Source organism: Tissierella sp. P1, from assembly GCF_002266425.1.
GTDB lineage: Bacteria > Bacillota > Clostridia > Tissierellales > Tissierellaceae > Tissierella > Tissierella carlieri.
Map to the genome: position 1 here is coordinate 230,686 of NZ_NPMN01000001.1, position 57,671 is coordinate 288,356.

53 protein-coding genes, 1 tRNA gene and 1 other RNA gene (1 of these 55 running past the window's edge) are annotated in these 57,671 nt (G+C 31.2%); 43 read left to right on the top strand and 12 right to left on the bottom strand.

Translation table 11 applies throughout. The annotated features are described in order from the left end of the window. The 6 genes from CIW83_RS01080 to CIW83_RS01105 form a co-directional block, all read left to right on the top strand. Positions 1–1,231, top strand: the 3' portion of a protein-coding gene (locus CIW83_RS01080; protein ID WP_094898827.1) for a sigma-54-dependent Fis family transcriptional regulator. It extends 797 nt beyond the left edge of the window; only the last 1,231 of its 2,028 coding nucleotides appear in the window; its start codon lies beyond the left edge, outside the window; the stop codon is at positions 1,229–1,231. Between the two features lie 206 nt (positions 1,232–1,437). Continuing rightward, positions 1,438–1,965: a M15 family metallopeptidase gene (locus tag CIW83_RS01085; RefSeq protein ID WP_094898828.1), complete on the top strand. Its 528-nt coding sequence runs from the start codon at positions 1,438–1,440 to the stop codon at positions 1,963–1,965. A 325-nt stretch (positions 1,966–2,290) separates the two neighbouring features. After that, a complete protein-coding gene (locus tag CIW83_RS01090; protein ID WP_094898829.1) occupies positions 2,291–2,989 on the top strand; it encodes an aspartate/glutamate racemase family protein in 699 nt (232 codons plus the stop codon). A 109-nt stretch (positions 2,990–3,098) separates the two neighbouring features. Next, positions 3,099–4,502, top strand: a complete 1,404-nt coding sequence (locus CIW83_RS01095; RefSeq protein ID WP_094898830.1) for an APC family permease — start codon at positions 3,099–3,101, stop codon at positions 4,500–4,502. After that, positions 4,489–6,138 (top strand): amidohydrolase, encoded by a 1,650-nt coding sequence (locus CIW83_RS01100; RefSeq protein WP_094898831.1) that lies wholly within the window; start codon positions 4,489–4,491, stop codon positions 6,136–6,138. The genes CIW83_RS01095 and CIW83_RS01100 overlap by 14 nt, the downstream gene beginning before the upstream one ends. A 23-nt stretch (positions 6,139–6,161) precedes the next feature. Continuing rightward, complete coding sequence (locus CIW83_RS01105) at positions 6,162–7,325, top strand: hypothetical protein (RefSeq protein WP_094898832.1); 1,164 nt, start codon at positions 6,162–6,164, stop codon at positions 7,323–7,325. Positions 7,326–7,583: 258 nt separating this feature from the next. Here CIW83_RS01105 and CIW83_RS01110 read toward each other — a convergent pair whose 3' ends face one another. From CIW83_RS01110 to CIW83_RS01135, 6 genes are all read right to left on the bottom strand, one after another. Continuing rightward, the gene (locus CIW83_RS01110) at positions 7,584–10,214 is read right to left on the bottom strand and encodes an ABC transporter permease (protein WP_094898833.1); all 2,631 of its coding nucleotides are present in this window, start codon (positions 10,212–10,214) and stop codon (positions 7,584–7,586) included. Beyond that, positions 10,214–10,894 carry an ABC transporter ATP-binding protein gene (locus CIW83_RS01115; protein WP_094898834.1) on the bottom strand — a complete coding sequence of 227 codons (681 nt, stop codon included), beginning with the start codon at positions 10,892–10,894 and terminating at the stop codon, positions 10,214–10,216. The genes CIW83_RS01110 and CIW83_RS01115 overlap by 1 nt, the downstream gene beginning before the upstream one ends. Positions 10,895–11,176: 282 nt before the next feature. Further along, positions 11,177–12,757, bottom strand: a complete 1,581-nt coding sequence (locus CIW83_RS01120) for an AarF/ABC1/UbiB kinase family protein (protein WP_094898835.1) — start codon at positions 12,755–12,757, stop codon at positions 11,177–11,179. A 45-nt stretch (positions 12,758–12,802) separates the two neighbouring features. Next, a complete protein-coding gene (locus CIW83_RS01125; protein WP_094898836.1) occupies positions 12,803–13,087 on the bottom strand; it encodes a phasin family protein in 285 nt (94 codons plus the stop codon). 111 nt (positions 13,088–13,198) lie between these two features. Further along, entirely contained in the window at positions 13,199–15,208 is a 2,010-nt protein-coding gene (locus CIW83_RS01130; protein ID WP_201259618.1) for a methyl-accepting chemotaxis protein, read from the bottom strand. A gap of 53 nt (positions 15,209–15,261) precedes the next feature. Beyond that, positions 15,262–15,708: a YaaR family protein gene (locus CIW83_RS01135; RefSeq protein ID WP_094898837.1), complete on the bottom strand. Its 447-nt coding sequence runs from the start codon at positions 15,706–15,708 to the stop codon at positions 15,262–15,264. Between the two features lie 268 nt (positions 15,709–15,976). Here CIW83_RS01135 and CIW83_RS01140 point away from each other — a divergent pair, with 268 nt between their 5' ends. The 3 genes from CIW83_RS01140 to CIW83_RS01150 all read left to right on the top strand — a co-directional run bounded on the left by CIW83_RS01140 (position 15,977) and on the right by CIW83_RS01150 (position 19,862). Then, the gene (locus CIW83_RS01140) at positions 15,977–18,334 is read left to right on the top strand and encodes a DUF6240 domain-containing protein (RefSeq protein WP_094898838.1); all 2,358 of its coding nucleotides are present in this window, start codon (positions 15,977–15,979) and stop codon (positions 18,332–18,334) included. Between the two features lie 190 nt (positions 18,335–18,524). Continuing rightward, the gene (locus CIW83_RS01145) at positions 18,525–19,412 is read left to right on the top strand and encodes a flagellin (RefSeq protein WP_094898839.1); all 888 of its coding nucleotides are present in this window, start codon (positions 18,525–18,527) and stop codon (positions 19,410–19,412) included. Positions 19,413–19,424: 12 nt separating this feature from the next. Next, complete coding sequence (locus tag CIW83_RS01150; protein ID WP_094898840.1) at positions 19,425–19,862, top strand: flagellar protein FliS; 438 nt, start codon at positions 19,425–19,427, stop codon at positions 19,860–19,862. A gap of 47 nt (positions 19,863–19,909) precedes the next feature. On the opposite strand, the gene ffs is transcribed toward CIW83_RS01150, so the two are convergent. Together ffs and CIW83_RS01160 are read right to left on the bottom strand one after the other, a co-directional pair. Next, positions 19,910–20,176, bottom strand: an RNA gene (ffs, locus tag CIW83_RS01155) — signal recognition particle sRNA large type. A 13-nt stretch (positions 20,177–20,189) separates the two neighbouring features. Further along, positions 20,190–20,280: transfer RNA gene (locus CIW83_RS01160), tRNA-Ser, on the bottom strand. Between the two features lie 199 nt (positions 20,281–20,479). Here CIW83_RS01160 and dnaX point away from each other — a divergent pair. From dnaX to CIW83_RS01275, 23 genes are all read left to right on the top strand, one after another. Further along, on the top strand, positions 20,480–22,117 hold the full coding sequence (gene dnaX, locus CIW83_RS01165) for a DNA polymerase III subunit gamma/tau (RefSeq protein WP_094898841.1): 1,638 nt from the start codon (positions 20,480–20,482) through the stop codon (positions 22,115–22,117). A gap of 16 nt (positions 22,118–22,133) precedes the next feature. Continuing rightward, positions 22,134–22,472: a YbaB/EbfC family nucleoid-associated protein gene (locus CIW83_RS01170; protein WP_094898842.1), complete on the top strand. Its 339-nt coding sequence runs from the start codon at positions 22,134–22,136 to the stop codon at positions 22,470–22,472. A gap of 18 nt (positions 22,473–22,490) precedes the next feature. Beyond that, positions 22,491–23,090, top strand: coding sequence for a recombination mediator RecR (gene recR, locus CIW83_RS01175; RefSeq protein WP_094898843.1), 600 nt, complete (start codon positions 22,491–22,493; stop codon positions 23,088–23,090). Positions 23,091–23,373: 283 nt separating this feature from the next. Then, the gene (locus CIW83_RS01180; protein ID WP_094898844.1) at positions 23,374–23,937 is read left to right on the top strand and encodes a pyridoxamine 5'-phosphate oxidase family protein; all 564 of its coding nucleotides are present in this window, start codon (positions 23,374–23,376) and stop codon (positions 23,935–23,937) included. Between the two features lie 69 nt (positions 23,938–24,006). After that, the gene (locus CIW83_RS01185; protein ID WP_201259619.1) at positions 24,007–24,249 is read left to right on the top strand and encodes a hypothetical protein; all 243 of its coding nucleotides are present in this window, start codon (positions 24,007–24,009) and stop codon (positions 24,247–24,249) included. A 166-nt stretch (positions 24,250–24,415) separates the two neighbouring features. Next, positions 24,416–24,895 carry a hypothetical protein gene (locus CIW83_RS01190; protein WP_201259620.1) on the top strand — a complete coding sequence of 160 codons (480 nt, stop codon included), beginning with the start codon at positions 24,416–24,418 and terminating at the stop codon, positions 24,893–24,895. 690 nt (positions 24,896–25,585) lie between these two features. Beyond that, positions 25,586–25,948, top strand: coding sequence for a hypothetical protein (locus CIW83_RS01200; RefSeq protein ID WP_094898846.1), 363 nt, complete (start codon positions 25,586–25,588; stop codon positions 25,946–25,948). A gap of 779 nt (positions 25,949–26,727) precedes the next feature. Next, positions 26,728–27,018, top strand: coding sequence for a hypothetical protein (locus CIW83_RS01205; RefSeq protein WP_094898847.1), 291 nt, complete (start codon positions 26,728–26,730; stop codon positions 27,016–27,018). A gap of 302 nt (positions 27,019–27,320) precedes the next feature. Next, positions 27,321–28,322 (top strand): C45 family autoproteolytic acyltransferase/hydolase, encoded by a 1,002-nt coding sequence (locus tag CIW83_RS01210; RefSeq protein ID WP_094898848.1) that lies wholly within the window; start codon positions 27,321–27,323, stop codon positions 28,320–28,322. Between the two features lie 369 nt (positions 28,323–28,691). Next, positions 28,692–29,012, top strand: coding sequence for an RNA polymerase sigma factor (locus tag CIW83_RS23480; protein ID WP_235601185.1), 321 nt, complete (start codon positions 28,692–28,694; stop codon positions 29,010–29,012). Continuing rightward, the gene (locus CIW83_RS01220) at positions 29,009–29,446 is read left to right on the top strand and encodes a DUF3955 domain-containing protein (RefSeq protein ID WP_094898849.1); all 438 of its coding nucleotides are present in this window, start codon (positions 29,009–29,011) and stop codon (positions 29,444–29,446) included. Before CIW83_RS23480 ends, CIW83_RS01220 begins: the two co-directional genes overlap by 4 nt. A gap of 286 nt (positions 29,447–29,732) precedes the next feature. Continuing rightward, entirely contained in the window at positions 29,733–31,124 is a 1,392-nt protein-coding gene (locus tag CIW83_RS01225) for an MATE family efflux transporter (protein WP_235601186.1), read from the top strand. A gap of 262 nt (positions 31,125–31,386) precedes the next feature. Further along, complete coding sequence (locus CIW83_RS01230; RefSeq protein ID WP_094898850.1) at positions 31,387–32,469, top strand: NlpC/P60 family protein; 1,083 nt, start codon at positions 31,387–31,389, stop codon at positions 32,467–32,469. 187 nt (positions 32,470–32,656) lie between these two features. After that, positions 32,657–33,376 carry an iron-sulfur cluster repair di-iron protein gene (gene ric / locus CIW83_RS01235; protein WP_094898851.1) on the top strand — a complete coding sequence of 240 codons (720 nt, stop codon included), beginning with the start codon at positions 32,657–32,659 and terminating at the stop codon, positions 33,374–33,376. A 228-nt stretch (positions 33,377–33,604) separates the two neighbouring features. Further along, positions 33,605–34,963: an HdeD family acid-resistance protein gene (locus CIW83_RS01240; protein ID WP_094898852.1), complete on the top strand. Its 1,359-nt coding sequence runs from the start codon at positions 33,605–33,607 to the stop codon at positions 34,961–34,963. Between the two features lie 285 nt (positions 34,964–35,248). Next, complete coding sequence (locus tag CIW83_RS01245) at positions 35,249–36,190, top strand: ABC transporter permease (protein ID WP_094898853.1); 942 nt, start codon at positions 35,249–35,251, stop codon at positions 36,188–36,190. Then, entirely contained in the window at positions 36,190–37,038 is an 849-nt protein-coding gene (locus tag CIW83_RS01250; RefSeq protein WP_094898854.1) for an ABC transporter permease, read from the top strand. The genes CIW83_RS01245 and CIW83_RS01250 overlap by 1 nt, the downstream gene beginning before the upstream one ends. A gap of 13 nt (positions 37,039–37,051) precedes the next feature. Further along, entirely contained in the window at positions 37,052–37,864 is an 813-nt protein-coding gene (locus CIW83_RS01255) for an ABC transporter ATP-binding protein (protein WP_201259621.1), read from the top strand. Beyond that, complete coding sequence (locus CIW83_RS24730) at positions 37,861–38,022, top strand: oligopeptide/dipeptide ABC transporter ATP-binding protein (protein WP_201259628.1); 162 nt, start codon at positions 37,861–37,863, stop codon at positions 38,020–38,022. Before CIW83_RS01255 ends, CIW83_RS24730 begins: the two co-directional genes overlap by 4 nt. After that, a complete protein-coding gene (locus tag CIW83_RS01260; RefSeq protein WP_094898855.1) occupies positions 38,022–39,038 on the top strand; it encodes an ABC transporter ATP-binding protein in 1,017 nt (338 codons plus the stop codon). Before CIW83_RS24730 ends, CIW83_RS01260 begins: the two co-directional genes overlap by 1 nt. 137 nt (positions 39,039–39,175) lie before the next feature. Beyond that, on the top strand, positions 39,176–40,795 hold the full coding sequence (locus tag CIW83_RS01265; RefSeq protein WP_094898856.1) for an ABC transporter substrate-binding protein: 1,620 nt from the start codon (positions 39,176–39,178) through the stop codon (positions 40,793–40,795). A 111-nt stretch (positions 40,796–40,906) separates the two neighbouring features. Next, positions 40,907–41,749 (top strand): serine hydrolase, encoded by an 843-nt coding sequence (locus tag CIW83_RS01270; RefSeq protein ID WP_094898857.1) that lies wholly within the window; start codon positions 40,907–40,909, stop codon positions 41,747–41,749. A gap of 502 nt (positions 41,750–42,251) precedes the next feature. Beyond that, the gene (locus CIW83_RS01275; RefSeq protein WP_094898858.1) at positions 42,252–42,986 is read left to right on the top strand and encodes a TrmH family RNA methyltransferase; all 735 of its coding nucleotides are present in this window, start codon (positions 42,252–42,254) and stop codon (positions 42,984–42,986) included. A 679-nt stretch (positions 42,987–43,665) separates the two neighbouring features. Here the strand turns inward: CIW83_RS01275 and CIW83_RS01280 are convergent. After that, complete coding sequence (locus tag CIW83_RS01280; RefSeq protein WP_094898859.1) at positions 43,666–43,911, bottom strand: helix-turn-helix domain-containing protein; 246 nt, start codon at positions 43,909–43,911, stop codon at positions 43,666–43,668. Positions 43,912–44,014: 103 nt separating this feature from the next. Between CIW83_RS01280 and CIW83_RS01285 the strand changes: the two genes are divergently transcribed. Both CIW83_RS01285 and CIW83_RS01290 read left to right on the top strand, forming a co-directional pair. After that, on the top strand, positions 44,015–44,908 hold the full coding sequence (locus tag CIW83_RS01285) for a diguanylate cyclase (RefSeq protein WP_094898860.1): 894 nt from the start codon (positions 44,015–44,017) through the stop codon (positions 44,906–44,908). A 202-nt stretch (positions 44,909–45,110) separates the two neighbouring features. Beyond that, positions 45,111–45,938, top strand: a complete 828-nt coding sequence (locus CIW83_RS01290) for a MerR family transcriptional regulator (RefSeq protein WP_094898861.1) — start codon at positions 45,111–45,113, stop codon at positions 45,936–45,938. 314 nt (positions 45,939–46,252) lie between these two features. Here the strand turns inward: CIW83_RS01290 and CIW83_RS24735 are convergent, their stop codons facing one another. Genes CIW83_RS24735 through CIW83_RS01300 form a run of 3 tightly spaced genes read right to left on the bottom strand, consistent with a single transcriptional unit; the run spans position 46,253 to position 48,520 of the window. Then, positions 46,253–46,351: a HAMP domain-containing histidine kinase gene (locus tag CIW83_RS24735; RefSeq protein ID WP_201259629.1), complete on the bottom strand. Its 99-nt coding sequence runs from the start codon at positions 46,349–46,351 to the stop codon at positions 46,253–46,255. Positions 46,352–46,359: 8 nt separating this feature from the next. After that, entirely contained in the window at positions 46,360–47,814 is a 1,455-nt protein-coding gene (locus CIW83_RS01295) for a cell wall metabolism sensor histidine kinase WalK (protein ID WP_201259622.1), read from the bottom strand. After that, positions 47,807–48,520, bottom strand: coding sequence for a response regulator transcription factor (locus tag CIW83_RS01300; RefSeq protein ID WP_094898862.1), 714 nt, complete (start codon positions 48,518–48,520; stop codon positions 47,807–47,809). The genes CIW83_RS01295 and CIW83_RS01300 overlap by 8 nt, the downstream gene beginning before the upstream one ends. A 431-nt stretch (positions 48,521–48,951) precedes the next feature. On the opposite strand from CIW83_RS01300, the gene CIW83_RS01305 reads away from it, so the two are divergent. The 9 genes from CIW83_RS01305 to CIW83_RS01345 all read left to right on the top strand — a co-directional run bounded on the left by CIW83_RS01305 (position 48,952) and on the right by CIW83_RS01345 (position 57,661). Then, positions 48,952–49,194 carry a hypothetical protein gene (locus CIW83_RS01305; RefSeq protein WP_094898863.1) on the top strand — a complete coding sequence of 81 codons (243 nt, stop codon included), beginning with the start codon at positions 48,952–48,954 and terminating at the stop codon, positions 49,192–49,194. 262 nt (positions 49,195–49,456) lie between these two features. Then, positions 49,457–50,137: a CPBP family intramembrane glutamic endopeptidase gene (locus CIW83_RS01310; RefSeq protein WP_201259623.1), complete on the top strand. Its 681-nt coding sequence runs from the start codon at positions 49,457–49,459 to the stop codon at positions 50,135–50,137. 50 nt (positions 50,138–50,187) lie between these two features. Then, the gene (locus CIW83_RS01315) at positions 50,188–51,042 is read left to right on the top strand and encodes a VOC family protein (protein ID WP_094898864.1); all 855 of its coding nucleotides are present in this window, start codon (positions 50,188–50,190) and stop codon (positions 51,040–51,042) included. Between the two features lie 357 nt (positions 51,043–51,399). Further along, positions 51,400–52,236: a molybdate ABC transporter substrate-binding protein gene (gene modA, locus CIW83_RS01320; RefSeq protein WP_094898865.1), complete on the top strand. Its 837-nt coding sequence runs from the start codon at positions 51,400–51,402 to the stop codon at positions 52,234–52,236. A gap of 102 nt (positions 52,237–52,338) precedes the next feature. Beyond that, on the top strand, positions 52,339–53,037 hold the full coding sequence (locus CIW83_RS01325) for an ABC transporter permease (protein WP_201259624.1): 699 nt from the start codon (positions 52,339–52,341) through the stop codon (positions 53,035–53,037). Between the two features lie 16 nt (positions 53,038–53,053). Continuing rightward, on the top strand, positions 53,054–53,755 hold the full coding sequence (locus CIW83_RS01330) for an ABC transporter ATP-binding protein (protein ID WP_094898866.1): 702 nt from the start codon (positions 53,054–53,056) through the stop codon (positions 53,753–53,755). An 18-nt stretch (positions 53,756–53,773) separates the two neighbouring features. After that, on the top strand, positions 53,774–54,502 hold the full coding sequence (locus CIW83_RS01335) for a Rossmann-like domain-containing protein (protein ID WP_094898867.1): 729 nt from the start codon (positions 53,774–53,776) through the stop codon (positions 54,500–54,502). Between the two features lie 615 nt (positions 54,503–55,117). After that, complete coding sequence (locus CIW83_RS01340) at positions 55,118–56,446, top strand: aspartate kinase (RefSeq protein WP_201259630.1); 1,329 nt, start codon at positions 55,118–55,120, stop codon at positions 56,444–56,446. Next, positions 56,447–57,661 (top strand): homoserine dehydrogenase, encoded by a 1,215-nt coding sequence (locus CIW83_RS01345; protein ID WP_094898869.1) that lies wholly within the window; start codon positions 56,447–56,449, stop codon positions 57,659–57,661. It abuts the gene before it with no gap. Positions 57,662–57,671 lie beyond the last annotated feature (10 nt).

Consider the following 57,671-nt stretch of genomic DNA (forward strand, 5'->3'; position numbering starts at 1 on the left):
AAATGGTCATGATGAAGTAGATATTATCAGAATTCATAATAAGGAACTCTTCGTTACATCAAATGTTATAGAAGGTAAGGGCAGTGAAGATGGAATTATATATACTTTTGAAAAAAGTGAAGAGATTGAAAAAAATGAGCATGAAATACGTAGAAGAACTTCAGAAAATGCTATTAGAACAAATTATTATACATTTGATGATATTTTTTATAAAAGCAGCAATATGAAGGATTTAATAGATAAGGTCAAGTCTTTTGCTCTTACAGATTCTACTATTTTGATACAAGGGGAAAGTGGCACAGGAAAAGAATTGTTTGCCCAGTCTATTCACTCAGCATCTCATAGAGCTTCGGGACCATTTGTACCAGTCAATTTTGCTTCGATGTCAACCAGTTTAATAGAGAGCGAGCTTTTTGGTTATGAAGAGGGGTCTTTTACAGGAGCAATGAAGGGTGGTAAAAGGGGACTTTTTGAAGAAGCCCATGGTGGAACTATTTTTCTTGATGAAATAGGAGATGCTTCTTTAGATTTCCAATGCAGACTATTAAGAGTTATACAAGAAAGGCAAGTTAGGAGAGTTGGAGGGCTTAAGGAGATACCTATAAATGTTAGATTAATTGCTGCAACTAATAAGGATTTAGCATCTGAAGTTAGAAAAGGTAATTTTAGAGCAGATTTATATTATAGACTAAATGTTTTGCCAGTTAGAATGTTAAGTTTAAGAGAGAGAAAGCAAGATATATTAGTATTAGCAAATTTATTTTTGCAGAGATATAGTAGTGGAAAAATCAGTAATATAGAGCATGCATTAGAAACAGATGCTATAAACTTATTACATGAATATGATTGGCCTGGTAATATCAGACAGCTAGAAAATGCTATGGAGTATATAGCCAATGTTTGGAGAAAAGATAGAAAATTAAGTATAAGAGAACTTCCAGAATACATTGCACATAGCTCTGATAAGTTAGAGGGTTCTATATTGATAGATATCTTAGGAAACAATACAATATGGATTCTTAGAAAAATAATGAATTTTAATGGATTGGGGAGAAGATATTTAGCAGAGCTTGCTAAGGAAGAAGATATAGACTTAACAGAAGGAAAAATTAGAAGCTTGTTAAATAGTGCTGAAGTTCTTGGTTTAGTTGAAACTAATACTGGAAGGAAAGGTACGGTACTAACAGAAAAGGGCTACAAGCTAATGTCTTCAATAAATAATATTAAATAAGTGACCCATATATTCAGAGATAATAATAAATTTAAAGGGAAACAGGCTAGACAACGGGAAGGAATTTTACCCTAAAATAACTTAGGTGCTTGTCGATCCTTGAAAATTGACTGTTTATCTCATGGCATATAGTTTGCATATACAGTTAATAGGTTTATTATATTAAGGTTATAAAATAATTCTCGGAATAATGGGGAGGAATAAGGATGAATGATAGAGATAGTTTGGTTAGATTATTAGACCTAGATGATGAGTTTGTTATTGATTTAAAATATGCAACTAGTGATAATTTCACACAAAAAAAGATTTATAATAGCAGTGAGTGCTATATAAATAAAGATACAGCTAAATTGCTAATTAAAGCAAAAGAAATATTTAAACGTGATGGATACAAAGTGAAGGTTTGGGATGTATATAGGCCTATAAGTGCACAAAGGTTAATGTATGAGATTATTCCAGATAATAATTTAGTTGCTACACCACCAGATATGAGCAAGCCAATAGATTTTGAATATAGTCATATGAATGGAATGAGTGTGGACATAACCTTATTGGACTTAGATGATAATGAAATTGAGATGCCTACTGAGTTTGATGATTTCACTGAAATGGCAGGCTTAAAATGTGATAAAATACCACCAATGGCTAAAAAGAATGCAGAGTATTTAAGGGATGTAATGGAAAGCGTTGGATTTGAAGCTATGATTATGAATGGTGGCATTTTAATGATATAACAAATGATCCTACGCCATATTCTGATATTCAATTTGAATAAAATAGATTCTGAGAGTCTAGATTATAGTGTTTCTGAAGAAATTCTAAAGAACTATACTCTAGACTTTATTTATTAATATAAAGTTTTGGCAAATAACTAAAAAGTAGAATCTTTATGTCAAGAAAGGTAAATCAAATTTTAAGGGGAAATGGGTTAGATAATAGGATAAAATGTTACCCTAAAATTAAATTAATATTCACAAGTACTTGAAATTTAAAGTAATTATTTAGTGGCATATAATTTGCATATATAAGTTATTAGCTTATTAAATTGAGGTGATTAAAATGATTCTTGGAATAATGGGAGGGATGGGCCCTGCTGCTACTTGTGATTTATTTAAAAAAATTATTGATCTTACACCCGCAGATAGAGATCAAGAACATTTGCATATTATAATTGATAGCAATGTGGAAATACCTGATAGAACAGCTTATATTTTTGGTTCAGGAGAAAATCCTATTACAGAAATGATAAGGTCTATATTGAAGTTAGAAATGATGGGAGCAGACTATATAGCAATACCATGTAACACAGCTCATTATTTTTATAATGACATTGTTGAACATAGCAAGGTAAAGATATTGAATATGGTATATGAAACGGCGACTTATCTAAAAGAAGAATTTGGGCATAAGGATTATTTTCTTCTAGCGACAAAGGGTACGTATAAATCTGGTATCTATAAAAATATATTTGAAAAATTTAATTTAAATATAATAGAGCCTAATGATGTAGATCAACAGGCAATTATGGATTGGATATATGATGTTAAATCTTCAAAATTTGATGTAGATCCTATGGAAATTGAAAATCTCATAAATCGATATATTGAAAATAAGGATATACCTATAATTTTAGGGTGTACTGAACTGCCTATCTTAGCAGAAAAGGTAGGAGCTCCACAGAAATATGTTGATCCAATTCTCATATTAGCTAAACGCTGTGTAGAAATTGGTAAAATTAATTCCTGTATATCATCTTAACTTTTTATTGATATGATTTTAAGTATGTATTAGAAGTCAGAGAGTAGTATTTTAGCAAATTATATTATTATATAAATTGCTATGAAATATTATAATAGGAGGGAAATACATGGAAAAAGAGCAGAAATTAAATGAAAGTGAAGCAAATGATGCTAAATTTAGGCAGGAGATAGGTGTTTTTGGTGGTGTAAGTATTATAGGTGGTATTATGATAGGATCTGGCATTTTCTATCTAGGCTCCTATGTTATGCAGCGAACAGGTATGAGTATGGGACTTTCATTACTATGTTGGATAATAGGAGGATTAATTTCATTACTTGGAGGTCTCTGTTTCGCCGAATTAGGAGCATCCCGTCCTGTAGCAGGTGGAATGGTAGTTTACTTGAACGAAGCTTATCATCCTGTGGTTGGATTTATGTATGGTTTTGGAAGCTGGCTTATCAGTGGAGCAGGGTCTATTTCAGCTGTTGCTATAGCACTACCAACAGCATTAAGAGCTTTCTTTGATCTTAGTGATATTGCTATTAAAGTAATAGCTATTGGATTAATAGTTATGCTTACGGCTTATAATTATTTTGGCGTTAAAAAAGGTTCTATTTTACAAAACCTTTCAATGATTGCCAAATTGATACCTATTATATTGATTATGGGTGGAGCTTTAATATTTGGTAGGCAAACCCCTAATCTTAGTCTTATTCCAGCTGGTGGAAATATAGTTACACTTAGTAGTATAATAGGAATGATAGCCTTTGCTACAGTTGCTACGTTATGGGCCTATGAAGGTTGGACAAACTTAAATACTGTAGCAGAAGAAATGAAAAACCCTAAGAAAAATTTACCTCTTTCTTTAATTATTGCTATCGGTGGAATTACGATTTTATATACATTATTTAACTACTCTATTTATAAAGTGTTACCACATGAGAAGGTGGTTTCTATGATTAATAGTGGAGACTTTTACCTTGGTACTGAAGTTGCCAAGACTATTTTCGGTAATGTTGGAGGAATAATCGTTATTTTAGGTATGGTTGTTTCTATGTTTGGTTCACTTAATGGAATGATTTTAACCTTTTCAAGAACATATTATGCAATGGCTGAAGAGGGTCACTTCTTCAAGAGTTATAAAAAATTACATCCTAAATATAAGGTTCCAACCGCATCTTTAATTGGACAATGTATTATTTCAGTTCTTTTAGTACTATCGAGAAGTCTTGATCAACTTACATCAATGGTAGTCTTTATAGGGATGTTTTTTAATGTTTTATGTATTTTAGCCGTGTTTATTTATAGAAAGAGATTTCCTTCTTTAGATAGACCTTATAAGGTATGGGGATATCCAATCACAGTAATAATAACAGTTTTAATATTTGCTGGACTAATGATTAATACATTTGTTGAAGATCCAGTTACTGCATTAATTGGCTTTATAGTTCCAGCTTTAGGAGCTTTAGTTTATATATATTTTGATAAAAAGAATAAAAGGGAGGCGGGATTAGGTAATGATACTATTTAAGAATGGTAACATACAATCTATGGATTCTACATTGCCTCAAGCCGAGGCAATGGTCATAAATGAAAATAAATTTGCATATGTAGGAACGCAAGATGGTGCTTATGAATATCTAAAGGAACACGGAGATGCAAAGAAAGAGGTTGATTTGGAAGGATGTCTAGTTATTCCGGGTCTAAATGATTCTCATATGCATTTTATACATCTTGCTAAGAGCTTACGAAGTATTGATTTAGTTGGAACTACTAGTATAAATGAAATTAGAGCTCGTATAAAATCTGCAATGGAGAATAGAAAGAAAGAAGACAGAAATTGGCTTGAAGGTGAAGGATGGAATCAAGATTACTTTGAGGACGAAAAAAGATTTCCTAATAAATTCGATTTAGATGAGATAACAGGTGATGTACCTACTATTATTATGCGGGCATGTTTTCATATAGGAGTACTTAATACTGCTGCTATGAAGGAAATTGGTCTAAATAAAGAAACTGCAAAAGAATATGGGGATTTAGTAGAATTATTACCTAATGGAGAACCAAATGGAGTTATTAAAGAGAGCCTTTTAGAAAGAATTAAAGTTAAGATTTCTAGTTTGAATTTAGAAAATACTAAAGAAATCATTGTAGCTGCACAGGAGAGATTATTATCAGCAGGTTTAACCTCAGTACAAACAGATGATGTCGGGTATATGCCGAGCAGGGATTATGATTTGCTTTTTCAAGCTTTTGAGGAACTAGAGAAAGTTGGACAATTAAAGGTTCGTATAGGAGAACAATGCTTATTTGAGAATCCTCCATCCCTTGAAGAATTCTTTAAAAAAGGTTATGCTGCAGGGTGGGGGACCAATAGATATCGTATAACTTCTATAAAATTATTGAGTGATGGATCCCTAGGAGCTCGTACAGCAGCATTGAGAAATCCATATGCAGATGACACATCAACTAGAGGATTAGAGATATTTACACAAGAAGATTTAGATAATATGGTAATGATTTCTCATGAAAATAATTGTCCAGTAGCTATACATGCCATAGGTGATAGGGCCATAGAGATGTCATTAGATGCCATTGAAAAGGCACAGAAGAAAAATCCCAAGAATCATATACGACATGGAATTGTTCATTGTCAAATTACCGATGGAGAAATATTAGAGCGATTTAAAGAATTAAATGTATTGGCTTTTATTCAACCTATTTTCATTGACTATGATATGAATATAGTTATTGATCGAGTAGGTCATGATTTAGCCCAGACTTCTTATGCATGGAAAACTATGATGGATAAAGGCATTCATATACCTTTTGGGACGGACTGTCCAGTGGAGTCTTTTAATCCTATGGCTAATATATATACTGCTGTAACAAGAAAGAATATTAATGGAAATCAGAAGAAAGTATATTTGCCTAATGAAAAATTGAGTATGTATGAAGCGATATATGCTTATACTGTTGAAGGTGCATATGCCTCTAATGAAGAAAATATCAAGGGGACAATTACTAAGGATAAGTTGGCAGACTTCATTATATTGGATAAAGATTTATTTAATTTATCCTGTGAAGAGGATATTCTTGATACAAAAGTAGTTAAAACTTATGTAGATGGAAAGTTAGTTTATGATGCAAAATTTGCTGTAAAATAAAAATAATGATGAAGGACAAAGTTATGAAAGATTATACTATTACTATTTCAGAAAAAACTAAAAGTGAAATTGCCATTGTAGGACATGTAGGCGTAGGACATGTACATAGTCATAGTTCTTTCGTTCAGGATGATTCTGCAGGGTTTGCAGTAGTTGCTTCATTAATGAGAGAAATTTTAAAGGTAGACACACGTATAAAATATATAAAAGGAGATCTCTTAAAGGGAGATATAGTAGTAGAGACTTATGAGGGAGGAATTGGAAGAACATTTTGTCGCCGTGGCATAACACCTATGGAATTAGAGTTAATGGATAGAGCTATTGATGAAGATGGGATATATACACAAAGAACGGCAATAAAAGCCTTTGGACGTATGTATGGTCAAGGTGTTATGGAGACTCCAGTTGCTTTACAAGGAGCCATAGCATTAGCAGTATTGGATTCTTTTTATAAAAAGAATCCTAATAAGGTTCATATAACTTCTCAAAAATATTCTGGAAGAATTGATAAAATGGCTGGAATGATTGCTGACATTAATGGGATTCCTGTTTCGCTGCTATTAAATATTAACGGTTCTGAAGGTGGAATAGGGCCTAATGAAGATAATGAAGGTAATACTGCCATTGGAGTGAAAGGGGAATTGATGAAAAGCATTGGAATCGATAATATTCCTACTATTATTGTAGAAAGTAAAGCATATATACCAAAGGCATCTGATAATATTGAAGAACTTACTTTTTTATTCCGTGCTCAAGAAGGAATTGATAATTTATTCCTAGCTAAAGTATTATCTAAGGCCGCAGAAGAGGCTGAGCTTCCTTATATATATTTTACGAATTCACTTCCTCAAGAAGAAGGACAGCTGGCAAAAGCTACGGTGGATTTTGCTAATAAAATTATTAAATTGGCAGAAGAGTTAAAGATAGTAGATGATTCTACGGATAAGGTTGAAATACTTGCGGATATGGCAAGGCTTATTAGTGAGGATGCTGGGGGAGTTACTTTTATGTCCAATAGCTTACATGAAGTGGTTAGATCCCCTGGAATTGTACCGGGCAATGCTTCAGTCATATCCTTATTAGTGCCTACTAAATATATAAAATATTGGAAAATACCTATGCTGAGTGTAAATGATATTAATGGATATAAGGAAATAATCATTGGTGCCATAGGTAAAGTTCGCTGAGATTTTCCTGTAAATTACAACTACCCTTAAATATTACTTAGTATTGCTAAAAAACTTAATTATAGTGTCAAAACTTGCTTCGTGTTGTAAATACTCATTCTGGTGATACTACTTTATAATCAATGGAGTATCTAAATCTTAAAATAATACATTTCATCGAAGAATTAAAGAGCGTGAAAGCATTAAATCATAACAAAAACCGGTAGATGATGGATTTGATTACCATCAATTTACCGGTTTTTATAACAAGTTCTAGTATTATACTATTTCGTCTTTAATGGATTCTACTATATTACTTTTTTTAGCAGATGTTGAAGAAACGGCATAGGACAAGAATATAGATGCAATTATAAGTATGGCATAGATTAAAATTGGTCCAGCTGGAAAGATAGATATAAACTCAGACCATGTGATTGGAGTTAATCTTAACATATACCAACAAATAAATAATACTATTGGGATACTAACAATAATTGGTGTTAATGCGAAGAACAAGCCTTCTAGCATCAATATTTTATTTAATCCCTTTGGTGTTAATCCTACTGACCGAAGCATAGCAAATTCTCTTCTGCGTAGTCTAAGATTATTGGAAATGGTAGAAAAAGCGTTAAAAATACCAATTAATCCAATCAATAAGGCTACAGCAAAAACACTGATACCTACGGCTTTTTGGACCAGTTCTTCATGATTCTTATATTCTAATAGGCTCCATATCCTAAAATCATCAGATCCAAGATAGGAACTACAAATTTGTGTTAATTTTTCCTTCATACGTGGACTAGCCTCATCACCCACCAATAAATCAATTGACATTACACTGTATTCAAGCATACGATCTGGCATAAAATTACTAGCTATTTGCTGATAGGTTGTCATAGGAACTATAAAGGCTAAGTTGTATCTATGCATTTCTAGGTCACTAGGAGAAATCTCCGTAACATTTCCCACTTGAACATTAAATTTATAATTTGTATTCATATGATTTTCTGCTTTTTCACATAAAACTAGCTCATTTCCTTTTTTTATATTTAATAATGGGATTTTTTGTGCAGCTTTTGAATTATTTGGTTCATGATATGTGGTATTTAACAGTATCCCTGTTGTCACATTATCTTGATAATATGCCTCATCATCAACACCAATTTCTTCACAATACTTTTTAAATGATTTATCGCTTAATCCAACTAGATTTACTATAACTCTATGCATTCCTTCTTCACTCAATATATTATATTTGTGGCTTACCTCAGCAAACCCTCCAGATTCAGCAAAAACATCTGACTCCTGTTCTGATGTTACATAAGTTGAAGTGCGCACCTGTCTTCTAATTACACTGTGCCTAACTTCAGGAAGAGAAATAATTTCATTTATCATCTCATCACTTGGCTCGTCAATAATATCTAGATTAACCTTCATATCATGACTAGGTATTTCATTCGTAGAATTGGCTAAATTGTAGATAGATATAATGTTAATATACCCCGATACTAAGATGAAACACATTGAAAGAGATAGGATAGCCGTACGTAAAGTCCTTTTGTTAGCTGAAAATTGTGCGTTTGCTAGTTCGCCTTCTATACCAAATATTTTTTTGATTATTAAGTGGAATTTTTGTTTTTTCAATTTTACTTTAGTACTATTCTGACGTATCCCAGCAATAGCTGATACTTTCGACACTTTTCTCGCTGGAATATATGCTGAAACTAAAACAGTAATCAATGATATGGTGATAGAAAAAACTACTACTATCCATGAGAAGGAAACATATATATTGCTATAATTTTCTGTAACACTAAGAATTTCATTAATTCTAGAAGACACTATATGACTAAATAGATATCCTATCATGATACCAATTGGTAATTGAATAATCCAGAGCAAAAGTCCTTCATAGAGAACAGAATACCTAATCTGCCTTGGAGTTGCTCCTAAACTTTTTAAAATACTTAGTTCCTTAATCCTGCTGTTAGCAGATAAAGAAAAGGCATTATAGATAATAAGAATAAATGCCCCCATAACTAGTAAGGTCATTATTATTGCCATTAATAGAACCATAATGAGCTGAATGTTTGTATTACCTTTATCGCTAATCCCATATAAATCTAATAGATGTGTATTATACCTAACTCCATACTGTCCATATTCATCCTTAGTTAATCCTGTAGATCTAGCAATCTCTGGTAATGTTTCATAGATTTTACGAGGTTTCACCAAACGCATATAGACCGTAAGTTCATCTTCAGGTTGAATATGCGAAGCATCCAAGTAACCCATGGTAATATATCCGGGGTAGGCAGAAGTGCTAGAAATATCTAATTCTCCAACTATGGTATAGGTCTTAGTTCCTGTTGTCTTAAAAGCCTCACCTGATTGCTCGTGAGATTGAGTTTCAATTAGTTCACTACCCAATATACGATTACCTATGGGAAGAGTCAACTTATCACCAATTTTATACGAAGGATTATCCAAGAAGAATAATTTTGATACAACAATTTCTCCAGATTCTTTAGGAATTCTACCTTCCGTAAGAGTATTTTTTAAACTCATATCCAACCAAAAATTTGTATCTGCATCTCTCATTAATAGATACGGGCGTTTTGTATTGGAAAGTTTAGCAGTAACCCAAGTTCCTTTAATCATTGTGGTTTCAACTTCAGGATTTTCTGTTATATATTTTAATTTATCACCAGATATAGAATGCCATAATTCCCCATGCCAATAACCTGTCTTTTCAATTGTTGAGGATATTTTTGTCTCCCATATAGAATGTAGAAATATACTTAGTGAACATAGCAATGCGGAAGCAATTGTAATAGCAATTAGTATAGAAATTGTATGCCGCTTATTCTTTTTTACATGGTGATATGTATATTCGCTCATAATCTTCATTACTTAATCACCTCATCTGACACAATTCTGCCATCATCGATTGTAATCACTCTATCTGCTGACAATGCAATTTTTTCGTCATGGGTGATCAACAAAATAGTCTGATTATACTCCTTATTTGAAAGCTTTAACATCTCAAGAGTAGCTTCCGAATTTTTTTTATCAAGATTTCCAGTAGGTTCATCTGCTAGAATAATGGAGGGTTTATAAATTAATGATCGTCCTATGGCGACTCTTTGTTGCTGACCTCCTGAAAGTTGATTTGGTAGATGATTAAGCCTTTCGTTTAAACCAAGCATTTGTACAATCTTATCAAATTCTTCTCTTTTAGGTTTTATATCATCTAACAGCATGGGTAATAATATATTTTTTTCTACATTTAATGTGGGAATAAGATTGTAAAACTGATAGATTAATCCTACTTTTCGTCGTCGAAATAAAGCTAATTTAGTTTCATCCATTGATGAAATATCAGTGTCCTCGATATATATTTTTCCTTTTGTAGGGCGATCTACTCCCCCTAACATATGCAGGAGTGTTGATTTTCCTGATCCACTTGATCCAATTATTGAAACAAATTGTCCTTGGCTTATTGTCAAATTTAAATTATCCAATGCAGTGACCTTTGTATCACCCATTCCATAGGTTTTTGTAAGATTTTCAGTTCTTAATATTTCCAAAGTATTATCCCCTTTCTTTATTAGTTCATGTTATACTATATAAAATAAGGGAAATCATCCTATTGATTTCCCTTTCAAACTAGATTTGTATCTTACAATATTGTCAGATTAATTCTTTTCTAAATTATAAATACTTTTGCCATCGTAAAATGTAATAATCACTGTAGCTTCTTTCTCTTCAATAGAACTATATCTACATCTGATGTTCCTTTAGAAGCTTTTTTATAAAAAATTCCCTTAATTTGGATCGATACCAAAAAAGGGAATTTATTTTGTTTAGCTTTATAATTTTCCTGATTTTAATATTGAGATTAGAAGTAAAAAACCAGCTAATCCAGCACCTAAATAGCCTACAATACCTATTGCAGATATACCATAAATTTTTAATCCAACATTAGCATTTATGACTAAGGAAGAGCTAACTAGCAGTCCTGCCACAATAACAGAGAAGATAATTCTATTTACCATTTTATTAATTTCATTTAAGTTTTCATCAGAATTTTTAAACTGTAAGTTTAATTTTAATCTGCCTTGCAACCCTCTATCAATAATTTGTGAAAGCTTTAAAGGTAAATCTAAAGAGGCCTTTCCGGCGGAGAAAATTTTGTTGCCTAATAAGGTTAAGTCATAGTCTTTTAATTTATCTTCTATTATTTTATTTTTGAAATAAGGAAGAGCAATATCCATAATATTTAAGTCTTTATCTATCTTAGCTAAAACTCCCTGCAAAGTTAAAATCCCTTTTGCTAGTAAAATAACATCTTTAGGCATAAGGATATTATTCTTTTTACAAACAACTATGACTTCTTCTAAAATTTGGGCTAAGTCATATCTGTATATTGATTCTTCTATATATGTATTGTAAATCAAATTTATATCTTGATAAAGTTTATTTATATCAACTTCATGTTTTTTAATACCAATACTTAGGATGGAACTAGTCATTAGATCGATATTGTTAGTGGCGACCCCTTCTAAAAATGAGTTAAACTTCTTTTTAATTCCTAAATCTAAGCAACCCATCAACCCGAAGTCAACAAACCCAATCTTATTATTATGAATTAAAATATTTCCTGGATGGGGGTCTGCATGGAAGAATCCATCTTCAAAAACTTGCTTAAAATAATTATAAGTAAGCTTCTTAGCAATTTCACTAGTATCATAACCCTCTGCTAATAAAGTAGAAATATTATCTATTTTTATTCCACCAATAAATTCCATTACTATCATATTAGAAGTACAATATTTTTCATAAACAACAATACCCTTGATATATTTTATATCTTTATTATTTGAACTAAATTTCTTGATATTTTCCTTTTCATTTAAAAAATCCAGTTCCCTTTCTGTAGCAATTTTAATTTCTTCAATAACTTCTTTAACATCAAGGACTTCATTTTTTGTTGTAAATTTAATAAAAGGTGATAATCTCTTTAAAATATTGATATCGGCTAGAATTTTTTCCCTTACAAAAGGGCGTTGAACCTTTAACACTATTTTTTCCCCTGTTTTTAACCTTGCCAAATAAACTTCAGCTAAAGAAGCAGAGGCCAAAGGGGTAGTTTCGAAATCTAAAAATACGTCGGATATACTTCTCTTTAAGTTTGCTTCAATAATTTTTTTCATTACGCTGAAATCCTCAGGCTTTACACTATCTTGAAGTTTTTCTAATTCTATTATATATTCTTTAGGTAATATATCAGGCCGTGTAGACAATATTTGGCCAATTTTAATAAAGGTAGGTCCCAATTCCTCTAAGACTACCCTTAATTCTTTAGGATTTCCAATTCCGTTTTTAAATCCATGTTTAATTGCTACAGAAATAATCTCTTTAAATCGTAGTTTAGTATAATTATTTTCCATATTGAAAAATACCTTGAAAAAATCAAGGTATTTACTCCCCCCAAACTAATGGTTTTTCTCTAAATTGTTAATTCTTAACTCTAAATTAGCTATATCCTCTTTAGTAGCTAGATTTAACTCTTTTAATATTTCCTTTAAATCAGATTTATCGTTTTTAGTAGTTTCTTTATTGTTTATAACTCTTTTCAATTCTTCATTTAATTCTTTACCTTGATCTACAGTGATTTTACCTTTTTCCACTAGTGTTCCTACCATTTCATTAGCTTTTTCATAAGTTAAAGCTAAGGTACCAATACCAGCCAAAAAAACTTTCTTTAACATATCTTCCATAGTAATTCCTCCTTCTATTTAGGGAAGAGTATAAAAACCGTCATTATATTCTCTCTATAAGAGAATATACCCATGTTTATATAAAATATTCAAATCAATTATCTGAAAAAATTAGTTAATTTTAAATTTAGAAACTAAACTTTTCAATTCTTGAGCTAAATCTGCCATACTATTACTAGCACTATAGATTTCTTCCATGGAAGCTGTTTGTTCTTCTGTAGAAGCAGAGGCTTCTTCAGTAGCTGCCGCATTTTCTTCAGCAATAGCAGATAAATTTTGAAGAATGTTAATTATTTCATCCTTACTACTTCCCATGGACTCACCAATAGCTCCCAATTCATTTATTATTTCCTTTGTTACTTCAAGCTCTTTAGCTATTACACTAAAAATTTCCCTAGTCATCTCTACACTAGACCCTTGTTCTTTTGTAATTGCTGAAACCTCTGTAATTATATCTACATCAACACGAGAATTAGTCTGTAAACTATTAACTATAGATTCAATCTCACCAGCAGACTTATTAGATTGTTCTGCTAATTTCCTTATTTCCTCAGCTACTACAGCAAATCCTTTACCAGCCTCACCAGCCCTAGCTGCTTCTATAGCGGCGTTTAAGGCTAATAGATTTGTCTGCTCTGAAATGCTTTGTATTACATGACTAGCAGACTGTATTTTCAAAGTACTATTATTTGTTTCAATAATTCCATTATACACTTTTTGTATACCTTCGCTACTTGATCTAGTTTTATCTATTAATTCTGAAACAATGGACTCACCATCATCTTTTAATTTCATAACCTTGTCAGCTTGGGAGACAAGCTTTTCCATGTAGACAAGTTCTTCTTCTATAATATTATTTAATTCATCAGTTTTCTTTGCGCCTTCTTCTGTATTTATAGCTTGTTCTGTTGCACCTTCAGCTATTTGCTCTATGGTTTTTGATACTTCCTCAGAAGCTATGGATGATTGTTCGGAAGTACTTGCTAATACTTGTGATGCGGTAGCCACTTGATCTGCAGAGCTGCCTACTGTATTGATAAACTCTCTTAAGCTATTTGTAATAGATTGCAATGAATTTGCCAATATTCCTATTTCATCATTTCTCTTAATTAACTTGTCTGGTAAATTATCCGAAGCATCTAAACCTGCAATTTGTTTTGCAAAATTAGATCCTTGAATAATAGGCTTAGATATTGCATTTGATAATAAATATACCATAAGGATTACTAGTAATATAATAGATGATATCAATATAATAATAGTTTTTAAAATGTGATTAGATTTTGCATGTAGTTCACTAACGGGAATTTTAACAGCGATATTCCAATTAGGAGTACTCTCAATAGATGAAAAAATTAAATTGCTTTTAACTCCATTTGTATCTGTATAGATATGGTTATCGGCTTGTCCAGCCTGCATCTTCTCAAATAAGCCATCAGTGTTCTTATATCCAGAACTACTAAGTTCTGAGATGTTAAGTTTTAACCTTACTTCGTCATCGGGATGAGCGATAATTAATCCAGAGCCATCTACAATCATACCGAAGCTATCATTACCAACATTAATCGCCTCAACTATTTCAGTAAGTTTGTCAATTTTTATTACCCCAGCAAAAGCACCGATTAAATTATTTCTATCATCTAATACAGAATGGGCTATTACTACAATAGGCTCTTTAGTTACTTCAGAAATCATAGGATTAGAGATATATACATCCTTCTTGTCATCGAATATTGCCTTTATATCCTCTCTCTGTCGAATATTTCCACTATGACCTGTGGTGGTATAAAAATCCCCATTTAAATCGGCAAACCACATTAATAAAAAGTCTTCTCTTAAATACGAATTTCGATACTTCAAATATTGCTTTATAGCTTCTAAATCTCCAGACTTAATAATTTCATCCGAAGCAATAGCCTTAATTTCATGGCTATTTCCTTGAATCCATTGTGTTATTTCACCTGATCTAGCTACTACTATTTCAGTAGTCATATCCTCTGTTAGTGGAATGATGGTATTACTGACCTGGGAGTAAATTAAGAGGCTCATAATAACAAGTAAAATAGCGAATGGTAGTCCAAATAGTACATTGATTTTGTTGCGTAGTGTTGAAATAAACATTTTTTAATTACCTCCTGTTTTTTATGCTAAATAATCTTATAAGATTATTATAACTAGGTCATTATATCCATTAATATTCCTTGAATATCGTTTAATCTTTTCAATATATTAATTCTTTTATTTTCCAGATCCAAAAACTCCTGTGTCAATTCATCTAGTTCTTGATCTACCTTTTTAACTAATGAATAAATTCTATGACGTCCACGTCTATCTAGGGAATTTTCCTTGAAAAATATATGAGAATTCTTTACAGTTATATTCAAAAATTCTCTAACTAGCTTTTTATATTGAATTAAATCATCTATAAATAATTTATTAGATAATTTATTAGATTGAGTCTCGATTTTATCATATAAGGATTTTAGCTCAGTTCTAATCTGATCTTGTTCTAACTCATTTAATTTCAATTTAAAAGTGTCCTTTACAGCTTTTTTATCTACAGCCCTTGAAATTTCAATAGGTGAAATATTTTCCATACCAAGTTTGTTAATTTTATTCATGATGACACCTCCTGCCTTCTCTATTATATATTATCGGCAGAAATATTAAAATGAATAATAAGTCCCTTAAGAAAATTGGATGAAATGACGATAAATAAGGTAGCGAATAGTTAAAAGTGAATATAAGCAGGGTACCAAAATTGTGATTTTCAATTTTGTGTACATCACTTAGTATGTTTACCTAGTAAATAGTTTTAGGTAGAGATTAAGGTCTTTTAATCTTTTTGATTATTAGTTATTCAACGTATTTATGAAAGGAAAGAATTCAATGGAAATATTGAAGACAAGTAATAAAGACAATATAATAAATAGCTATGGAATTACCCCTACTCTTCCCTATGATATAGAAGGAGTACTTGTAGAGAAAAATGGTAAGGATGTAAAGATTGAAAAAACCATAGATAACAAAACAGTAGAGTATTCTATAAGACTAAAAGAAGAAATAGTAGCAAGTTTAGGAGATAATGTAATAGTTGAAAAGGAAAATATAGTTGCTGCCAAAGTAGAAGAAAAGGAAGAAACAGTAAAAGAAGAGAAACAAACAAGAAAAGTATCAGATATCATTAGAGAACTAGGCTTAGAATATACAGAAGAAAATATTAGGATGGTAGAGTTTCTGCTTAATAGTGGAATACCAATTACTAAAGGAAATGTGGATTCCTATATAAAGTCAAAGGAATATTTAAATAAAATAATAGAAGGCATAGATACTAATTCATTTGTAAAGCTTGTAGATAGAGGGGTGGATTTGGAAGGAGAAAGCCTCCAAAAAATAGCTCAAGCATTAGAAGCAATAAAAGGAGAAAAATCAGCTTTTTCCCTGAGGCGATTTTTAAGACTAGAAAAAGATCTTACTTATAAAGAAGCTGAAGCAATATCAAAAGAAATCTATGGTCAGAAGATGGGAAAGGATGTATATGATACAATAATAGCTTTGCATAAAGAAAAGATTCCAATTACAAGGGAGAATATAGATAAAACCATTGAAATAATGTCAAAGTTACACAATCTAAAGGGATTAAAGGATAGCGTATACATTAAGATGCTGGATGAGGATATATCATTTAATGTAAATAATCTATACAAACTAAATAATTCCTATACTGTAACCAATATAGATAATAATATGGCAGCAAAAAGCTTTGAAGTCTTTACTGTAGCAGAAGAAACAACTATAGATGGATTAAAAGAAATATTAACTGATTTAGGTTTAGAAGATAGTATAGGAAATATCAATATTTTAAGAGAGTTTATAGTAAATGATATGGTAATGGATGAAGAAAAATATAATAAGATAATTGCCATGAAAGAGGCTGTAAAAGAGTTAATAGATTTACTGGGACATGAAGAAATAATTAGGCTAAATGAAAATGATATTAATCCATTGGAAGAACCTATAAATCAATTAGTAGAAGAATTGAAAAAAGAAAAAAATAATGAAGAAATAGAGAACCCTATAGATAATAAAAAAATAGAAGACATAAGAAAAGACTTAGAGGTTCTAGGAAAGATTAAAGATAAAGACCTGTTAATGTTAATAAAAAATGGAGAAGATTTTACACTAAAGTCCATAAAAGAAATTATAGATACTAGTATAGAGAGTGGGTTAAGTATAGAGCAGAAAACCCTAGATAAGGCTGTTCATATATCTGATATATTGAGTACATTAGGAGACAATTTAAATGTAAATACAGTATCCCTTGCATCCAAGAAATATAATGCCATTACATTAGATAGTTTATTTATGGCTGAGAAGGAAATAACTACAAGTCAAGAAACCTTTGCCTCAGTCGATAAAGTATACGAGGGGCTAATATTTGAAGAATATCTTAGGGCAAGGAATAATTTAACTATTAATATGGTAAAAGAAAGTATTAAAGATGGTCAAACCTTGGAACATATGCCGCTTAATGAATTGAATAATTATATAGAGAAGAAGGTAAACAGGTATAAAGAAAGCCAGAAAATGACCAAGGAAATAAAAGAGATCAAGGGAAATGAGGAAAAGATAATACCGATTATTATGAGGAATCATATTCCCATGACTTTGAAAGAAATTAAAGATATAAATTCTTTCTTAAATGGAGAAAAGGGATTAGTTAATGTCCTAAAGGACGTGACTGAATCTAATAATTCAAAATATAGGGAAGAGTTTAAAGAAGGTATAGAGTTACTTAAAGAAAAAATATCCACATCTATTAAAAGTGGAGATTCTGGTTTCAAAGATGATTATAAAGAGCTGATGAGTTCTTTAAGTAATTCAGGTAACTCTTTTGATACAAATAAAAGAGAAGAGTCAAAAGAGGAAGAATATATAAATATACAATCAAAAATATCAAAAAAGGATATGGTATTTCAATTGCCTATACAAATAGGTAATGAATACAAGAGCTTAAGTATCATAGTGCCCGATATTCAAAAAGGCATTGATAAAAATAATATGAAATTCTTCATCAGTCTTGAAACTGATAATCTAGGGTCGGTAAGTATTGAACTCAATGTAAAATCTAGAGAAGTTCAAATCAATATAGATGAAGAAGGAACTGCCTTGAGAAATAATTTAGATTCTCTAGATAAGGGTCTGGAGAATTTGGGATATAGCTTAGATAAGCAGGTGATATTATGAAAAAAAAGACTAATATCACGAAAGCATATTGAAAAGGCATATACAACAGATATATTAAATCAAGATATAGACTTGAATCTGGAATCTATGGAAGAAAGAATTGATAAATTACCTAAGGAAATGTTTCAAATATTAGGAGAAGTAATATCATTTATAGAAAATACAAATAAATTTGAGGGGGATAAAAACCATGAGAATCAATAATAATATACCAGCATTAAATACACATAGGCTATTAAATGTAAACACAGATAGTTTACAAAAATCTTTAGAAAGACTTTCATCAGGTAAGAGAATTAATAGGGCATCAGATGATGCAGCAGGTCTTGCTATATCACAAAAAATGGAAGCACAAGTAAGAGGGCTGAGACAAGCTTCAAGGAATTCATTAGATGGAGTGTCATGCATACAAACAGCAGAAGGTGCACTAAATGAAGTACATGAAATGCTTCAAAGAATGAGAGAGCTTAGCGTACAAGGGGCTAATGGAGTATATGAAGAGGATGATCTAGATGCTATAGCAAATGAGATGAGGGAATTAACTGAGCAGATTAACATGATAGGAAGAGATACAGAGTTCAATGGCATAAAGTTGCTAAATGGAGAGAATCCATCAGGTACATCAGGACTAAGACTTCAAATAGGAGCTAACGAGAATCAATATATTGAGATAGATATGAGAGATATTAATATAATTGTAGGAACTGGCTCTGGAGAATTAAATATTGAAACGAGTATCATTAAGAATTTAGGTAGTGGAAAATTTGAAGTTGAAACTGGTAATTTAAAGTCAACAGAATTTGAAAAAGCCGTTACGATTTACAATAATGCCATAGAAAGAGTATCCTCCATGCGTTCCAAACTCGGTGCAATTCAAAACAGACTTGAACACACCATAAGAAATGTAGATAATACAGCGGAAAACCTAACTGCATCTAAATCCAGAATAGAAGATTTAGATATGGCGAAGGAAATGAGTGAATTTACAAAGCTTAATATATTACAACAGGCAGGTACATCAATGCTAAGTCAAGCAAATCAATTGCCGCAAACGGTGCTTCAACTACTACAAAGATAGGAGTGACAGTAAATGGAATGCATTACTCTAGAAAAAAAGGTAATGTCAACAAATGATTGGGGATTAATAGCTTTATTACATGAAGGATTGATGGAAAGATTTGAAGAATCATTACAAGCTATAGAAGAAAAGAATAATGATAAATTAAGTATACTTATCAACAATTCTCGTGATATATTAACGGAATTGTTAGTAACATTTAGAGAAAAAGATGAGTTATCCACAAACCTTAGATCTCTTTATCTATATACGAATAAACTGATAACTGAGGCTCAGATAAAGAAAGACCCAACCTTTTTTAGAAAGGCTATAGATGTAATAAATCCAATATATATAGGCTTTAAAGGATTAGAATTGAAAGAAGAACCTAATATAGTATCAGGACTTACTTATGGAAAGGGAAATCTTGAGGAACATAATATAAAGTCAGGAAAGATTTTTCAAGGATAGAAATAAAAAATCTGTGGTATATATACCACAGATTTTGTTTTATGTAACCGTGCACCCAGCTTTGGCAATCCTGTTCCAAGCGTTACCCAAACAGTTAACTCAAATCAGGCTTCCCTACGGCACACGAAAAGATTCACTTACCGCTGCTTCCTTCCGGACCTGACGGGGTTCATGAGTTTCCGTTGCGCAGGACCCAATCGTCACTGCCACTTATTTGGGGCAGACCTCACAACAGAGATGCCTAAACTGGGAATTCAATCCTGCTATAGCGGATTGCAGGTTATAGGGCACCGCTACCTCCCCATCTAGCACGGCAAAAATTTCTAATGGCGGAGAGAGAGGGATTCGAACCCTCGAGACGCTTTCACGTCTACCCGCTTTCCAGGCGAGCGCCTTCGACCAACTCAACCATCTCTCCATGATTTTTGCTCTACAAAACAATATTATACACTACAGAAATATATTATACTTGAAATGCTTTAATAAGTCAACCTTTAGTTTAAAGGAAAATAATTAAGATAATGTAATCTCCAAAATGTAAAATTATTAATTTAGTGTAAATATACCTCTTTTCTGTTATAATATATAATATAATTAATATAAATGTGGGTGAAAATATGTATCAAGCCTTATATAGACAGTATAGACCAAAGACCTTTGATGAAGTCTTAGGTCAAAAACATATAACAATTACATTAAAAAATCAAATACAAAAGGAAAATATTGGTCATGCATACTTGTTTTCAGGTACTAGGGGAACAGGAAAAACCTCTACAGCTAAGATATTTTCTAGAGCAGTTAACTGTTTAAACTCAAGAGACGGTAATCCATGTAATGAATGTGAAATCTGTAAGGGAATACTAGATGAAAGTATAATGGATGTTATAGAAATGGATGCTGCTAGTAATAGAAGAATAGATGATATAAGGGAGTTAAGGGACAAAGTAATATATCCCCCAGCTAGGACGAAATATAAAGTATATATAATAGATGAGGTTCACATGCTCACTCCAGAGGCATTTAATGCACTACTAAAAACCCTTGAAGAGCCTCCTAAACATCTGATATTTATACTAGCTACTACTGAGCCTGAAAAATTACCTCAAACAATCCTTTCCAGATGTCAGAGATTTGATTTTAAAAGAGTTACAACAAAAGATATAATAGAGAATATGAAAAATATCTGTAGCACCTTAAGTATTGATGTAGAAGATAAGGTACTAAATTTAATAGCAAGGAATTCCGATGGGGCAATGAGGGACGCTCTAAGTTTACTTGATCAATGTGTATCCTTTGGAAGTGGTGAAATTACTTACTCAGATGCAATTAGTATTTTAGGAATAGTAAATACAGATATGATACTGAATATTGTACAAAATATAATAGATAAAAATCTGGAAGATGTGCTACAATCAATAGATGAAGTTATTCAAAACGGTAAGGACATTCATCAGTTTATCAAGGATTTAATAAATCATTTTAGAAATTTAATGATAATTAAAACATCAAAGAACCCAGTTGATTTAATTGATATAGACGAGGAATCATTAAATAAATATTTAAGCCAGAGCAAAAATATTAGTATAGGTTTTATATTGAGGGGGTTAGATATACTGGTGGAAGCAGACGAAAAGGCTAAATGGTCTACTCAACCTAGGGTTATCCTTGAAATGGCATCTATACAGTTGACAAAACTAGAAGAAGAACTTTCATTGGAAGAACGAGTAAAAAGACTTGAACAGGGTATAAAAACTGAAAAAATTTTAAAAGAAGAGTCTGTGACATATGGGAATAAGCCTGCTGAGATTAGAAAAGAACAAACTGAAAAAGAAAAGCCAACAGTAGATAAACAGCAAGAAGTACAAAATAAAAAAGAAATATATATAGATGATGGTAAAGAGCTGCAATTCGAGACAATAGTTAATGACTGGCAAAATGTACTTCAAGCAATAAAAGCAATAAAAGTCAACGTATTTGCATTACTTATGGAAGGTGAACCTATTAGTTATTCAGGAAATGTGCTTACAATAGGATACAAACCTGATTATGGAATTCATAGGGCAGCTATTAGCACTCCTGCAAATGCAGATGTTGTGAATCAAGGTATTTCAGCATATTTTAAGAAAAATATAGATGTAAGATTCACAATGATAGGTGATAAACCTATAGATAAAAAAGAAGAAAAAGACAATAAAGAAAAAGCCATAAAAGAGGTTATAGACTTCTTTGGAGAAAATATAGTAGAAATAAAATAAGGAAGGAGAATTTAAGATGGCAAAACGTGGATTCCCAGGAATGGGCGGAAATATGGGTAATATGATGAAACAAATGCAAAAAATGCAAAAACAAATGGAGGAGATGCAAGCACAGCTTGAAGAGGCAGAAGTAGAGGCTAGTGCTGGTGGTGGAGCTGTTACTTGCAAGGCAAATGGAAAGAAAGAGATATTAGCAATAACAATAGATGAGGGAGTAGTAGATCCTGAAGATGTAGAAATGTTACAAGATTTAGTTTTAGCTGCTGTTAATGAAGCACTTAGAAAAGCAGAAGAAATGATGAGCAAGGAAATGAGCAAATTAACTGGAGGAATGAATATTCCAGGATTGTTCTAATAGAGAGGAAGTAATATAATGGAGCAGTATGCACTACCAATAGCAAATTTAATAGAGCAGCTATCAAAATTACCAGGTATCGGTAGAAAAACTGCTCAAAGACTTGCATTTTATATATTAGAGATGGAAGAAGTAGAAGCAGAAAAACTATCAAAATCCATAACTAATGCAAAAGAGAAGATAAGACTTTGTAGTATATGCTGTAATCTAACAGATGAAGATCCATGCCATATATGTAGAGATACTATGAGAGATAAATCCATAATTTGTGTAGTAGAAGGTGCTAAAGACATCATTGCCATGGAAAAATCTAAGGAGTATAAAGGCCAGTATCATGTACTTCATGGAGTTATATCGCCAATGGATAATGTAGGACCAAATGATATAAGGGTAAAAGAACTTCTAGATAGATTATCCGATGGAGTGGTAGAAGAAATAGTTCTAGCTACTAATCCAACAGTAGAAGGTGAAGCTACAGCTTTATATATTTCTAGACTTATAAAACCACTAGGAATAAAGGTAACAAGAATAGCTCATGGAATCCCAGTAGGAGGAGACCTTGAATACTTTGATGAGGTAACCTTAGCAAAGGCTATGGATAATAGAAGAGAAATATAATAAAAACTAGAGAGATTGTATTAATAAAACAAAGTTCTTCAAAAGCAGGAGAAAATATGGAATAAATTTCATGAATTCTCCTGCTTTTTTATATCCTTTTTATATCCTTTTTAACCCCTTGAAATCACTATAATTCCCTTTTCTTATCTCATTGTCTCTTTATACTTCCCACATTAATCCTGCTTTCTCTTGAAGAACTTGGCTTGTTTAGATAGAATATGAAATAAGGAAATTAATGAGTTTTAGATATTAAAATAATCTATTAATTAGGTAGGTGAAAATTATGAGAAGAAAAGACAGAGAAATGAGTGCAGAGTTTGGAATTCAAATCATAGATAAGTCAAGATATGGAGTTCTTTCCATGGTCGATGAAGATAGTGAATCTTATGGAATCCCTCTTTCAATTGTTAGAGATGAAAATACCTTATATTTTCACTCAGCAATGGCTGGAACAAAAGTAAAATTATTTGAGAAAAGCCCTAATGTTAGTGTAGTTTTTGTAGGAGAAGTAAAAGTACCAGAAAATTATACAAAAGAAGAATTAGATGAAATAGTAAAGGATGAATCTAAGACAGTATTACTTATTAGCAGTGTTTTTACAACAGAGTATGAGTCAGCAGTTGTAAAAGGTAAAGTAAAATTAGTAGAGGATGTGGAAGAAAAAATTAAAGCCATGAAACTTATATGTGAGAAATACACTCCAACAAAGATGGATTACTTTAACATGGCTATTAAAACAGGGTTAAAAAGAACTAATGTATATAGAATAGAAATAGAAGAAATCAAAGCTAAAAGAAAAAAATATGATACACATGGTGAAGAGATGAAATGGGGTAGAATGGAGTAAGATTATAGATGATTAATGAGATGCAGAATTATTTAAATTATATAATGTATCAAAAAAGTTGGTGATAATATGGCTTGTGTTGCTGAATTTGGTATTATAGATAAATTTGAGAAAGATAAAGATTATTCTTTGGAGTATGAGTCTAAAAAGTATAGTTGTATTGCCATTGATGACGATATTTTAGATGATTGGTGGGATGAATTGTCTCTTATAAAACTTATTTTCATAGTTATAGCAGACCTAATTTTGCATTGGCAAGATGGGGAGTTACCATCATTCCGCCAGAATCATTGGAAGCTTTTTATAGAGTAATATCAACTGATAAGCGTTCTAAAACATCAAAGGAATTAATTGACTTAACTACATTATTACAAAAGGCAATTTATGAAAATAAATATGTCATTCATTATGGAATATGAATATTTAACTAATCGGCAATACTTTTATAAGGCATATCAGAATTATGCGAAGTAAGGGGGTGTTTATTATTAAAAGAACGCTTATCATTATAATGGGTTTAATTTTATTAGTTTACTTGTCTGGTTGTAGTAACAAGGATAAGGATAATATTTATGGCACATATAAATTTGAGAAAGTTAGCTATTTGACGCCATTATCATCTTCAACCATAGACTTTGTGAATGAACAAATGGAAGATACGAAATATACTATCCAAGCAGATTTGTTTAAAATTCAGTCTACAGATTATACTGTAGAATTTAATTCTCCCAAATATGTAAAAGAAAAAATTCAAAATAATACATCTGTATTATCATATGATATTGATACCTTAATTGGTAGTGATGTTGATTATCAGTATACCATATATGATGAAGATGGGGATAAAGCTAAGTGGAGATTGTATGTTTCTTCAGATTGCCTATGGGTTGGTACTTATGTAGACAATACAGCAAATGGTTCGGAAATCATTATGGATATATACAAATTGTCAAAGTAATTCGTTTAATTTTATATTTTATGTCGTAGTGGTGGGGTTATGTTCAATAGCAAATTTGAAAAAACATCTTTAAACAAAGGAGGTTTTTATTATGAGGCAACTTATACATGATTTTAAAGGAAATAAGCTTTTAAACCTATACTTGATATTCTTTTCTCTAATTAATCTAATATATACATATTTTCAAGTGTCTAAATCCCTGTATATACAAAGGTATTCTTTAAGGGGAACAATAGAAAAATATCAATTCGAATACCTTTCAAATATTACCAAAATCACTAATTTTCTTGAATTGTTAATTATATTAATCTATTTAATTTATCTTATAAGAGCTATTATGAAAAAAGATAAAACAGACATAAGACACTTTTTAATAATTAATTTTTCTTTTTTTATTGTTCTTACCTCTATTAGCTATTTGGTTTCTGTTATATTTTCAGTATCATTTTTGCCTTTAGCTATGCTATTATATGCCCCTTTAGCAATAACATTTATATTTTTAATATACTCTATTATAAAAATGTTATATAAAAAAATATTTACGAATTTTATCAGTTAATGAATATCATTTTAACTTAGTGATGTAACAGTAGAAAAATATGCAGTAATGATAATTAGGATTATATTAATTGGGTAGAAGAAATTGAAAGCTTATAAACAAAATTTTCTTATTCAAAAGGGGTTGAAGATTTGAAGAAATTATTTATTTTAACTATATCATTAATGCTTATTATATTGTTAGCTATAGGATGTGATAATTCACAAGTTGATGCACCAGAAATAGATTCATTTGAAGATATAGAGGAAGTAATAGTTGAAGGTGGAACAAAGATAGAATATGCGAGAGAATATGAGGAAGATATTTTTGGTGACTTATCTATAGAAGAAATAGAAAAAATTATAGATGAAATTTTTAAGAAAGTATCTAAAAATGATAATTCTGAAAGTAATATTGGTTTAATAATTGAAGAAGTATTCAAAGAATATGGAATAACAGATGAAGATAAATTAAATGCAGCAAAATCAAAGATAACTATATCTAAAACAAAATAAATATGAATTTGAGTTATTGCAGACCAAAACATATTATAAATAAATAGTATTAGGTTTATTAAATAAATTACTGCACATTTTTTATATAAGATGAAGTAGTTATTAATATCTATAATTAAGGAGACATTTATGAATATTTTAATTAATAGGATTTTAGAATATACACAATATAAATTTATGGTACTATTATTTTTTATCGCATAGGCACTTGCCGATGTTATCACCATTATATCCGGGCTTAAAGGAATGGAATTAACAAAGGAAGAATTGGTCCAAGAAGAAAAATACATAAATCTTACATTAAAAAAACAATCAAAAGATTTTTAGAAGCAGGAATAATTGGCCCTTATTTAGAAACTTTAATCTTCCAGTTGGGCATATTTCGATTAGTAGGATGGATTAGTAAGGCTGGAAGTAATACAATGACTATATTATGCTGTATTTCTGCTGTTGTATTTGCTTCAGCTCATATATTGGTAAATAGATAATGGTATACAATATTAATTCATTTGCCATTAGGTATAGCGTTAGCCCTAGTTTTTATGATTAATGATATTAATGAGATAAAATAAGTCCTACATACATTCCTATCTCATGGAGTGTGGAATACAGTAACAATTGTCTTAAATTCCATTGTTGGGAAGTTATATTATTCTATAAAGAAAAAAACTAATACTCTTCTCTGATTTAACTTTTCCCTCTCTTTTATATTTATATAGCATAATTGATGTGTATATGTAAAATTATGTTCAGCAGGACTTAATTAAGGAGGTGGTGATATGAATATCAAAGGTATAATTATTTTGGTTGTAAGTGCAGTTGTTTTTGATCTATTATTTATGCAATTAAACAAATTTAATCCTAAAATATTCTCTTTCTTTCATAAGGTTCTTGAAAATTGGAAGGAGAAGTGGATAATTAAATGGATATCTATTTTTATATTACTATTAATTAACGCAATAATAAAGGTTTACCTTGGATTTAGTGATTTATTAGGTTATATTATTGCGGGTTTTATAATAAGTTTATGCGACTTTGGATTTAAAAAACCACAAGAAGTAAGTAAATAGTTCTAAATAGGTTTTGCTGTACATCATTTTAAAAATGTACATTGGTTAAGTTATACATCTAAGGTATTCTTCACTTTGTCCCCTAAAATAAAGTTCTTCAAAAGCAGGAGAAATCTTAGATTAAATTCCAAGAAATCTTCTGATTTTTTATTATAAAATAAGTTTAGAAATGAGTATTTATAAGGAAATTATAAAAGAGAATATACAATATTAATATAGTTCTTGACATAAAAATTTTATTAAATTAAGCTTGTAGTATGAGTTAACGTTAGCTCTCAAATTGAAAATAGGAGAGTGAAATTGTGTATCATTCAAGATGGAAAGGCAGTCATTACGAAGCTGGTCTACGTTATGGTGATATGTTGCGTAAAAAAGGGGTTAATCCTATGGATAACATACCTACGAATGATGAGAGGAAAGAATTTGCGGCAAAATGTCTACCGATTTATGAGAAGTTTTATCCTGAAATAGTTGAAGAAATAAGGGGAATGGCAGATGGATTACAAATTGATTATATGCATATAGCAGACTTTCTTTTTACTATGTATTGCTTTATATTTGATAATAAATGCTCTTGTTTTGCTTTTTCTTACAAGGGAAAAATCATCTTTGGTAAAAATAGTGATTTTATTGTGAGTATGGAAAAGTTGTGCGATAGTGCTTATTATAAACTTAATAATGCTTATTCATTTGTTGGCAATACCACTGCATGGACAGAAATGGAAGATGGTGTTAATGAACATGGATTAGCAGTGGGATTGACTTTTATTTATCCCATAAAAATAAAGCCTGGATTTAATGCAGGAATGCTTGTCAGATATATTTTAGAGAAATGTAAAACAACAGATGAAGCTATTTTAGCATTAAAAAAAATTCCCATTGCTTCACCGCAGACAATTACACTGGCAGACAAGTCTGGTAAGATTGCAGTTGTGGAATGCAATTGTGATAAAGTTGTTATCCTAGCCCCTAGGGAAGGAAAAAATTATATCTTTACAACCAATCATTTTGTATCTTGTGAAATGCAGGAATATCAATTTGACGGTGTTGATGATATACATTCTCATGAACGATATGAAACATTAGTAAATGCATTTACTAATAATCAAGATTATTCACTAGATTTTGCAAAAGCTCTTTTATCTGGAGAGATGGGATTTATGTGTCAATATGACCGTAAGAAAGGACTTGATACTGTTTGGTCATCAATCTATGATTTAACAGATGATATAATTTTGAGGGTTGAAGGAAATCCTTCAAGAAGATCATTTAAGCAGGATAAAAGACTTAGCTTCATAAAATAATCATTATCCGAATAAGGTAACAAGTCAATAGTAATAATTCCAATGGTTTTAAAGAAGGAAATAACTATATAAGAGATATTATTCTAATTCAAGATAAAATTTATATATTCTTTATTGAGCCACTTGATTTTGTAGGTGGCTTAATAAATTTTTGTGGAATGTTGTAACGAAATACGAAAATGATAGTCTTATATATGAAGGATGGTGAGAATGTGACAGAATTTGAAGAAATATACTCCGAATATTTCAAGGATGTATACAGATATGTATTATGTCTTTCTAAAAATGAGAGCATAGCAGAGGATATAACACAAGAAACATTTTTTTAAGGCATTAAAAAATATTGATGGTTTCAAAGGGAATTGTAAGATGAGTGTTTGGCTCTGCCAAATTGCCAAAAACTCATATTTTTCATATTTAAAGAAAAAACAAAACAATTTTGAAAGCGTTGAAGATATAGCCGATGTTTCTGATTCTGGTTTTGAACAAATATTAGTTGACGATGAAAGTGTATTTGAAATTCATAAAATACTCCATAATTTAGAAGAACCATATAAAGAAGTATTTACATTGCGTTTTTTTGGAGATTTATCATTTTCAAAGATAGCTGAATTATTTGGGAAAACAGAAAGCTGGGCAAGAGTCACCTATCATCGTGCAAGAATAAAATTAAAGGAGAAGTTAATATGAGATTATCATGTGAAGTTATTAGGGATTTGTTACCATTGTATTATGATAAAGTCTGTAGTAAAGAAAGTTCTTTGCTGATAGAAGAACATTTAGCCGAATGTATACAATGCGTAGAAGAATTGCAAAAACTTAAAATGAATTTAGAAAACCCAACTATTTCAGATGAGAAGATAAAAGTAGTGAAAAATATTTCAGCAAAATGGAAAAGGGACAAGAGGGTTTCATTTCTAAAAGGTTCCATGTTGGTTTCAGCTTTAGTAGCTATAATTTGCTTTATTACTTATAATGTTATAGGTGCAAAAGTTTTGCCGGATGGGACATTGGTTGAGCCATTCGCATTAATACCAATAGGATATTTGTTTGTTTTTGTGTTTATCATTTCACTAATATGTAATTTTGTATTTTTAAAGAAGTATAAAATTAACACTAAATAAAATAAGTATAATGGGAATTTAAATTAATTTACAATATTTATAAAATGTATATTAATTAAATTGTGTATTTAAGATATTATTTTGTTCCAATAAAATAAAGATCTTTAAAAGCAGGAGGAAAAAATGTAATAAGTCCGTGAAATCTCCTGTTTTTTCATATTTATCTTCATGTATAATAAAAATCTTAACCATAAGATTTGACTTGCTGAATTTTTTCTAATATAATTATGTCAAATTATATAAATTAAGGAAATCTATCTTTTGATACTTAGATGGATTTTTTATTTTGAAGGGACTTGAAACATTGAAGAAAGATATGAAAGAAAACTATATTTTTTCCAAAAAAACGCTTATTTATCTCATTATGCCCCTTATAGTTGAGCAGTTGTTGGCAGTTGCTGTCGGTATGGCAGACACCATAATGGTTGCCAGCGTTGGGGAAAGTGGAGTATCGGCTGTATCTTTAGTGGATTCAGTAAATATTCTGCTTATAAATATATTTGCAGCACTGGCAACGGGTGGAGCCGTAGTTGCAGGGCAATATATAGGAAGAAATCAGAATGAAAAAGCTTCAAGGGCAGGAGAACAGCTCATAGTATTTGTAACACTTATTTCACTGGTCATAATGGCAGTGATGTATGCTGGTAGAAGCTTTATATTAAATGTGGTATTTGGATCGATTGAGCCAATCGTTGCAGAATATGCCAATACCTATATGGTGATTGTATTTGCAAGTATTCCATTTATAGCAGTATATAACAGTGGGGCAGCCTTATTCAGGGCAATGGGAAATTCTAGAATAACTATGAAGACCTCCCTAATAATGAATACCATAAATGTAGTGGGAAATGCAATATTAATATACGGATTTCGTATGGGAGTTGAGGGTGTTGCTATTCCCACACTTCTATCTAGAGCAGTGGCTGCTGTAATTATAGTCTTATTGCTTAGGGATGAAAGTCTTGTTATCCACATAAGTAAGCCCTTCAAATATAAATTTGATGGTAAAATGGTTAAGAATATCCTTCAGATAGGAATACCAAATGGGATAGAAAACAGTATGTTTCAGCTGGGTAAGATATTATTACTAAGTGTGGTATCAGGCTTTGGAACTGCTGCAATTACAGCAAATGCAGTTGCAAATACGGTTACTGCCTTCCAATTTCTTCCTGGTGCTGCAATAGGATTAGGTTTAGTTACTGTAGTCAGTCAGTGTGTCGGGGCAGGAGATTATGATCAGGCTAGATATTATACAAAGGTACTTCATAAATATGCTTATATGGCTTTAGCTATGATAAACGGAATTATAATATTGTCATCTCCATTTATACTTAAGTTGTATAATCTGTCACCAGAAACTGCTGCGCTGGCACGAAAGATAATAATATTCTATGGAATAAATGCTTGCTTAGTGTGGCCATTGGGCTTTACTCTTCCAAATACACTAAGGGCTGCAAATGATGTACGATATGCCATGATAATAAGCATAGGCTCCATGTGGATTACAAGGATCGGACTTGGTATATTATTTGCCAGATATTTGGGTTTTGGAATGTTTGGTGTCTGGATAGCTATGATTTGTGACTGGTATGTAAGAGCTGCATTTTTTATCCGTCGATATAGAGGACATAAATGGCAAGAAAAGACTGCTCTGGGTATGCAAAAAAATATGGAATAAAGTAATTAGATTGAATATAAGAGAGCAATTATGGAGGATATCTGTAATTGTTCTTTTGTTTATAGATTTATTTTTAAGCTTAGATTTTTCAGCACTCATTATAACTAGGATAGTTTTTATTTTGTTTGGCGATCACCAAGTACTGGATGGGCTGGATTAATAAGGAAGGAACAAATCATAGGTTTTTGTGGTAATATGTAAACATTACAAAATGGTTACAGTTTAATTTCTATCACTATACTTTTTAGAAAGGCGGGAACCAATGATAAAAATATTTAATAAGATTAGCCTAGCTTTAATGTTTATAATTGTTGTTATTACTATAAAGCCACAAAATACATATGCTAATTTAGCTTTATCAGAAAATAGAATGAATAATCCAAGTGCTTGGGCGAAAGAGGAAATTGATAAAGCCAAGGAAATTGACCTTATCCCTGAGAGGATTCAAGGAGATTATAGAAATAATATTACACGTGAAGAATTTAGTGAACTTGCTGTATCATTATATGAGATTTTAGGTGGAAAAGAAATTATGCTGGAAAAAGAAAAACCATTTACTGATACACAAAACCCTAAGATCATAATGGCAAACAAATTAGGAATAGTAGCGGGTAAAGAAAATGGCATATTTGCTCCTAATGAAAACATTACTCGAGAACAAGTGAGTGTAGTTATATATCGTACCTTACAAGTAGCGAAACCAAAATATAGTTATTCAGATTTATATGAGTATAAATTTCAGGACTACAATTTTATTTCTCCATGGGCAAGGGAAGCTGTAGGTTATTTATATGGTGTAGAAGTTATAAGCGGAGTTGGCGACGACGGATTTAATCCTAATGGATATACTTCTCGGGAAGAAGCAATAGTTCTTGTAAAAAGAATGTATGATAAAGTTTTAGCATCTGAGAGAGCTTCAAGAAATGGTTTAACCGTATCCAGAAGTGCTGCCGTAAATAGGCAAGAAGATTCTTTAATGGCAAAATTGAAAAACCTTGTACCCAAGGAGTTGGGGAAGCCCTATAAATGGGGTGGAATAGGTCCTAATAGTTATGATTGTTCTGGTTTGGTCTATTCTTTATTTGCAAAACTGGGAATAGAATTACCAAGAACATCACAATCTCAAGCCAGTGCTGGAGCCTATGTATCAAAACAGGATTTACAATACGGAGATATAGTGTTTTTTGCAAGGAATGGTAAGACTATAAACCATGTAGGTATATATGTAGGAAACGGTGAATTTGTACATGCTCCTCAGTCGGGAGATGTAGTAAAGATAACAACACTTATGTCGGGATACTATGCAAATAGTTACTATACGGCAAGGAGGGTTCTCCCTCAATAGATTCTATATAAGCTAATATATATAAAAACTGTTGTTAAAAAATAAAAAAAGTCCAAAATTTTGACCTAGGTCAAGGTAATCTCATTTAATCTCTTCTATAATTAAATTATAAGATAAAAGACATAATACTATTATAAGAATAAATTTAATAGTAATGTCTTAGCTTAGATAAATTGGAGGAATGGAAATGAGTAAGTTCAGTAGTTCCCAAAGGATTGGTGAGATAGTAGCCAAGTTTCCAAAAGCTGCAGATATATTTATTGAAAATAAAATAGATTTTTGCTGTGGCGGAGATAGATCATTGATTGTAGCTATAGAAGAAAAAGGGCTTAGTGAAGCAAAGATACTTGATGATTTAAATAAATTATATGAAGAGTTTGAAAGTAATTTAGATTCCAAAGACATAAACTGGCAAGAAGCACCTATTAGTGAATTGGTTGAGTATATAATTAATAAACATCATGCATATCTCTGGGATGAGCTTCCGAGGATTAGCAAACTGACCACTACAATATTAAAAGTCCATGGACAAAGTCATCCAGAGCTATCAAAGGTCCATAAATTATTTAATACACTTAAGATGGAGTTGGAAGAACATTTAAATAAGGAAGAAACGATGCAATATCCAGCAATTAGAGAATATGCAAGAACTAAGTCTTATGCTGATTTAGAAAGAGCTATAAATATAATCAACGAATTAGAAAAAGAACATACTGGAGCAGGCGATATTCTTAAGGAATTAAGGATAGTAACTGATGATTATAAAATTCCTGATGATGTATGTCCTACTTTTGAGTTAACATATGAAAAACTACAAGAAATGGAATCAGACTTATTTAAGCATATCCATTTAGAAAATAATATATTATTTCCAAGGTTAAGAGAATTGTTTGAAAACAAAGCTTAATTTTAGATAATTAGAAATTAAGTAAAAATAAAAATATCAGTGAACTCACTGATATTTTTTATTTTTATTTAATTATTATAATGGAATATTTCTAGAGTTTTCTTTTGTTTTATAGAAGGACTGTCTATTATGATCTATTTTATAATATAATGTAGAAAGGGGTATCTATTATATAAATTAGAAATAATTAGAAATGTATTAAAAGATATATTAGGCAGGTGAAGATATATGGACATTAAGTATTTAAAGATAAGGGATATCGATATTTTTTCAATGATTTTTTCAGGACTTCTATACTTAGGTCTTGGGATAATATTTTTAACACAAAAGAATATCCTTATGTTTGCAGTAAGAGGTCTATTAAACCTATTAGTGATACTCTTTGCCATTATAGCAATGTTTCAGCTTATAGGTTTCACACCTCTTAGAAAAAAACGACTTACTGCTATATCAAGGTTATTTGGGTTTGCAGCTAATTTAGTAATGGCGTTAATCATTTACTTTAGCCCTGAAGAAGTAGTCTCAGTCCTTCCTATAGCCTTTGGAATTTATGCTTTTTTTAGCGGAATTGTTAGATTTTTGATTTATTTGCAATATAGGAAAAATAAAGTACCTAGAAGGATTTTTATTTTAGTAGGTGCAATTGTTTTAACCTTTTTTGGAATAATGATGGTTACTAAACCTTTAGCCTATCTTGTACCTCTTTCAAATCTAATAGGAACATTTTTTATATTCTATGGATTTACCTTTCTTATGGATGGATTATTGGAAGGACTTCCTTTAGAAACAAAGAACTCCTTTAAAAGAAGGTTTAGAATAAGTCTTCCTGTTTTTATGGTGGCTCTTATTCCCCATAAGATTTTAATGGAGATAAATAAGGCTTTTGAAACAGAAGAGTTGAGTCAGAAGGATCTAGTTTATTTCAAAGAAAATACTCCTTGTGATTTAGAGGTTTTCATCCATGTAGCAGAAAAAGGAACTTATGCCTTTGGCCATGTTGATATTTGGTTTGAAGGGAAGATTATGACCTATGGATGTTATGATGAATCTACATTTAAGTTAGGCGGACTTATATCTGATGGGGTTTTAGTGGAAATTGAAGATAAAGAAAAATATATAGCCTTTTCTCAATCTCATTTAGGGAAGACCCTTTTTGGTTTTGGACTTAAATTGACAAAGGAGCAAAAAATAAGAGTTAGAGAGAAAATAGAGGAGATTCATGAGAACTTATATGAATGGAAGCCTAAAAGTAGAATAGATGAAGAAATGGGTATAAGACCTGAGAAACCATATAAAGATTATTCCAGCATACTATATGAAAACCTTAAAGGAAAGTTTTATAAATTCATGAAAGGTCCTTTTAAAACTTATTTTGCTATGAACACAAATTGTGTTCTTCTGGCAGATACTATAGTTGGTCAAGCAGGAATAGATTTAGTGAAAATTCAAGGATTAATTTCTCCAGGAGCATATTTTGAGTATTTTAATAGAGAATTTTTAAGGAAGAATAGTTTTGTAGTATCAAGAACAATTTATTATGATTTAGAAGGGCAGAGGAAAAGGAAGCTATCAGGAAGAAAATGGTGAGGACCAATATTAAATTAATAGAAAAGATTATTCATCACAGATGATGAATAAACGGGAATGTAAAAGGGATGTAAAACATCCCTTATTTTTTTTGAAACTCTAAAAAACTGAGAATATTCAATAACTTCTAAATGGCATGAAAATTGCAACAATAATTGATGTAATTAAATAAAGATACATTCAGTTATAGGGAAGCTTTTCTATCAATTGCTTTGGAGAGTAGGATTTGCTTTATGAATTTAATGTCCCATATGAGGGCAAGTATACTAATAAGGAGATGATCTGTTGAGAGACTATATAATCAGGCGATTAATTATTGGAGTATTTCTTGTGTTTGTAGTAACAGTGCTGGTATTTAGCATGCTTCATCTTATGCCAGGAGATCCCATTGATCTGCTAGTTGACAGAAAAGTTCCACCCGAGCGACGTCAGGCAATGAAAGCCGAGTTTGGACTTGATCGTCCTTTATCCGAACAATATTGGAAATGGATAAAAGGTATAGTTACCAAAATGGACTTTGGAATTTCACTTAGGAATAGACAGCCAGTATGGGAAATGATGAAAATGCGAATTCCCATAAGCCTTAAGCTATGCGGTTGGATTCTCCTAATGGAAATACTAATAGCGGTACCTTTAGGTCTATTTTGTGCTTATAAAAAGGATACATTTATTGATAGGATTATAGTGAATATTACACTTTTGCTAACTGCCGTTCCTGGATTTTGGATTTCAGTTTTGTTAATACTTGTATTCGGTGTAAAGCTAAAATGGTTTCCTCTTAGTGGATATGAAACATCAAAGCATTTTATACTTCCTATTGCTAGTGGTGTTATAGGAAGTTTGGCAGGTACTATACGTCTTACTAAGAGTGAAGTTTTGGATGTTTTTCGTGAAAAATATGTACTTACAGCTTATGCGAAAGGATTGTCAGAACGTAGGGTAATGATAAAACACGTGCTTCGCAATGCTTTGATACTTATAACTGTTTTAGTATTTATGTCTATTCCTTGGTTGATTTCTGGTGCAGTTATAACTGAGAGAATTTTTGCCATACCAGGTATGGGAAGTTTAATGATAAATTCTATTGTTCAGCAGGATTATGCTGTTGTACAGGGTTGTGTTCTAGTGATTTCATTGCTTACTGTTATATCTAATATAATTAGTGATATTATTATAGGATTATTAGATCCAAGAATAAGAGTTTCGATTTCGGGAGGTGATCGTTAATGAATAGTAGTCCAGCAAAGGAGTTTTTTCAATCAAGTTGGAAAAATATTAATTTTATGGTAGGTATTATAATCCTTATTAGTGTAGTCATATTGGCTATTTTCGCAGAAGAGATAGCTCCTTTTCCTTTTGATGAGGCTCATAAGGAGGCAGTACTTCAAGGGCCTAGTAGAACCTATTGGTTTGGCACAGATGATTTTGGACGGGATATGTTTAGCCGTATCATTAATGGAACGCGTATAACCCTAAAGGTTGCACTTCTGGGTGCGGCCATTCAGCTTACTCTTGGAGTGACTATAGGTCTTATAAGTGGGTTTTTTGGAGGAATAGTTGATAAGATATTGATGTTCATAGTGGATGTTACTTGGTGTATACCAGGCACCATATTAGCATTGGCAGTTGTAACAGTCCTAGGTAAAGGTCTCACAAACTCTATTATAGCTATATCTCTCGTGAATTGGGCTAGTTATGCAAGGACTGTGCGTGCTAAGACTATGGCATTAAAAAACATGGCATTTATAGAAACTGGTATAGCTTTTGGTGAAAAACCAATGGCCTTGATGTTTAGATATATATTGCCTAATGTCATTCCGTCACTTATAGTTTTGGTGTCCATGAATCTTCCAGGAACTATAATGTCCACTACAACTTTGAGTTTTCTAGGACTTGGATCTCAGCCACCATCTCCTGACTGGGGTCTTGCCATTGCTCAAGGTATGAAATACATTAATCGTGCACAATGGATGAGCATCTTCCCAGGAATTGCACTAGTATATACAGTGTTAGGATTTAATCTATTGGGAGAGGGATTACGTGACTTGCTTGATCCGCGTCTCAATTCCCAATAAGGAGGTATAAGAAATGAGTGAAGAATTATTAAGGCTAGATAATCTTAGTATAGAATACAAGGTTAGGGGGGGATATCTTTCCGCTGTAAAGGATGTTAATTTGACAATAAATCGTGGCGAAATCTTTGCGATTGTAGGTGAGTCTGGCTGCGGGAAATCTACAATTGCACATAGCATAATGAGATTGCTTCCTGATCATAATGAGCGCATAAGTGGAGGTATATATTTTAAGGGAGAAAAGCTAAATGACATGACTGACAATCAGATGGAAAAAATTCGTGGGAAGCACATTGGCATGATATTTCAAAATCCATTAGATTCTCTTAATCCTGTATATACTACAGGAGCACAGGTGGCTGAGGCTATATATATGGACAATAAAAATCGTCTAGAAGTTTGGGAGCAGGTGGTGAAACTCTATCGAGATGTAAAGATGCCGGATGCTGAAAAACGTGTTCATAGTTTTCCTCATGAGCTTTCGGGAGGAATGCGTCAAAGGGTAATGATTGCTATGATGCTTTCACGAAATCCAGAACTTTTAATAGCAGATGAGCCTACAACGGCTCTAGATGTTACTATAGAAGCGCAAATACTTCAAATAATTGAGGAATTAAAAAAGAAATTTTCTACATCTATAATGCTTATAACCCATAACTTTGGCTTAGTTGCCGAGGTTGCAGATAGGATAGGAGTTATGTATGCCGGGGAGATAGTAGAGCAAGGAGATGTATTTCAGATATTTGAAAATCCAATGCATCCCTATACACGACTTTTGATGAAGCATTACCTCGTAAGACCAAGTTTCAGGGAAGGCTTCAAACCATAGATGGAGCAGTACCTAGACTTACAGATGTAAAGCCAGGCTGTCGCTTTGCTAACAGATGTCCTCTGGCAAAGGATATATGTTTCAGTGTTGACCCACAGACTAGAAATGTCAGCAAAGATCACTTTTTCCGCTGTCATTTCGGAGAGGAGGCCCTTTAATGAATAAAGCTGTGAATGTTTGTACTAATACTAAGGAACCGATGATAGTTATTGAGGGGTTGAAGAAGTATTTCACAATATCAGAGGGGATCTTCGGCAGAAAAAAACAGATGGTTAAAGCTGTTGATGATATTAGTTTAACTATTAATAAGGGAGAAATAGTGGGAATTGTTGGAGAATCTGGTAGCGGGAAGACCACCCTTGCTAGGGTAATACTTAATCTCACTAGGCCGACGGAAGGTTCAGTTATGGTAGATGGTATAGATATGAGATGTGCTACTAAGGAAGAAGAAAAGCGTCTTCGAACAGATGTAGCTGTAGTATTTCAAGACCCAGCATCAAATCTTAATCCTAGGCAAACAGTTGCAAGTTCCATTATGCGACCTATGATATTACATGGGAAATCTAAGAAGGAAGCTATGGAGAAGGCTAATGAGGCACTTGATATGGTAAAAATGGATAGAAGGTATCTTAATAGTTATCCTCATCAACTTTCCGGGGGACAACTTCAACGCATAGCCATTGCTCGTGCCTTAGTTCTCAAACCAAAGATAATGATTTTGGATGAACCTACATCAGCTCTTGATATTTCAGTTCAGGCACAGATACTCAATTTACTTTTGGATTTGCAGGAGGACATGGGGTTGACATATGTGGTGATAACTCATGACCTTAATGTTATACGATATATAAGTGATAGAGTTGCAGTTATGTATCTAGGAAAGCTAGTAGAATTCGGTCCTACAAGTGAGGTAGTGGATAAATCTAAGCATCCTTATACTAATGGACTTATGGCGGCATCACCCATACTTGACCCTAAGCTTAGGGGAGAGAAAAAAGAGCTAATGGGAGGGGATCCAGGTAGTCTCATAAATTTGCCAGATGGCTGTCGTTTCAGTTCACGCTGTAGGCAAGTCACTGATCGTTGTAAAAATATGACCCCTAGGAATTATAATATTAACTCTAATCATCAAGTATCTTGTTTCATTTACGAAGGACAAATGGAAAGTATTTAATTTTATTACTTTAGTAAATTCAGATAGTTATTCTTGATCGAATTATAATTTTCTAGTTAAATGCTGGATGATTATATATTTAGGACCAAATGCTAATGCGTTATGTCTGAGATTATTATATAAGGAGGAACAAAGAAATGAAAAAGAGATTTTTAGTTCTGTTAATGGTCATGATTATGGTAATTAGTGCTGCTGGATGCTCTAAGGAGCCAGCTTCTAATGGTGAATCCAAGGATACTTTATCGGGAGAGCCAATTGGACGCAAGACATTAACTCTGCATGATAGCGAATGGATGGGAACTGACTTATTCCGTTGCTCTAGCTGGTATACTTCCCAAAACCTGGTTTCAGATACTTTCTTGATTCAAGATCCTAAGGATCCATCTAAGCTCCTTCCAAATATATGCTCTGATTATAAGGTAAGTGAGGATGGAATGAGTTTCCGTTTGACATTTCCAGAAGGCATGAAATTTGCTGATGGCACTCCTTTAGGACCTGAGGATTTTATTGCATCAATTGAATATGGGCTTGAGGATAGAGATGGTGACGGAGAACCTGACTCAGATTGGGGCTATGGATATAGTAATATTAAATCCATGGAGGTAGATGGTCGTGATGTCATTTGCTATCTTAGTGAGTATCGATCTGACCTAGAATATTTTCTTACACAACCTTTTATGGGAATTATAAGTAAAAAGCAGCTTGAATCAATGTCTCGTGACGAACTTCTCTGGGGTGCCCTTCCATATGGTCAGTTTTATGTTGATGAGTTTATTCCTGGTTCCCACGTTATACTTAAGCCTAATCCTTATTACATGACTTCCAATCCATTGGTGGAGAATAAGGGAGCCTCTAGGCTTGAATCTATAACTGTTAAGATGGCGGATGTAGAAGCATTTACTCTCAATACCGGTATAAAAGAAGGAGATATTGATATATTAACGGGTATCAATATGGAGCAATATGCTGAGCTTTCAGGAGCTGATGATATAATGATATTAGATGTTACTTTCCCTAATATTGAATATTTTGAGCTTAATCAGGATAGCAAGCATCTTAGTGATATTCGCGTCCGTAAGGCTATTATGAAAGCTCTTGATCGAGATGCTATGGAGGTTATGTGCCAAGGTTCATTTAAGCCTGAGTATGCTATGATTACATCTGTTATGCAAAATTATAGTCAAAGGGCTGAAGAATATTTCAAAAAAAATCTTTCTAATGATGTAGAAGGTGCAAAGGCTCTATTAGCTGAAGCAGGATATACAATAAATAGTGACGGATTCCTTTATAAAGACGGTGAAAAACTTAGCTTTAATTTCCTTGCCCGTTCTTCGGGAACAAGCGTTACCGTTGCACAGGAATTACAGCTTCAACTTAAAGAGATCGGTATAGACATGAGTATTGAGACTATTGACTGGAACTATATATATGAGAAAATAAATGCAGATGATTATGATGCTGGAATAGAAGTGCTTCAATGGGGAGAGCCAATTCTTATCTTAAACTATTGCTACTATGACCTTAATAGCAAATCTAAGGAAGGATTCCAAGCATACAAGGATTTGGTAAATCAATGTGTAAATGAGCCAGACTCTGATAAACGTACTCAATTGATTTCTGATATTCAGATGAGTATATTTGAGGATTGTGCAATGGTTCCACTTTATTCCGATGTAGAATACTGTGCTTATCGAAATGATATTGAGGGCCTTCTTGTTACAGAGAATGGCAGTATTTATTATAACGATATAAAGTAAGATGATTTTTTAAAGCAGTGACGAAGAGGTAAGGAGTGATATTTATATTTGAGATTACTCCTTTACCTTTATTATTATATTTCTATAATATGAAAAAACAAGGAGGCTTTTATGAATAAGTTATCATTAGAATCGAGAATCAATGCTGAGGTTTATAATTTTAGTGGAAGAATAGGATTATATGCAAATGATTTTAAAGGAAATATAATAGAGATTAATTCAGATGATAAATTTGAAACAGCTAGTACTATTAAAGTTTTTGTATTAGCAGAATTATATAAGCAAATACATGAAAATAAAATAAATCCTCATAAAATTTTAAAATATGAAAAGGAAAATTATGTTGTAGGAAGCGGGATATTAAGAGACTTAGACTATGGAGTAGAGATGACAGCTAAGAGTTTTGCAACTCTTATGATTATAATTAGTGATAATATTGCGACTAATGTTTTAATAGATTTACTAGGAATAGATAATATAAATAATACCTGTGCAGATTTAGGTTTAAAGGATACTATCCTCCACAATAAAATAGATTTTGAAAAATACAGTAAGCTAGGAACTACTACTCCAAGAGATTATGGAAGATTTTTTGAGTTGTTATATAAAAAAGAATTGTGGAGTAAAGAAGTTAGTGAGGAAATGATCGACATATTAAAAAAACAACATTATAATACAATCTTAACAAGGGATTTGCCCCAGTACTTCTTAGATTCAGAAAATACTGGTGATGAAGAGTTAATTTCTATTGCTTCAAAGAGTGGTAGCATGGATGCCTGTAGAAATGATGGTGGAATAGTATATACACCTTATGGCGGTTATGTTATATCTTTATTTACAAAGGACTTTGTTGATAATTTATATTATAATGACCATGAATCCTATAGATTTGGCGGAAAAGTAAGTAGATTAATGTTTGACCAATATATATCATTAGAAGGCCGTTTCAAATAGACAAAAGGTATCAGCGATTTTACCATATTGGCTAACTAGCAAAAACATATTTTGGTATAGATACGGATTGTATTTTGTTAGAAAATGTTACAGATGATTAGACAGGAATAGACTTAATGAAGTTCAATAAATATAAATTCCCTGTAGTATTTGCAAGCTAACTTTTGTAAGTATTTCTGGGAATTTTATTTTATGCCATTAGATTTTTTTATTAATTATCAAAATACTTGTAATCCGTTGAAAATGAGTATAATCTATAGTTGAAACATTATATATTAACAGTAATAAAACTTCTTATTAATCTATTGAGAAATTTAACCATACGGAGGTGATTCTAATGGCAATAAATTTTGGCATTACGCTGGGCGCACTCCATGCAAAGTCTATTGATAAACAGACTGCGAGCTTTGCATGGAGGTTAGATGTCGCTCTGTAATATAATTCTGTTTATTATTTAGGCTTTGCATCCTTAAAAATCATAATATTTAAGGAGCGGGTCTATATGAAAAACAAATTAGCTTTAAAACCATATAAAAAGGATTTTGAGTATTCCTATACCTATGGTGCATATGCAACCTATGAATTGATAAAAACTAAGCCTGAAATTGTCAAGGCAGTTTATATCCATTCCAGTTATTCTGATAAGGCGGAAATGGAGAGGTTCTGCAAAGATAATAGAATTCCCTTTCTATATGATGATAAAAGTTTTATAAGAATAAGTCAGAAAGAAAATATTTATATTATAGGAGTTTTTGAAAAGCATTCATATGTTTTAGAAAAAACAAAACCTCATATAGTTCTTGTAAATCCAAGTGACATGGGAAATATTGGAACCATAATGAGGACTATGGCAGGGTTTAATGTATGTAATCTTGCAATAATTACTCCTGCTGCAGATATATTTAATCCCAAAACTGTAAGAGCTTCTATGGGGGCGTTGTTTAGGATTAAGTTTCAATTTTTCAGTTCTTTTGAAGAATACAAAGCAATTTATCTAAAACATTCATTTTATCCTTTTATGCTTAATGGAGAAATATGTTTGAATCTTGATAATTGTTCAAAGGAAAATCTTTTTAGTTTAGTGTTTGGCAACGAAGCAACAGGACTTGATGAAAGTTTTTCAAACATAGGTACAAGTGTGAAAATACCTTCTTCAAATCTTGTCGATTCATTGAATTTATCAATTGCCGCAGGTATAGGTATTTTTACTTTTGCAAGTAAAAATGGCTTAATATAAATAACTAATTATTATTTTAACCCCATGCCTAATAATCATAAACTATTAGGCATGGATTGGAATACAAAATAATAAACATATAATTATTAAACCCTGAGGTAATGATAAAAAATTAACATGCCTTAAAAGTTTACTGATGTAAGTATAAAAAATTGTTTTTCCCCATTCCTGTTACTCTTATCATTAAATAAGTTTACATCTCTATAACAGCTAATCCATATACAATTCTAAATATGATAGCTTCATATTTTTATATATTTATTAGTTGATTTTCAAGGATTCGTTAAGTTAATAATGTTAAAATTAGATTTATAAAGGTACCTCTTGCTCTATTTTCCATAATATTCTTCTAACTTTATTCCCATAAAATATATGATAACATTAATATTTATTATTTAATAAAATATATTTTCTATAAAAGATTATAGATATATCTATGCATATATTAAAGATAAAGAAATACAATTTAAATAGTTTAAATTCATTCCTTTCTTTCCATTTTATCTGTTATCCACTTGGAAATTTTATTTTAAGGAAAAACTTTCATGTAATAAAATTAGAATAAAAAATGAGCTAGTACTACAGATGTTGTAGCGTTAAAGAATATGAATAACAAAAGAGGTCGTTATATTTACAAGAATAAGGGTAAATGATATAATGTTCTTTATTAGAACAAGCGCTATTTTTCTAATCCTAAAAGCCAATTTACACTGACATTTAATACTTGAGATAAGGCTGTTAATTCGATATCAGTAATAATTCTTTTTTGCTGCTCTAATTTAGAGATGCTTGCTCTGTCAATATAAACAGCTAATGTTTCGAGTTTTACTGATAGTTCTTTTTGTGTCATGTTGTTTTTTAATCTTGCAGTTTTTACTCTGAAACCTGCGATATTGCGTTCCTTGGAATCTAATACTAATTTCATAATCATCACCTTCTGTTCTTTATTGGAACAATTGTATTTTATATGAAGTTATACAACAATACGTTCTAATGAAGAACATATTATAAATTTGGAGGCTACAGTAATGTACAAAGAAGACCTTGAAATTAATGGGATAATTCAAATTATAATGAATCAGGAACATAGGATTTATTATAGTAGTATTGACAATAAAAGAACTTATAATTACCTAAAAAAGTTAAAAATTTTAGAGAATTTACCTATTGATTTACATGTTCAGTATGCTACAGGAGATAATTTTATAGGTATTGATAAGTTTTATATTTGTGATGAACTTTATTACATAATTATAATTAATCCGAAATCATCTAAATGCTGTAATTGTAGTAAAACACTAATAGATGATGTTACAGGTTTATATAGTAGGAGTTATTGGGAACAGATTAATAGTGAAATTCACTGTCACCTTAGTTTCAAAGATCTTTCTTTAATATTAATAGATATAGATAATCTAAAAAAGATTAATGATAGTTATGGACATCTAGAAGGAGATAAGGCTATTAAAGTAGTTGGGCAAGCCATTCAAAAGAGCATAAGAAAAGAAGACATAGGTATACGATATGGTGGGGATGAGTTCATAGTTTTACTTTTAAGCCAGGATAAAAATGCTGTAGATAAGGTTATAAAAAGGATTAGAAGACAAATTTATAAGCAAACAGTAAAAGAAAACATAGATATTCAAATTAGTGCAGGAGTGGCCTCAAATAATGATTTTTACAATATGGAAGATATTATAAGAACAGCAGATAAAAATTTATATAAAGAGAAAAAAATGAAGAAAAGTGAGAATCGAGAAAAAATGGATACTTTAAAAGAGCTAAAAGAACAGATTGAAGTAATGAGAGATGAGTTAAATAAGCAAGTTATAGAAAAAGATAAAGTAATGAGCAATGAGGATATATTAGAATTAAGTCAAAAGCTAGAGAAATTAATTGTAAAATATTTGAAAGATGCATAGGACGAATATTCATAAAGATCAAAAAATAATATATCGAGATAATGCCTCGATTTACTTTTTGAATATTATTTAAGAGAAATAATCCCTAATAATTTTAATTAAAAATATCTAAACATTTATTAAATTTATATTGACTCTCCTAGTACAGGAGGGTTTATTATTTATATGAGGACCTCAAAATATACATGTATAGGTGATTGAAATGTTTAAAATTGGAGATTTTGCTAGACTAAATAGAGTGACTGTTAAAGCACTAAGATATTATGATAGCCTTGGTTTGTTACAGCCAGAGAAAATTGATTCCTTCACAGGATATAGATACTATTCAGCAAGCCAGATGCCTAGACTCAATCGAATAGTTTCCTTAAAGGATATAGGATTTTCCTTAGATGAGATTGCTTTGATTCTAAACAGCAATATGGATTCGAAACAAATACAAATTCTCTTGGAGTTAAAGCATTCGGAAATCTCAGACAGAGTGAGAAGTGAACAAGCAAGATTAGATCGTATTGAAGCTTTTATTAAAATATGTAAACAGGAGGCGTATATTATGAAATATGACATTGTGTTAAAGGAAGTTGAACCTTTGAAAGTTGCCACATTGAGAGATACTATTCCATCCTATAGTGAACAGGGACATTTATGGGAAGAATTAGTAGAACATATAGAAAAATACGGTGTCAGGATAGTTCCACCATGTATGGTTATATATCATAATACAGGTTATAAGGAGGAATCAGTTGATGCAGAGGTAGTTGAGCCAATAGATGAAGACCTGCCTGATACAGAAAGAATTAAGGTTAAAGAACTTGAGGGAATAAAAGAAATGGTATGTGTCGTTCACCAAGGTTCATATCAGACTCTTCATATGGGCTATAATGCCATATCAAAATGGATTGAGGAGAATAAGTATGAAATAGTTGGACCACAGAGGGAATTATATTTAAAGGGGGAGTGGATTACTTCTGACCCTAATGAATATATTACTGAAATACAATTTCCAGTACGAAAAATAGAATCCTACAACTAATCAAAAATCTTTGAATAATTAAAATAGTTAAGTTTAATAATTATAGAGATTCCTTGGATAGAGATTACGTATCCAAGGAATTTTTATAACGAATAGAAAAGTTCTGCTTTAACATTCCATATCAAGAATTTGATCTTAATGAGTTTTAAGCAGATTGTGGAAATCTTTGATTTCGTGTAAGTCGTTTATGCAGTGACCAAGAAAAGCTACCTTTAACGTGTTGATAGATGCTTTTCATATTTTGATAATATTTAATGAGTTTTCAAATATAATATACTGGAAGCTAATAAGATAGTTTTATGGTGCAGAAGATACTATAAAGCAGGAAAATGTACATAGAAAGTAGTACCTATGCCAAGATGGCTTTCCACATCAATTTTCCCATTATGTAGTAGTACAAGTTGCTTTACTATAACTAAACCTAGCCGCTGCCACCCTTTGCCTTACCTACATTTCTATGAGATTTGCTTTGATAGAATCTATCCCAAATATGAGGTAAGTCATCACTAGATATCCCAGTCCCATTATCTCTAACCATTAGAATAACAGAGTTCGGGGAACTTTCTATCTTAACTATAATTTCTCCATTTTCTGAAGCATTAATAGCATTTTGTAGCAGATTCCTGATTATCTGCTCAATTCGATCGATATCACCCATTATCGTTGCTTGGTCTATATTTTTTTCAAAAATAATATTTATATTCATACTTCGAGCTAATGCTTCCATGGATTCAATGACTCTATGTACTAGAGTTATTAAATTTAAAGGAGTTTTTTCTAGTTTTATGCTGCCGCTTTCTAAGCGGCTCAATTGCAGCATATCATCTACTAGTCTATTAATGTGAACAGTCTGAGTGTAGATGATTTCTAAATATTTGTTTAATAAATCCTTGTCCTGAACTATACCATCTTGTATAGCCTCTACAAATCCTTGAACAGCTGTAAGTGGTGTGCGAAGCTCATGGGAAATCTCAGAAAAGAGCCTTGTCCTTTCCTCTTCTACGCTTCTGTTTTCCTCCTGTATTTTTTGCACTTTTTCTGCTAACTTATTAAATTGATCTATTAATATTTTAACCTCATCAAGGGCAGGATGGTATTGTTGTGTAACATAGTTTCCACTATTTAATTCGGCCATGGCCGTACTTAATTCAGAAATTGGTTTCGAAATGTGCTCGGCTTGGTAGATAGAAACAAAAATAATCATAATAAGGACAAATATTCCTACTAATATTAGATATAGACGCATTTTAGCTATATTATGGTCAAGTTTAGAAGGAGTTGCTTCTAGGAGGATGCCATTAATAATAATATCATTACTGTCACCCATAGGGACGGCAGCGATAAAAGTCAACTCCTTTGTTTCCTTATTAATAACCTTTGCAGTTATGGTCTCGCCGCTAGATATTGCCTTGGCAAAGCTTTTATCTACCTGAGAGCCAGGTACTATTTCTTGGTTTGCGGAGGTAGCTACAATATTAGCGCTTTTATCAAAAATTGTAATTTTTGCATCGAAGATATCAGATAAAAATTTGATTTTTTCTTGCTGCTTTTGAGCAATATTACTACTATCATATTCTGACAGTGTAAGCTGATCCCAACTTTCTTTTTGTAACAATGCAAAATTTGCTCTTTTAGCTTTTCGTAATAATTCCTGTTGAATTTGATTATAAGTTACCTGTTTAACCGAAAAATCAAAAAATGCTATTAAAGCAGTTAGACAAAGAACAAAGCATATTATATTTATAAACAATATTCTGGTATAAATATTTCGATTGAACTGTTTTTTAAAAAAATGCCTTAAAAGCAATCCCAATTTTTTAAATTTTTGTAAGGATTTCTTAGCTTGCTTTTCTATAAGTTGTATATAATTATTCATAGGCTACTTCCTTTACTTTTAATGGGGATGTAAATTGATAACCTACGCCCCAAATAGTTGTTAAGTACTCATGGTCTAAAGAGGCTAACTTCTCCCTTAATCTTCGTATGTGTACATCTACTGTACGTTGATCGCCAAAGTAATCATATCCCCAAACTACAGATAATAGGTTTTCTCGTGAGAAGACACGAAGGGGGTTCTGTGCAAGATAATATAACAAATCAAATTCCTTTGGTGTGACGGCTATATCTTTACCATTTACTAGTACTGTTCTAGTACTAGACATAATTTCCAATCCCGGGTACTTTATATTTAAATGCTCTAATGTTTCATATGTGTTCGTTCTACGCAAAACCGCTTTTATTCTAGCCATTAATTCCCTAGGACTGAAGGGTTTTGATACATAATCATCGGCACCCATTTCTAACCCCAAGACTCGATCAGCTTCTTCTCCTTTAGCAGTAAGCATTATAATGGGAACCATGCGGATCTGTCTTAGATCTCGACATAGTGTTAATCCATCTTTACCTGGAAGCATAATATCAAGTATTATCACGTCAGGATTTTCTCTATTGAACACAGATAATGCAAGATCGCCATTGTTTACTCCTACAACTTCAAAACCTTCTTTTTCACCATATATCTTTATTAATTCTAATATATTCTGATCATCATCTACAACTAAAACCTTTCCTAAGTATTGCAATATTATCCCCCCTATTACTTTACTTAAGTTTAATAAATATAATATTTAGAAAGTGGAATTGTATATAAATTTATATTAATTATATCATTGAAATTCACTACATACTAGTATACTTATATTCTATATTTTGGTATGAAAATCCTATTCACTCAATAAATAAAGTTTAAAATGGAAATGATTAACATTAGTAAATATCATATATACATTAGGTTATAGGCTTATTTTAAATCATTAAATATTAAAGAAAAAGCCCAATAATCATATATTCTTGTAACAATTTGTAACAATTTAGAAACAAATGTTAAAAACTTAGAAAAAAATATGAAATAATATTCCAATATAATTATTTATAAGGTCCTTGGTAATTAAAAACCTATCCAAAATCTAAGCATTAAAATAGGAGGTGAGAAAATGTTAAATAAAATAGAAATATGGATTTATGGATTTACTTAAAAGATCTTATTAAGGAAAATTGTTTCAAAGGGGGATATTTTGGGAAACTACAAAGGAAGACTGAACACGTTCAAGAATTTCAAATTTCAAGACAAATGGATAAAGATGTATTGGAAATAGAGGAAGATAAAGATAACATTAAAATAGATATATCAAAATTAATTGATACTTTCAATCAGCTAGTAAACAACTATAATAAATCAATAGATTTTTTGAAATAGTTATTATAGACTAGATGATTTATATATAGATATAGGTCTAGCGGTTACCCCTTAATTTAAACTAAGCTAGAACCAATTGACTCTTGGAATTTTATCCAAGAGTCAATTTTATGTATGCCCAGCAAAGGTATAATTTGGATAAAAAATGAAATTTTAGTAGAATAAATAATTTAAAATTCCTAATTGAAAATAAAACTGATTCGAGATATAGTTATAGATATAAAATAAGCTTTAGTACTAGCTAACATGAGGAAGTGCAAAAATGAACAAAAGAAAAACGATAATTGGTATACTTATAATCACTGCTATATCTATAGCCATAATGTCCATTGTTGATGCTATTATAAATCCTGGCTATATGTATAAGTCAGCTATAAAGATAATAATGTTTCTATTTATCCCTTTAATATATATTTTTTGTGATAGTAATATTAACCTTAAAGATATATTTAAGGTTAAGTCTAAGAAGAAATTAATAATCTCAACAATTCTTGGATTATTAGTATATTTAATAATACTTGGTGCTTATTTAATATTAAAAAAATATATAGATTTAGATAGTATCAAAAATATACTAGCAGAAAATCTTAAAGTAAATAAGAATAATTTTATTTTTGTAGCATTATATATTTCTTTTATCAATTCTCTTTTAGAGGAATTTTTCTTTAGGGGATTTATATTTTTAAATCTTAAAAAACTAATTGCAATAAAAAGTGCCTATATTATAAGTGCTTTTGCATTTACAGTATATCATATAGGGATTATGGGCAGTTGGTTTAGCCCGTTGATCTTTTTATTAGCTATGGTTGGTTTATTTGCAGGAGGAATTATTTTCAATTATCTTAATGAATCTAACTCAAATATATATAGTTCATGGCTAGTTCACATGATGGCTAATTTTGCTATAAATACTGTAGGATTTATTATGTTTGACATAATTTAAACACCTATTATTGGGTATATTATATTTACTAAAAGTATGAGGGTGATTTTATGTCAAAGTTTCATGAAAAACCAGATATATTTGTTAATCAGATAGTATTAAAAGTAGTAGATATAAAAAGGTCTATAGAATTTTATACAGAAATAATGGGATTTAGAGTATTAGATAGAGAAGAAAAAGAAGTGACATTAACAGCAGATGGAGTTAATCCTATGATTACAATTATAGAACCTGATGATGTAATACCAAAACTACCAAGAAGAACGGGAATTTATCATTTTGCACTTCTTTTACCAAATAGATTCTATCTAGGGGTATTTTTAAAACATCTAAGAGAAAAGAGTTATCCTATAATCGGGGGAGCACATCATGGCGTTAGTGAGGCTATATATTTAGAAGATCCAGATGAGAATGGAATAGAGGTCTATAGAGATATCGACAGTGAGGAATGGAAACGTAAAGGAAATCAAATAGAGATGGTAACAGATCCTTTAGATTATAATAGTATTATATTTGATGCTGGTGAAGAAAAATGGAGTGAGATTCCACAGGAGGCCATAATAGGACATATCCATTTACATGTAGGAGATTTAGATGAAGCAAAAAAATTTTATTGTGATGGATTAGGATTTGATTTAGTAATGAAAATGGCTAATTCAGCATTATTTATTTCGTCAGGAGGATACCATCACCATATAGGACTAAATATTTGGAACGGAAAGAATGCTCTAGCTTTGCCAGACAATGCTGCAGGTATGAAATATTATACTATAATATTCCCTGATATAGATGTAAGGGAAAATATAGTAAATAATCTAAGTAATCTAGGCTATGAGATAATAGAAGAAGATAATAATATATTTACGAAAGATCCATCTAATAATTTGATAAAATTAGTGGTGTAAAAATTTATTAAAAAGCAGAAAATCCTTAGAATCAAAAGGATTTTCTGCTTTTTATAAATAGATAATATACTATGGAATTTTTAGATATTGGTGCTATCAATAAAACTAATACTAGAACTCAAATTGTAATATTCTATATTGACTAATTAATGCCTAAATATCATCTAAAGAATGTGGGAAATTTCTAATACTGATGATCAATTTGAAAAGTACATGAAGATAATATTGAGAAAGCATCTAATTTCTTAGAAAGTGTTTTTTCATTGACAAAGGCATTACAAAGCAATATACTGTAATTTATAATCTTACTCTTTATAAAGAGTAACGATTATAAATTAATATAGGGGAGGAATTATATTGAATAATTTTAAGAGATTTATAGCTTTATTTTTAGTTTTGAGCCTTATGATTTTTACTGTGGCTTGTGGCAAAGAAGGGGAGATAGATAATTCATCAAATGTTAATAATTCTAATCAAGATGAAGAATCTAGCAATGTCAATGAAAGTCAAGAGGATGTAGTGCTTTTGGTTTATAGTGGTGCAGGTTTAAAAAAACCTATGACTGAGATTGCAGAGGTTTTTGAAGAAGAAAACGGCATAAAGATAGAATACATATTCGCAGGTTCAACTCAATTATTAAGCCAGATAGAACTTTCGGGAAAAGGAGATGTGTTTATAGTGGGTTCTAAGCAAGCCTATGAAACATCAGTAGAAAAGGAACTTACATATCCATCTAAGGATGTAGCATATCATAATCCAATAATTGGAGTTCCAAAGGGAAATCCAGCAAATATAAATAGTCTTGAAGATATGGCAAATCCAGGTGTGAAAGTTATATTAGGGGACGAAAAAGCTAATGCCATAGGACAAACTAGCCAAAAACTAATAGAAAAAACAGGATTAACTGGTATAAATGATAACGTAGTGGCTAAAACGGCAACAGTAAATGAAATATTAGTACACCTGGAATCTAAAAATGCAGATGCAGCAATAGTTACAGAAGACTCAGCGTTTGGAAATGAAAATATAGAAACAATAGCAATACCTGAAGATATTAATATACAACAAATAATTCCAATAGGGGCACTTAAAGCTTCCAAAAACCTAGATAAGGCAAATATCTTTGTTGATTTTGTTAGCTCAGATCGAGGAAAAGAGATATTTGAAAAATATGGATTTCCTTCTGTAAAATAGATAGAGGGATTGATTGCATATGTCAAATAAAAGATTTTCATATTTATTAATAGTTACGTTATCAATAGCCTTGATATTTATTTTTACTCCCCTTGTATCTTAGTGATACGAGGGGTTCCTAATATATATAAATGTATTCAGTCCAAAGAAATATTATTTTCTATAAAATTAAGCCTTATTACATCTATTATATCTACTTTAATATGTTTGGTTTTTTCCATACCTGTAGCTTATACACTGGAAAGATCGAATATAAGGCTTAAAAAGTTAATACAAATATTGATATTATTGCCTATGTCTTTACCCCATATGATATCTGGTGTGGCACTATTACTTTTTTTAGGTAATCTAGGCATAGGAGGATTTTTATCTGAAATAGGTGTAGAGTTTGTTTTTAATCCAAAGGGAATAGTTGCGGCTCAAGTTTTTGTAAATTTCCCTTTTATGGTCAACATGTTAAGAATAGCCATGAAAGAATCGGGATACAAGATAGAATTTATAGGGAGAACATTAGGTTGTAATAGATGGCAGACATTTATATATATTACTATTCCATTAATAAAAAATAGTCTGATTTCTTCTTCAATAATAGTCTGGTCAAGAGCATTAGGAGAATTCGGAGCGGTAATTATGCTTGCTGGAGCTACAAGTATGAAAACAGAAGTAATACCTACGGCAATATTTATGAATATGTCAACAGGTGATTTAGATATTGCAATTGGTGTTGCAACCATACTAATTTTCATATCTATAATATCTATGTTTCTAGTTGAAATAATACAGAAATCAAAATCCATTTAACACGAAGGGAAATATTATGTTGGAGATAAAAAATATACAATTAAGATTAGGGAGATTTGCCCTAAATAATATAGATTTAAAAATAAACTTAGGAGAATATTTTGTAATTCTAGGTCCTAGTGGATCAGGAAAGACAGTTTTGCTAGAGACTATTGCTGGACTTTATAGACCAGATTCAGGAAATATTTTGTATAATAAGAATGATATAACTCTTCTTCCCCCAGAAAAAAGGGATATAGGCTTTGTATATCAAGACTATGAATTATTTCCTCATATGACAGTAGAGGATAATATAATATTTGGACTTAAAATAAGAGGTATGAATAAAAAGATTATATTAGAAAAATTATATAAACTAGTCTCAATGTTAAAAATAGAGCATCTTTTAAAAAGATATCCAAATAAGCTTAGTGGCGGAGAAAAACAAAGAGTTGCACTAGCAAGAGCAATTATTATATCGCCTAAAATATTGCTTTTAGATGAACCCCTAAGTGCATTAGATATAATGATCAAACCAACCCTTCAGCAAGAAATAAAAAATATACATAAAGAGTTTAAATCTACAATAATACATGTTACCCATGATATAGAGGAAGCTATATTTTTAGCAGATAGAATAGGTATAATGAGTGATGGAAATTTACTAAAAGTATTGGAGTCAGATGAAATATCCAATAGATTAGATCTGACTTCTATATTTAAGTATTTAAAACTATGATGGAAAGGGTAGAGGAAAATGGAATTTTATACACTATTACAACAAAAGATTAAAGCAATTGCAATCCAAAATAATTTGTATGATGAAAATATTATTATTACTACCAATACATTAACTCCAGAAGAAGCCATTGGAATAACTGAAAGAAAGGATTTTCCCCTTTTAAATGGGAAAGAAGTGCTTATAGAAGCAAAATTTCTAGACTCTATAGGGCAGGCTTATACAGATTCACCAACAGTATTTAAAGGAAGTGTTAAGCATGTTCTAGAATTAGATTTATCTGATAATAGAAATAAGGTTTTATTTATTGCAACCTTAAATGCAATTTTAAAACACTTGAAACTTGTTGAAAATACTATTCACTGTAAAGATGAAGAGCCAGAAAAATGCGGTAAAGATATAGCAAGATATATTCAAGATAAATTTGGAAGCGTTAAAATAGGTATGGTAGGTTTTCAGCCAGCGATAATTGATAATCTTAGAAAGAAATTTTCAATAAGAGTGTTGGATTTAGATATTAATAATATAGGAAAGATAAAATATGATACTTTGATAGAAGATGGGAAAGTGAATAGAGAAGAAGTAGTTAAATGGTCTGACATATTAGTAGTCACAGGAAGTACTATAACAAACGGTACTATATTAGATTTTCTAAGAGTGAAAAAAGCCACATTATTCTATGGGACTACCATAGCAGGGGTAGCTTATCTCGAAAACTTAGATAGAATTTGTTTTTGTTCAAAGTAATATGAAGTAAGCTATATATATCTACATATAGCCGTTATGAGTAGTGGTTTAATCCATATTTTATCCAATGGATGCTTATTTTATGATTTTGTTATTAAACACACTCGATTAAAAGAATTAATATTCTTAAAGTTAAATTCATTTCTTGAGATAACACTCATGACATTTTATTTAGTTTTCCAGCCAAGATTTAAATGTTATTTAAAATAGTTAGCTATAAAAGTATAAAGACCATGTTTTCAGGTAAATACTGACTTTGAGCTATGGTCTTTATATTTTATCTAAGATGTATCAAAAAAACACTTTACTTTAATAAGATAATACTATACAATAGTAGAAATATTAAAATTTCAATTAAAAGCTTTGAATAGGACGAGTAAATCTTTTAATGTCATTAGAGATAGAAGTTCACCGGCTGAAAGACTTCTTTGATACACTAGATTGAAAACCACCTATGAGCCCAGTCCTGAACAATAGTAGGGATATGCGTTTGCTGCGTTAAAGCTATTTACTTAATTTGTTTTTGGGTGGAAACGAGAAGATAAAACTCGTCCTATTTAGGGCGGGTTTTTTTGCATATTTTTTTAGATATAGGAGGAGTTAAAATTGAAAGATATAATCGTAGCAAAATTTGGAGGAAGCTCCCTAGCTGATAGTACGCAATTTATCAAAGTGAGAGATATCGTTAAATCAGATATTAGGAGAAGGTATGTAATACCCTCTGCCCCTGGAAAACGAAATAGTAAAGATCATAAAATAACGGATTTATTATATATGTGCTATCAACTTGCATCACATGGTCTAAACTTTGATGAAGTATATGCAATTATTGAAAAAAGATATAAAGATATATGTGATGAGTTAAATTTAAGTTTGCAGATTGATAAAACATTAAATGAAATAAAGGACAAGATTAAAAATGGCGCCTCTAGAGATTATTCTGCAAGTAGAGGGGAATATTTAAATGCTATTATACTTTCCAATTACTTAGGTTTTGAGTTTATAGATGCTGCAGAATTGATTTTATTTGATAATAAAGGAAACTTTGATTCAGAAACTACAGAGGAAAAAGTTAAGTCACGATTATCAGAAGTTTCTTATGGTGTCATTCCTGGATTTTATGGGGCTAAAGAGAATGGTGAGATAATAACCTTTTCTAGAGGTGGGTCTGATATAACAGGTTCTATTATTACCAGTGGAATAGATGGTGAGCTCTATGAGAATTGGACAGATGTATCTGGATTTCTTATGGCAGATCCCCGTATTGTTAAAAATCCAAAACCTATTAAAATTATCACATATAAGGAGCTTAGAGAACTTTCTTATATGGGAGCTCCAGTACTTCATGAAGAGGCTATTTTCCCAGTGAAAAAGGCAGGAATACCTATAAATATTAAGAATACAAATTCCCCAGAGGACCCTGGAACTATGATTGTAAATGATCATACTCCCATTAGCTCTGGAAATATAACTGGTATTTCTGGGAAAAAGGATTTTACTGTTATATCTATAGAAAAAACTTTGCTGAATTCAGAAACAGGCATTTTGAGAAAGTTAATTTCTGTATTTGAGACTAATGATATTTCCATTGAACATGTACCTACTGGTATAGATTCGATCTCAGTAGTAGTTTCAAATTCAGAGCTTAACTCAAAAATGAATAAAGTAATAGAAGAGATACGAATATATTGTAATCCAGACTCAATTTCATGTTATCCCAATATGGCACTTATTGCTGTAGTGGGAAGAGGAATGATAAAGGCTAAAGGGGTATCTGCAAAAGTATTTAGTGCTTTAGGAAATAGTGGAGTTAACGTCAGAATGATTACTCAAGGTTCATCTGAATTAAATATAATTATAGGAATTGAAAACGATGATTTCGATAAAGCCATGACTGCTATATATAAAGTTTTCGAAAATGATAGTTCTATGGAGAGTGATTAAATGATAAATATTGGTTTACTTGGTCTAGGTACAGTAGGCTTAGGTATAGTAGAGATACTAGATAAAAGAAAAGATGAGCTTAAAGCAATTTTAGGCTCAGAATTGAGGATTAAAAAGATATTAGTAAAGAATAATAGTAAAAAAAGAAGTATAGATATAGAAAGACAAATGATTGTTACTGATTTTGAAGATATTCTAGAAGATGAAGACATTAGCATAATAATTGAGGTTACCAGTGACTTGGAAAATAGCTATAAATATATAAAGAAAGCATTGAATGCTGGTAAACATGTGGTTACAGCTAATAAGGCCGTTGTATCGAAATACTTTGAGGAATTATCTAGCTTGGCAAGTGAAAAAAAATTAGCATTTCTTTATGAAGCTAGTGTAGGTGGAGGTATTCCAATACTAAAACCCCTTAGAGAACAAACTGCAATTAACGAGATAACTAAGGTCCAAGGTATTTTAAATGGTACATGTAACTATATTTTAACTAGGATGTTTGAGGAAGGGATGGACTATGAGGATACTTTGAAAATAGCCAAGGAATTAGGGTATGCAGAAGTTGATCCAACAGCAGATGTTGAAGGATATGATACTTTGAGAAAACTTAGGATACTAGGAACGATTGCATTAAGGGGAAAAATCTCAGAGGAAGATATGATATTGGATGGAATAAGCAGTATTACAGCATTTGATATGGAACAGATAAAAAATATGAATTCAACAGTAAAATTAATTGGAGAGGTTAATATGGAAGATGGTAAATTTACTGCAGTAGTTCAACCAACGATTATAAATAAGGATTCATATTTTTCAAAGGTAAATATGGCATATAACTCCATAGTTTTGATAGGTGATAATGTAGGAGAGTTACGATTTTATGGCTCAGGGGCAGGCGCATTACCCACCGCAGATGCAGTTTTAGGGGATGTTATAGATGTAGTAAATAACTCATATGGAAAGATAAATCCATTAGGTAAAAGGAAAGTTAAAAATAATAATTCAATGATAAAGGACAAGTATTATTTAAGAATTTCTGAAATGGAAGAAGAGGATATTAGCAAATTACGAAAAATAGCTGAAAAAATATTGACTACGTCAGAAAACTTTGCAGTTATTACGAAAAAAGTCTTTTTAAAGGATATCTTAGATTTAATAAAATCATTGGGACTCCGTAAAGACAAGTATTTTTTAGGAAGAATACTTAATTAAAGGGGAGAAA

Excerpts from the sequence above, each read along its gene's own strand:
- CIW83_RS01085 (WP_094898828.1), top strand. The coding sequence starts at position 1,438 with ATGAATGATAGAGATAGTTTGGTTAGATTATTAGACCTAGATGATGAG.
- CIW83_RS01090 (WP_094898829.1), top strand. The coding sequence starts at position 2,291 with ATGATTCTTGGAATAATGGGAGGGATGGGCCCTGCTGCTACTTGTGAT.
- CIW83_RS01095 (WP_094898830.1), top strand. The coding sequence starts at position 3,099 with ATGGAAAAAGAGCAGAAATTAAATGAAAGTGAAGCAAATGATGCTAAA.
- CIW83_RS01100 (WP_094898831.1), top strand. The coding sequence starts at position 4,489 with ATGATACTATTTAAGAATGGTAACATACAATCTATGGATTCTACATTG.
- CIW83_RS01105 (WP_094898832.1), top strand. The coding sequence starts at position 6,162 with ATGAAAGATTATACTATTACTATTTCAGAAAAAACTAAAAGTGAAATT.
- CIW83_RS01110 (WP_094898833.1), bottom strand. The coding sequence starts at position 10,214 with ATGAAGATTATGAGCGAATATACATATCACCATGTAAAAAAGAATAAG.
- CIW83_RS01120 (WP_094898835.1), bottom strand. The coding sequence starts at position 12,757 with ATGGAAAATAATTATACTAAACTACGATTTAAAGAGATTATTTCTGTA.
- CIW83_RS01125 (WP_094898836.1), bottom strand. The coding sequence starts at position 13,087 with ATGGAAGATATGTTAAAGAAAGTTTTTTTGGCTGGTATTGGTACCTTA.
- CIW83_RS01130 (WP_201259618.1), bottom strand. The coding sequence starts at position 15,208 with ATGTTTATTTCAACACTACGCAACAAAATCAATGTACTATTTGGACTA.
- CIW83_RS01135 (WP_094898837.1), bottom strand. The coding sequence starts at position 15,708 with ATGAATAAAATTAACAAACTTGGTATGGAAAATATTTCACCTATTGAA.
- CIW83_RS01140 (WP_094898838.1), top strand. The coding sequence starts at position 15,977 with ATGGAAATATTGAAGACAAGTAATAAAGACAATATAATAAATAGCTAT.
- CIW83_RS01145 (WP_094898839.1), top strand. The coding sequence starts at position 18,525 with ATGAGAATCAATAATAATATACCAGCATTAAATACACATAGGCTATTA.
- CIW83_RS01150 (WP_094898840.1), top strand. The coding sequence starts at position 19,425 with ATGGAATGCATTACTCTAGAAAAAAAGGTAATGTCAACAAATGATTGG.
- dnaX (WP_094898841.1), top strand. The coding sequence starts at position 20,480 with ATGTATCAAGCCTTATATAGACAGTATAGACCAAAGACCTTTGATGAA.
- CIW83_RS01170 (WP_094898842.1), top strand. The coding sequence starts at position 22,134 with ATGGCAAAACGTGGATTCCCAGGAATGGGCGGAAATATGGGTAATATG.
- recR (WP_094898843.1), top strand. The coding sequence starts at position 22,491 with ATGGAGCAGTATGCACTACCAATAGCAAATTTAATAGAGCAGCTATCA.
- CIW83_RS01180 (WP_094898844.1), top strand. The coding sequence starts at position 23,374 with ATGAGAAGAAAAGACAGAGAAATGAGTGCAGAGTTTGGAATTCAAATC.
- CIW83_RS01185 (WP_201259619.1), top strand. The coding sequence starts at position 24,007 with ATGGCTTGTGTTGCTGAATTTGGTATTATAGATAAATTTGAGAAAGAT.
- CIW83_RS01205 (WP_094898847.1), top strand. The coding sequence starts at position 26,728 with ATGAATATCAAAGGTATAATTATTTTGGTTGTAAGTGCAGTTGTTTTT.
- CIW83_RS23480 (WP_235601185.1), top strand. The coding sequence starts at position 28,692 with ATGAGTGTTTGGCTCTGCCAAATTGCCAAAAACTCATATTTTTCATAT.
- CIW83_RS01220 (WP_094898849.1), top strand. The coding sequence starts at position 29,009 with ATGAGATTATCATGTGAAGTTATTAGGGATTTGTTACCATTGTATTAT.
- CIW83_RS01230 (WP_094898850.1), top strand. The coding sequence starts at position 31,387 with ATGATAAAAATATTTAATAAGATTAGCCTAGCTTTAATGTTTATAATT.
- ric (WP_094898851.1), top strand. The coding sequence starts at position 32,657 with ATGAGTAAGTTCAGTAGTTCCCAAAGGATTGGTGAGATAGTAGCCAAG.
- CIW83_RS01240 (WP_094898852.1), top strand. The coding sequence starts at position 33,605 with ATGGACATTAAGTATTTAAAGATAAGGGATATCGATATTTTTTCAATG.
- CIW83_RS01250 (WP_094898854.1), top strand. The coding sequence starts at position 36,190 with ATGAATAGTAGTCCAGCAAAGGAGTTTTTTCAATCAAGTTGGAAAAAT.
- CIW83_RS01255 (WP_201259621.1), top strand. The coding sequence starts at position 37,052 with ATGAGTGAAGAATTATTAAGGCTAGATAATCTTAGTATAGAATACAAG.
- CIW83_RS01260 (WP_094898855.1), top strand. The coding sequence starts at position 38,022 with ATGAATAAAGCTGTGAATGTTTGTACTAATACTAAGGAACCGATGATA.
- CIW83_RS01265 (WP_094898856.1), top strand. The coding sequence starts at position 39,176 with ATGAAAAAGAGATTTTTAGTTCTGTTAATGGTCATGATTATGGTAATT.
- CIW83_RS01270 (WP_094898857.1), top strand. The coding sequence starts at position 40,907 with ATGAATAAGTTATCATTAGAATCGAGAATCAATGCTGAGGTTTATAAT.
- CIW83_RS01275 (WP_094898858.1), top strand. The coding sequence starts at position 42,252 with ATGAAAAACAAATTAGCTTTAAAACCATATAAAAAGGATTTTGAGTAT.
- CIW83_RS01280 (WP_094898859.1), bottom strand. The coding sequence starts at position 43,911 with ATGAAATTAGTATTAGATTCCAAGGAACGCAATATCGCAGGTTTCAGA.
- CIW83_RS01285 (WP_094898860.1), top strand. The coding sequence starts at position 44,015 with ATGTACAAAGAAGACCTTGAAATTAATGGGATAATTCAAATTATAATG.
- CIW83_RS01290 (WP_094898861.1), top strand. The coding sequence starts at position 45,111 with ATGTTTAAAATTGGAGATTTTGCTAGACTAAATAGAGTGACTGTTAAA.
- CIW83_RS01295 (WP_201259622.1), bottom strand. The coding sequence starts at position 47,814 with ATGAATAATTATATACAACTTATAGAAAAGCAAGCTAAGAAATCCTTA.
- CIW83_RS01305 (WP_094898863.1), top strand. The coding sequence starts at position 48,952 with ATGGATTTATGGATTTACTTAAAAGATCTTATTAAGGAAAATTGTTTC.
- CIW83_RS01310 (WP_201259623.1), top strand. The coding sequence starts at position 49,457 with ATGAACAAAAGAAAAACGATAATTGGTATACTTATAATCACTGCTATA.
- CIW83_RS01315 (WP_094898864.1), top strand. The coding sequence starts at position 50,188 with ATGTCAAAGTTTCATGAAAAACCAGATATATTTGTTAATCAGATAGTA.
- CIW83_RS01330 (WP_094898866.1), top strand. The coding sequence starts at position 53,054 with ATGTTGGAGATAAAAAATATACAATTAAGATTAGGGAGATTTGCCCTA.
- CIW83_RS01335 (WP_094898867.1), top strand. The coding sequence starts at position 53,774 with ATGGAATTTTATACACTATTACAACAAAAGATTAAAGCAATTGCAATC.
- CIW83_RS01345 (WP_094898869.1), top strand. The coding sequence starts at position 56,447 with ATGATAAATATTGGTTTACTTGGTCTAGGTACAGTAGGCTTAGGTATA.